Genomic DNA, 57,671 nt, shown 5'->3' on the forward strand with positions numbered 1-57,671 from the left:
TGGTTGACATGGCCTGTACCTCACTCTGCGGTGCGTGGATCCTTGTGGTCGGGGAGTCGTCGGGGCGGGGAGCGGCGGGCCGGCGCTCACCCGGGTCAGCCGAGCAGGTGGAGCACGAACGTGACGGTGGCCGCCGCGGCGAGGAGGACCAGGACGGTCGAGCCGATCGCGTACCCCGTGTAGATCCGTCGGGCCCGCGTCGAATAGCCCGCCAGGGCCTCGGTCCCGTCGGCGCTCCGGCGCAGAGCCAGATAGGTCCGTGTCTCGGGCGCGAGGTGGGCCGTTCCGAGGAGGTGGCCGAGCATCCGGTACCCGTCGAGCGGCGGCAGGGGTACGAGATTGCTCAGCGCCTGGATCGTGCCGAGCACCAGGAGGCCGGCGAGCGGGGAGTGCTCCGGCGCGTCGACGGGGAGCAGGAACCACCAGAGGCCGAAGGGCAGGAGGAGCATCATGTTGAGGTACGCGCCGGCCCCGGCGATGACCAGCTTGGCCCTCCGGCCCGGCAGGAAGAGGTAGTTGTCGACCGTGCAGTAGAGAAGCGCGGAGGGGAACCACCAGCGAAGGCCGATCTCGGCGACGTGCCCCCCGTACTGCTGGGCGGCGACGCCGTGCGCCAGCTCGTGGAGGGTGATGCTCGCCCAGAGGAACAGGGCGACGCCCGTCAGGGCGAACGGTTGCCGGACCAGTTCGGCCGTGCCGTCGATCAGCTCGCCCGACCGCCACACGAGCGCGCCGACGAGGACGAGGACGGCGGAGAGGAGGGGGAGTTGGACGGTCGGACGGAGGAGGGGACGTACGGTGCGGTGGAGCCGCGCGGTGGTGGCGTCGGCGTCCGCGACCAGGGGCCGGGTGCCACGCCAGAGGGAGTTGGGCCGCCCCGGGGAGGGGGCCGGGGCGGCCGGATCGGGGGCGCCGACGAGGAGGCCCCGCGTGCCGAGGAGGCCGAGGAGCCGGTTCCAGTGCTCCTCGCCGAGCCGGCGGCCGAACTGTTCCGCGTACGCGGGCGCGAGGTCGTCGAGGTTCCGCGTCCCGTCGAGGCGCGAGATGAGGAAGTACTCCTTGACTCCGACCTCGAACGCGGCCCCGGTGACGGGGTGTTTGACGAGGTGCACGGTACGAGGACCGCGCAGGAGGGGCGGACTGAGGAGCACACCCGGCCGGAGGGCGGGGCGATAGGCCCGCGCGGAGGTGGCGGTCACGCGTCCGTCGCCCCGGCGTGCGGGTCCCTGAGGACCTGGCCGAGGACGAAGGACAGATAGGCCTCGTCGCGGATCGTCACGTGCAACCGATTGTTGGTCATGTGCATGTACGGGGAGAGGAGCCGGGGAAGCACCGAGGGCACATGGGTCAGCGGCGCCAACGGGACGGCGTCCGCCGGTTCCGCTCGCACCTGCCCGGTGTCCTCGCGGGCGGGACCCTCGCGGAGCGGGAAGAGGAGCTCACCACGACCGGCCAACTCCTGTATACGGCCCCGTAGTTCCAGACAGTGTTCCGCCCAGCCCCGCAGGAACGAGGGAAGTCGCTCCAGCTCGCCGCTCGCGACCGCGGCCCGGACGGCGGCGAACCGGCGCCCCAGGGCGGGCGCCATCTCCGTGTAGCTGCGCTCGTACTCCTTCGAGCCGATGAACCCGGTCCCGGGGAACGCGCGGTGCCAGAACTCGTAGTAGCCGTCCAGGTAGTCGGCCAGCCGGTCCTCCTCCGGCAGGAAACAGCTCGCCATCACCATCATCAGCTGGGCGGAGGTGCCCAGCAGCACGGTGCGGAGATGGAGGTTCATGGTGCGGAAGGCGTCGACGACCAGCTCGCTGGAGTGGCGGAAGTGCCACTCGGCCAGCTCGACCCCGGCCGGGCCGCCGTACTTGGCGTACTCGGGGGCGTACGGCTCCTCACTGAAGCTGTTGTTCGGCCGCAGCCTCATCCGGCCGTCGTCACCCATGTAGCGCCCCCGGTCCTCCCCCGGGAACTCTATGTCGAACAGGGCGTTGTAGAAGTCCTTGAGGAAGCCGGAGTCGACCTCGTACAGCGCGGGGCGGGCCCTGAGGAAGGCGGTGAGCGCCTCCTCGGCCCGGCGTCTCACCTCGGGAGCCGCCGCCGGGCTCGCGGGGCGCAGCCGCAGCCGCACGTGCGGGCCCTCCAGCCAGTAGTTGATGAAGAAGTGACCCGCGAGCAGACCCTCCTCCGTGAGCCGGGCGACGAGCGGCCGCACGCAGTCCACCAGCAGGGGGCGGGGGCTGGCGGCGTAGAAGACGTGCAGGGCGATCCACGCTCCCGGCTCCTGAGGCGAGGCACCCTCCTGCGGCGAGGCACCCTCCTGTGGCGAGGAGCCCGGATCACCGGTCGTGGGCGTGGGAGCGGAACCGGACGAAGGAGCGAGTCCGGGTGAAGGAGCGAGTCCGGACGAAGGAGCGAGTCCGGGTGAAGGAGCGAGTCCGGGTGAAGGAGCGGGGCGCGGGGAGATCAGTTCCGGCATGTCGGGCCGTCCTCGGTGCGGTGGCGGTAAGTGAAGGTCTCCACGGCCAGTTCGGCCACGTGCCGGCCCTGCGTGGACGTCAGATGCAGCGCGTCCTCGGCAGGGAGCATCTCGCGCAGCGCCACCCCGGTGCCCGCCTCCCGGTCCACCAGGGCGTCGAACGCGGTGAGCGACAGCGGGCTGTCGAAGTCCACGTACACGGGCTTGGCGCCCAGCGCTCGGCGGCCGTCTCGCAGCACCGTGCCGAACACCTGGTCCGGCAGGCCGTGCGCGCGCTGCCAGCGCCGCCACTCCAGGTACCACGACGACTCGTCCGCACCCGGGCGGCGGACCGGCAGTACGGCGGCGTCCGCCGTCCAGCTGCGGCGGCTCAGAACGATGTCGCCGTGGACCACCCGCGGCCTGCGGGTGACGCCGTCGACGGCCGGGCCCTCGGGGACGCCGCCCCACACGTCGGTCGGGGTCATGGAGCTCGGCGACAGGAGCAGCAGGGTGCGGGGGATCTCCGGCAGGGCCACGGGCACGAGGTAGCCGAGGTAGACGGGTACGACCTCGCGGTCGAGCCGGCGCGAGCGCAGGACGAGGCGGTCGGACTCCTCGTCGTGCTCCAGGGAGAGGTCGCCGAGGTCGAGCCTGGCGTCCTCCGGAACCGTGGCCGTCTCGCCGGGGCACACGATCTGGTAGTCCGTCAGCCTGCCGTGCAGATTGAGATTGCTCGTGACGGGTCCACCGGTCAGCTCGGCGAAGACGGCTCCCCGCGGCTGACGGGCGCGCAGCTCGGCGCGCAACCGCTCCGAGAGGCCGGCCCCGTCGGGCGGCGCGGACCCTGTCACCCCGTCGTACACATGGGTGAAACGGCTGAAGGGGAAGGCGAGTCCGCCGTACGAGCGGTTGAGGACCACGCGGGGTCGCGCGTCGCCGCCGGTGGTGGGGAGAGCCACTTGGAGGTGATGGCTCTGCGGTACGAAGTCGCCGACGAGTGAATCGAGTTCACCCGCCACTGCGGTGAGCAGCTGGGAGGGCAGCCGCAGTTCTTCGTCCCCGCCGTGTCGCTCCCACAACGCTCGCATGCCGGTGACGAAGTGGCGCCGGGCTGCGTCCAGACTCCGCAGCGTGGGCTGGCCGAGCCAGTTCTCCTCGGGAACGTACTCCCCGTTCTCGTCGAACGCCGTGCGCTTCGCAGCGAAGGAGACGTACTGGTCGAAGAAGTCCTCGTGGAAGTCGTGCACGAGGCCGAGCAGGTCGTCGCAGCGGCCACCGCGTCCGTGACGGGCCAGGAAGAAGCCGTGCAGGGTGATGCGGTGGGGCAGCGTGAGGTCGAACATCGGCAGGACGCCCTCGATCGCACGCAAGGCCTGTCCTGTGGATCCCGCCAGAAGTCCTGTTCCGCAGACCAGGTCGTCGCCCGCGCTGACGTCCTCGTAGAGGAGCGTTCGTGGCAGTGTGGGCTCCTCGGCTCCCAAGTCGCGCTGGATGTTCAGGAGTTGCTCGCGCAGGCTCCGCAGAAGAGTGCGTCGTTCGGCGAGGCCGGCGGCGGGGTACGCGGTCAGGCAGGCGGCCGGGCCGCCCAGGGCGTCGGCCACGGAGTCGGCCCACGGCGCGGCGAGATCGCGCAGGGCCCGCCGGAAGGACCGCAACGGGTCCGGGCTGTGCACATCGGTGCGCAGGCACGGCACTTGGACCATGCCGAGCTGGAGCAGCGCGGAGGCATAGCGCTCGCACTCGGCAGGGTCGGCGCCGTGCTCGTTCCCGAGCCACTCGACCAGGTCGCGGTGGCGTAGCCCCGTGCGTTCGTCGAGGAACGCGAGCAGGCGTTCCAGGGTGCCGCTGCCACGGAGGTAGAACAGCCGGTCGCGGACGGAGTCGAAGGTGACGGAGGCGTCGTCGTCGCCGCTCGTCACCCACTGCCGCACGTAACGGATCCGGTCCTCGTCACGCCCCCAGCCCGGGGACAGCACGACGGGCAGGTCCTGGCGGCGTACGGGATCGGCGAGGATCAGCTCGGCGAGCCGCCCGAGGGCGACGACGTTGAGGCGTACGTGACCGGTCCACGTCTCCCCGATGCGCAGGTGGGCACCTTCGCCCGCCCCGGCGTCGAAGACCCCGGTCGCGACCGGGGTGAGGGTGCTGAACGGGCTGGTCTTGCACGCCGTGCGGTACAGGTAGGTGAGGGCCGACCGTTCGATCTTGCGCATCCGCCTGCCCGGGTCGGCGCGGGTGTCACCCAGGTAGGCGTCGAGCCGGCCGTCGAGCACCGGTGAGGCCAGGAGCAGACCCCGGCGGAGTGGCTCCCGGGCGAGCGAGGCCCGCAACTCTCCGCGTGCCGCGCCCAGTTCCTCCGCGAGCAGGGCCGGGCCCTCGGCGAGGAGTTCGCCGTACGCGACACGGTCGCCCAGCCAGGCGGAGACGCGGGCGCCGGCCGGCGCGTCGAGTCCGGTCACCAGACGGACGGCCGCCCCCGGGTCCGTGGGCAGCCGGTTGTTGAAGATCTGGCGACGCAGGGCGAGGAGAGCCCGGCGGGCCTCGTCGCCGACCGCGTCGGCGGCCTCGACCAGAGCGTGCAGCGCCTCGCTCACGGCGGAACCGCCGTCGGCGAGGCGTTCCTCGCGGGCCAGGACTTCGTCGGCCCAGGCGCGGGTGCGCGGGCAGCGCAGCCCGTGCACGGTCTCCATGGGCAGCCCGGCGGCCCGGAGCAGGAAGCGTCGGCCCACCTCCCATGCGGCCGGACGCGGGCGTGCCGTGTCGGTGGTGGTCAGGAGTGTCATCGCGGTTCCCCCTCAGGCGATCTCGTGACGGAAGTCGGCGGGGCCGGGACGCTCGTTGCCGAGCGGCATGATCAGCAGGGGCGCCTCGGCGGTGCCCTCGAGGCCGAGCCTCTCGACGAACGACACGTTGTCGAAGCCCAGCGCCACGCCCGCACCGAGCGACAGGGCGGACGCCGCCAGGTAGAACGTCTGCGCGACGGCACCCGCCGTACCGACGGCCAGCCGGTAGCCCCGGTCGCCGACCGCGTCCAGGACGGCCGTCGTCCGCACCGTCGGCACGAGGACGACGCCGGCCTGCTCCAGGTTGTAGTTGGCCAGGAAGTAGTTCTCCTGGAGGAACGCTCCCTGCGGGCCGGGGACGACGAGTGCGAGATCGCCCGCGTCGGGGTCGTAGACGTACGCGCCGGGCGCGATGCCCACGACATGGTTGACGAAGGCGTACAGGCGGACCTGCCGGAGAGTGCCGTCCGGATCCGCCTCCCCACCGAAGGAGGTCGCCGCGCAGGCCGCGAGCACGGAGGACAGCTGACCGGGCGTGACGGGGCCGGCCGCGTCGAAGCGGCCGAAGCTGCTGCGCCGGCTCCGCAGGACGCGGCGCACCGGCACTTCGGGGAACACGGGCGCGGGCAGGGCGACCCGGGTGCCGCCCCCGGGGACGGGCCGGGCGGCCGCCGGGGCGAGCGCTCCGGGCGCGGGCCGGCCGGCGGCGCCGGCCACGGTCGCCGCGTGCATGGCGAGCACCGTGGGGAACGCGATGACGGTTCGGGAGCGCTCGACGTCCCGGTGCCGCACCGCCGGGTCGGGGCCGTCGGCACCCGTCGTCCGCGGTGCGGGGCCGCCGCCCTCCCAGCGCAGGGGCACCACGGCGAAGACGCCCTCCTCCTCGCCGACCGTGCCGAGCAGGCCGTTCAGTCGCGGCTCGTCGAACCACAGGACGGGCGCTGTGCGCAGGCCGTGGGCGGCGGCCCAGATCCGCCACGTCTGCACGAGCGTCCCGACATCGGTGCAGACCACGTGATAGCCGAAGCTGTTGTACTTGAAGGTCGTCTGCCAGTACTTGACGCCGAGGATCAGGTACTGGTCGGTCTCCAGCGCCTCGGTGGGCGCGTCCGGCCCCAGCGCCTCGCGGACCCGGGCCGTCACGTCGCCCGTCAACAGCCGCTGCACGGCGTGTCGGTGGACGTCGTAGGCGTGGATGCCGGGCGTGAGCGGGCCCGACGGACCCGAGGCCCAGTACACGCCGACCGGGTAGAGTCCGCCGCCGCCCGCCGTGCCGCGGGACCAGTTGGCGTGGGTGTGGAACGGCAGCCCGGACAGGTCGCTGTTGGCCTGGATGCCCAGACGGCGGCCGGTCAGTCCGTACGAGTCCTTGAGCATCGCGGACAGCAGGGGGAGCGTGAAGGCGCGGTGCCCACCGGGACTGCCGTCCTTGCCGGTCGGAGGGAGAAGGCCGGCCCACGCGGGCGCGTCGGCCAGGTCGTCCCCGTCGGGCAGGGCGTAGGACTCCACGCCGGGATAGAACTTCCCCCTGCGCGGGCCGTCGGGCCAGTCGGGGACGAAGTCGGCGGGTTCCATCGGAACGCGGCCACGGTGCAGGACGGCATCGGCGTACTCATGGGCGTACCCCATGGGGTCGGCCTCCTTTCGGACGGCGTGCGGGAAGGACGCCGCTACGGGAAGGGATGGGGTGCGGGGTGGAGACCGGCGGGGCCCAGGGCCGCGCGCATCCGGGGCATGTGACGGGCCCGCTGCCGGGTCCAGCCGAAATCGATGGGCAGGAGACCGGGCACCAGGACCTTGACGGTGTGCAGTCCAAGCGCGCGCTGCTCGGGCAGCGTCTGGTCGACCACCACCACGTCGAAGCCGGCGGCCGTCACCGCGCCCACCGCGCGCAGCAGGTCCGCGCGCAGATCCAGGGCCACGGCGGCGCCGTCGGCGTCCGGCCACGCGAGGTCGGCGACGGCCAGTGGCGGGTGGGGATCCGGCTGACGCAGCAGAAAGTCGGCGTGCCGCCCCATCTCCGGGACGCCGTAGAGCAGCGGATGGTCGTGGAGTGTGGTCACCCGGTCGAAGTCGGCGGCCATCGCCCGCAGCCGGGTCTCGTCGCGCCGGGTCCGGCCGACGAGGTTGACGGCGTCGGTGGCGATCTCGCAGAGCGCCGAGTCCAGGGCCGACTCGGGGTCGAGTCCGGCGCCCGCACCGAAGCACATGCGGCCCACGCCGCCGTCGAAGCGCTCGGCGCACGCGGTGACCACCGGGACCGGGAGGTCGGCGCGGGTGTCGAAGAAACGCGCCCGGTAGCCGTACATGGCCAGCCGGTCGACCATGTGCCGGGTGCTCGGCCGGGAGCTGGTCGACGGGTCGATCTCGCGCAGCGGGACCTGCCCGTACCAGGCGCGCAGGAAGGCGTCCCGCTCGATGACCTCCATCAGCCCGAAGTAGACGGCCTCCTCCGCACTGCCACCGGACGCGCACCCGTTGGAGCTCTCCTGCACGAACCGGTTCTCCAGGCCCGGCGCGTGGTAGTACGCCAGGATCTCCGGCACCGCGCGGGGTGCGGCGTCACGCAGGGACCAGCCCCACACCCAGGGGATCTCCCGGTCAGAGGTGAAGGGCCGCACCCGAGGGTTGTCGCGATGGAAGTCGTCCGCGTACAGCCCGGTCTCGCGCGGGTCCACGGCCGTCGGGCCGAGGTCGTCGAGGGACGCCCGGAGACGGGCGGTCCGGGTCCGGGCGCGCATTCCCGCGTAGCGCTCAAGACCTTCGAGGACCCCGATGCGCTGGCTGCGCGCGTAGGTGTCGGCGTGGCCGCCCCAGAACGTCTCGCGCAGGTACTCCCCGGAGCGGGAGGAGAAGCAGCCGACGGTGGCCGACGTGGTGGTCGAGGCGACGTCGCAGACGACGGAGGGGCCGATCGCGCCCCAATGGGGGTTGGCGAACGCGTCCACGGGCAGCCGGTAGTCCTCGATCCGGCGGACCCGGAAGACCCCCGGCCGGTACTTGGGTGCCGGTCGCAGCGTCAGCGCGGCGGCCTCGGCGGTGTCCGCCTCGGGCGTCCCGCAGGAGGGGCATTCGGGGTCGGGTACGAGCGGATGACTCCGTACGGTCATGGTGTCGAGGTCGAGCAGATGGACCCGCGGGTACGCTCCGGGCTCCGGCGCCTTCTCCGACAGCCCCGCGAGCCCCGCGACCAGCGCGGCCACGGCGGTGGCGGCGAAGGGCACGCCGTACGGCCAGTCGCCTGCGGACCGGGTCTCCGACCCGAGCTCAAGACCCTCGCGCAACGGCACGGAACGTACGCCCTGCCAGCGGCGCCGGAGGCAGGTGGCGCAGCCGGCGCCCCCGGTCGCCGCGGGCCACGGACCGACGACGACCTGACGTCCGTAGAGATGCACGGGGAGCGGGTCGCTCGCGGTGGCGGAGGACGCGGGGAGGGCCTCCTGCCCGTCGGACGCGCCCGCGAAGGCGTCGCGGACGCCCAGAGCGTCGACCGTCACGGCCGGCACCGGCCCGCCCGAGACGGCCCCGAGCTCACCGAGCGCCGTGCGCAGGGCGGCGGCGAACCGGCGCGAGGACCCGGCACGCGCGACAGCTCGGGCGGCGGGGCTCGACGGGGGCGCGGCCGTGTCTTTCGGCGGGGTCGCGCCTTCGCTCCCTGATGGAGCCGCGGTCTCGGCGTCCGGCGAGGCCGCTCCTGCGACTCCGGGCGGAGCCGACGGCCCGGCTCCCGTCGCGGCCGCGCCCTGGCCTCTCAGCCGATCCGCCGTCTCCGCTCTCAGCCGGGCCACGGTCTCGGCTCTCAGGCGGGCCACGTTCTCAGCTCTCATCGGGGGCCGTCCGGGTGAGCAGTACGCGGACGGTGTGGATGCCCGCCGTCGGCAGGTCGGCGGCGTGGGTCGGGACGACCAGGGCGTCGCGGCCGGCGGCGGCGAGGCGTTCCAGGACCCGGGTCCACTCCAGGGGAGCGCCCGGCGACCGCGCCCCCTCGTCCCGGGTGACCGGCACGAGGGTCGCGTCCAGGTCCCGCAGCAGCGGGTCGCCCTCGTCGGTGACCACGTCCTCCCCGGCCAGCTGAACCTCCCCCAGGAGATCCCGCACCGCGTCGACGGCGGCCGAGGTCAGGTCCAGGGCGGCGCCGACGGCCCAGCGGCCGGGCCCGGTGTCACCGGCCGCCGTCCTCGCCAGGACGACCGACGCGCCGGAGTAGGCCCGTTCGCCGAGGTCGAGCAACTCGACCCTGAGGCCGAGCAGAGCGGCCGACCGGAGGAGGAACGTCGTCTCGGGGTCTTCGCCGAACACCTCGGGCGCGATCGCGGCGACCTCCCCCGAGCCCGCGACGCCCCGGCGCAGGGCGTCGTGGGCGAGCGCCGAGAGCAGACCGGCGGCCGCCGCCTCCGGCAGGTCCGACCCCGCCCCGGCCCCGGCCCGGGTCGGCTCGAAGCGACGGTCCGCGTTGTCCGGGCCGAAGGGACGCACGGCGCCGGTGGGAACCCGTACGACCTCCTTGGTGAGGAGCGAGGTGGCCGGGGTCCAGGCGGTCGTACCGCCGGCGCCGCCCGTTCCCGACGCGATGGTGAGGCTGTCGGGGGCGACCGCCGTCAGGGCGTCCAGCGGCCCCGTGAAGGCGGCGGCCGGGACCACGTGTTCGGCGTAGACAGCCGCCGCCGCGTTCAGCGCCCGCAGCCGGGCTCCGGCGGTGTGGTGCACGTCGAAGGCCGTGATCGTACGGGCGCCCCGCGCACCCAGACCGAGGACGACCGAGCCCACCTTGAGAGGTGTCTGGGTCAGCGGCTCGTCGGCGTAGGACGTGAAGACCCCGGTGAACGGACGGACGAGCGCAGAGAGCCGCTCCAGTTCGGCGAGGGGCCCCTGGGCGGCGTCGTCGTCCGGGGCGGTGGCGACCGTCGGCAGAAACGCGGGACGCGCCGGTGCCGAGGCCAGGTCGACCGGCTCGGGCAGGCCCACGGAGGACGAGCAGAACGGACAGCGCGGGTGGGCGAGCAGCGGCTCCGACGCGACGTCGAAGCTCGCCATGGACTGGACGAGCACCCGGTCCCGGGTCTCGGCCGGCAGGGCCCCGGTGACCAGGCGGAACACCTCGTACCCGAGCAGGTTTCCGAGCATCGCCGCGAGCGGCCCGGCCGGCCGGGGCCCGGGCGTGCCGGTGCCGAGGGCGAGACCGCTCCACAGTTCGGCGGCGTCCGAGGCGGCCGTACCACCGGCCGCACCGAGCCGGAGCGCGGCGCAGGACCAGCAGGACGCCGACTCGGGGGTCATGGCCGGGCCGACGACGGCCGAGCCGCCGAACGTCCAGGCGGGCAGGAGGGTACGGCCCTGCGGAACGCCCTCCCGCAACAGCGGCAGCACCACCTCCGGTACGTCGGACCCCGAGGCGGCCACCACCACGTCGTACCCCTTGTAGGCAGACCAGGCCTCCCGGTCCCGGCTCCGGCCCCCGCCCGCGTCCCGCCCCGGCAGCAGGGACAGTTCGACGGGGCAGCCCTCCTCGGCGAGCGCGGCGGCCTCTCCGCGGACGGCCGCGAACTCCTCCGCCGTCACACCCGCGGTGCCGTCGGCGAGGGAGCGGTCGATGCCGACGGCGGCGCAGCCGTTGCGGATGAGGGAGAGCACGCACCAGCGGGCCACCGGACCGTCGCCGAGGACCGCGACCCGGGTCGCCCGGAAGCGTGCGAAGCGGGTGTCGGCGGCGTCGGCGTAGTGGTCGATGTACGCGATCTGCGGGGCGAAACGGGCCGCGACGGCCGGTGGGGACACGGACGCGCCGGGCGTCTCCTCCGGCGCCGGCACGGGACGGGCGAAGCCGCGCCCGTACAGCGCCTGCACCAGCTCGCCCACCATGGCCTTCTGGGTGTCGCCGAATCCCGCGCATATCTCCTCGACCGCTCTGCTGCCGTCCAGGTACGGCATGAGGAGTGTGGCGAAGCGGTAGCCGGACTTGGCGGTGAGCTGGAACCCGCCGTCGGCGTTGTGGAAGATCACGCCGTTCGGGGTCTGGGTGAACAGGACATCTCGGTGGACTCGGGGCCGGGTTCCGGCGATCTCCGCGTACGACGTAAGGGTCATGCGTGCGTCACACCTCTCGTTGCGGGGTGGCGAGATGAAGCCCGGGGTGGTGGGCCGACTGCGTTGCTCGGGATGTCGTGGCGCGCGCGGGTTCACGCGGGTGGGACGCCGGTCCTGCGGGTGGACGAGCCCTGCCGTCACGTCAGGGCGGCCGGCCTGACGCCGTCCAGCTGCGGGAACTCCCCGTGCCGGGGCGGGCGCAGGAGGCCCGGGGCGTGGCCCGAGGAGGAGCCCGCCGCGCGGCGCGCGTGCGCCCGCAGCAGGTCGTGGGTCCAGAAGGCGCCGGGCTGCCCCTCCTCCAGGAGACCGGCGTCGAGGAGCCGCTCGATGACCTGTTCCGCCGCGTCCTCCGGAAGGCCGAGGAGGGCGGCGCCCCCGGCGGTGGTGAGCGGATCGTGGGGCGACGCGGCCAGGCGCAGATGGGCCTCGGCGAGTGCCGGGGGGAGCCGCGTGAGGGCCTCGTCCAGCCGCTGCGGCACGGACATCCGAGGATCGTCGGCCAGGCTGAGCCGGCCGACGGGGTCGTGCCGGAGCCAGTCGGCGTAGTCGGCGAGGCGCAGCCGGGGCCGGGTGAGCAGCCGGGCGGCGGCGATCCGCAGGGCGAGCGGATGGTGGCCGCAGGCGGTCGCGAGAGGCAGCGCCGCGGTGGGCTCGGCGGCGATCCGTTCCCGGCCGAGGACGGCGGTGAGCAGCGCCTGCGACTGCTCCGGGTCGAGGGCGCCGAGACGGTGCACGGTGCCGCCGTGGGTGGCGACGAGGGCGGCGAGCCCCCGCCGGCTCGTGACGATCGCCGCGCCGCAGGCGTGCGCGGTCAGCAGGGGGCGCACCTGATCGGGGTGGACGACGTCGTCCAGGACGAGGAGGGCGCGGCCCCGGCCCTCCCCGGGGCCGGCGGGCAGCGCGCGCCGGAGTTCGTCGGCGGCCTCCTCCGCCGGGCGGGGGCTGCCGTCCGGACGGGTCAGCGGCACCAGGAGGCAGCCGCCGGGAAAGTGACCGCTCACCAGGTGGGCGACGTGCAGCGCGAGGGCGGTCTTGCCGATGCCGGGCGCTCCGGAGAGGACGGCGAACGGAGCCCGATCGGAGCTGCCACCGAGTCCCGCGGTCGTCAACAGTCCTACCAGGGAGTCGACTTCGTGCTCCCGTCCGGTGAAGCCGGGAACGGTCGGAATCGGCGGGGGTGGGGGCGGGGGCGGGAGCGGACCGGCGGGGACGCCACGCTCGTCGGAGCTCTGAGGGTCCTGAGGCCCCTCAGGGCCGTGACGGCCGTGGGCCGCGGTCTGTCCCGTCGGCGCGGGGGCGAGGCCGGGCGCGGGGGCGGGAGCCGGGGCCGGGGGCGGTACGGCCGTGACCGTGACCGGGGTTGCTGACGGTACGACCGTGACCGGGGCCGTCGCCAGCGTGACCCGGCCCCGCGCCACGTCGGCGGGCCCGAGGTCCTCACCCCGCAGGATCGCCAGTTCCAGACGCTGGAGTTCGGCCCGCGGATCCACGCCGAGCCGCTCCCGCAGATGGCCCTTGACCCTGCGGTACTCCGCCAGGGCCTCGGTCTGACGGCCCGTCCGGTACAGCGCCGCGATCAGCTGCTCGGCGAACCGCTCGTGGGCCGGGTATACGCGCGTAACCTCCCAAAGATCAACGAGGGCTTCGCGACATCGGTCGTGCTCCAGCTCGATGTCGCAGACGCGTTCGAGAGCCCTCAGGCGCTCCTCCGTGAGGCGGGGCACCTCGTCCCGGTGCAGCAGGTCGGAGGGGACGTTGGAGAGCAGGCCCCCCTGCCACAGGGCGAGCGCGCTGCGCAGCGTGTACAGCTCGGAGTCGTTCCCGGACGCGGCGGCCTGCTCGACGAGCCGGCGGAAGTGGAGCAGGTCGAGCGTCTCGGCGTCGGCGTCGATGCGGTAGCCGCCGGCCACCGCGACGACGGCCTGGTTCTCGATGCCGTACTTGGCGAAGAGCCGCCGCAACCGCAGGACACAGCTCTGCAGAGCGGTCTTGGCCGTCGTGGGGTGTTCCTCGCCCCAGACGATGTCGCGCAGGCGGTCGGTGGAGACGATGGAACCCGGCCGGATGAGCAGTGCGGCGAGCAGCGCCGTCGGCTTGGAGGGCGGGAGCATCACGACGTCCCGCCCGTCGGTGACGCTCAGGGGCCCCAGCAGTTGGAATCGCACCGTCGTGTTCGCCTTCCTCGTCCGCTTGTGCCAGGCGGGACTTTCCGGACACTGCCTAGGGTCGGCCGGAGTCGTACGGCCGAGGGCGGGAGGTCGGGGGCCGGGCGGGTGCAGCGGGCATGGCGAACCACCGGGGAAGGCAGAGGGAAAGGCGCGAGGGGGGTGCGAGGGAGGTGCGACGCGCTGGGCGGCTGCGGCCGCCGGAGCGGCCTGGGTGGGGGCGCGAACGTGGGCGACCCCGGTCGGCGTCAGGGTCAGGAGGAAGGTACAGCGGTGCTGCCGGGGAGGGGACGGGGCGCGAGCCCTTCCGGACATCTGCCGGTGCGTGGTTGACGGTGCGGTGTGGGGCGTGCAGCGGAGTGCGGGTGAGGAGGTTGAGGGGAGGGGGTGATGAGGTCATGACACCCTCCGTCCGCTATCCGGACGACCGTCGGGAACGAGCCGTCGCCCTCGGAAGATCGTCCATGACGCACGGCCCAGGCAAAGAATGGCCGTTTTCCGATCGCCCGACATGCGCCTCGGTGGCCATGGGGGGCAATGGCCCTGGCGAGCGTGCGAGCCCGGGGAATCCCCGCGTCCGCCCCTCCGCCCGGCGTGCGGCCGTGACCAGCGTGAACGACGCATCTCGCCGGGACGTCCCGTGAGCGAACGGTGGATGAGCCGAGAAGCGTCGTCGAAGGGGGCACCCGGACCGTCACCGGGCGCGAGGTGGACCTGGTGGGTTCCGGCCAACCGGACGAAAGTGCGTGTCCGATGGCCCTGTGATCAGCGTCACCCGCTCCCGCCGTGATGTTTCCGGCCCCGCTCGCGCTTGATCATCCGGCGAATCACGCCGCTTCGAAGGGGAAGGGTGATCACGTATGGACCGCGAAAACCTGACGCTGTCCGCGGCCGACATGGGGCGTCACGCAGCCGAGTTCGTGGGGCGTGCCACCGCCAGGGCGCGGCTGCCGCTGGACTACACCGCGGCGAGCCTGCGCGTCGTCGACCGGCTCATCGACGGGCTGCGGCAAGGGGGTGCGGGACGCGAGGACATGTCCGGGCCGCTGCTCGGCATCGGTGCCTACGTGGGCGAGGTGCTCGTACGTGAGGCGGGGGCGGTCTGGGTGGACATCCCCCCGGAGCACCTGCTCCGTTCCGTCTTCGCCCACCCCGTCGGCTCGCGGATGCCGGACGGCCGGATGTGGAACCCGCTCGGCCGGACCGTGAACCGCTTCGAGAGAGGGCCGCAGGAATCCCTGCAGACCTACTTCCTCACCCTGCACGGGCGGCGGCCGCCGCGCACGCGCAGACGGAGGGTCTGGGCACCCGACGGCCTGACGGCGGGGATGTGCTGACGGTCTGACAGGATGACTGTATTCCGGTACACGGCGGCAACCGGAGGTTCGTGAAAGTACGGGTTGTGAAGAGGATCGTGTGGACGAGGGGACGGGGCACTCGCCCACCACGGCACGCGACTTGGAACTCGGCTCGGCCGTCGCGCGGGCCCAGGAGGGCGACGAGGAAGCGTTCGCATACGCGTACCGGGCCGTCTACCCGGGGCTGCTCGGCTATCTGAGGGGCATCGTCGGCGAGGACGCCGAGGACGTGGCCTCCGAGGCGTGGCTGGAGATCGCCCGCGACCTCGGCAGGTTCCGCGGCGACGGCGGGGGCTTCCGCGGCTGGACCGCGACCATAGCCCGGCACCGGGCACTCGACCATCTGCGGAGGGTACGGTCTCGCCCCCGGCCCGCCCTGCTCGAACAGGACGTGCTCGAACTGCCCGCCACCGCCGACACCGCGGGAGACGTCCTGGAGGCCCTCTCCACGGAACAGGCGCTCGCGCTGGTCATGGGGCTGCCACGGGAGCAGGCCGAAGCCGTGCTGCTCCGGGTCGTCGTCGGTCTCGATGGGCCGACGGCAGCCCGGGTCCTGGGCAAACGCCCCGGTGCGGTACGGTCCGCCGCGCACCGGGGACTGAAGCGGCTGGCGCGGGAACTCAAGGGAACAGGGAGGTGACGGGATGTCCGACGAGCATCGGTACGAAGACCTGGAAAGGTCTCTGCGGGCCGCGCTGCGCGGCGGCCGGGAAGCGGCGAGCGGGGCCACCACGGGCGGTGCCACCACGAGCGGCGCCACCATGAGCGCGAAGGCCGGGGAAGCAGCCGGTGGTGGGGCCGAGGCGCAGGCCCTCGCCGCCTTCCGGGCCGCCCGCGACACCGGCCTGCACGTGTCCCCGGGAAGGCGCCGCGCACGCCGCCGTGACGACTGGACTCCCGGCGCCGCGCACCGACTTCGCCGGCGCTCCCTGAGGACGGCCCTCGCCGCCCTGCTCGCGAGCGTGACGCTGGGCGGAGTGGCCATCGCCGCCGTGGATCTGCCCAGCCCTTTCGCGGACGATCCGGCGCCCGCCCCGACGACCCCTGTCCCCGGGCTCGACGGGACCGTCGCCCCGCCGGACGGTCCGGCGACCGTGCCCGGCACGACGTCCGCACCCGTGAGCCCGGCAACGCGGCCCACTGCGCCCTCGGGCCAGGGAAGGGGCAGGGAGAACGGAAAGAGGAACGGAACCGGGAACGGGTCGGACAACGGAGTGAAGAACGGCATGAAGAAGGGGCTGAAGAACGGACCGGCGAGCGGATCCGGGAGCGGACCGGGGAAGGCCGCGAACGCCGCCCCGAACGCCGCCCCGAAGGGCGCGCCGACGAAGGGTCCGAAGAACGACGCAGGCCGCTACAAGCCGTGATGCACTGGCACTGCCGCCCGCCCCGAGCCGACTCGTCCCAGGGTTCACCACTGGTGGTCAGGGAGACGGATCGCCGGCACGGGGGTGAGCAGGGTTGTGCGGAGAATCCACGCGATTGCCGCAGTTCGTGCCGCTCGGTCGGCGGTCGGCGGGGATACGGTCCGCTGCATGGAAGGTGACCGGGGCGTGGAACGCGATCGTGGCACGCGACGCGATCGTGGCACGGAAGGCGATCGTCAAGGCTGGCTGCCGTGTCTGCTCGCCGGGGCCGTGTTCGTCGTGTGCATGGCCGGCACCACGCTGCCGACCCCGCTCTACCCCCTCTACCAGGAGAAGTTCGGGTTCTCCGAGCTGACGGTGACCGTCGTGTACGCCGTGTACGCCTTCGGGGTCATCGGCGTACTGCTCCTGGCGGGCAACGCCTCGGACACGGTCGGCAGACGGCCCACGCTGCTCTGCGGCCTGGGATTCGCGGCGGCCAGCGCCGTGTGCTTCCTCCTCGCCGACGCCGTCGGCTGGTTGTACGCGGGCCGACTCCTCTCGGGTCTGTCGGCCGGCCTCTTCACCGGCGCCGCCACCGCGTACGTCATCGAGCTGGCCCCACCCGGCGGCGGGTCCCGGGCGACGCTCGTGGCGACGGCCGCCAACATGGGAGGGCTCGGCTGCGGGCCGCTGCTCGCCGGACTGCTCGCGGAGTACGCCCCCGAGCCCCTGCTGCTGCCGTACGCCGTGCACCTCGGCCTGGTGGCCGTCAGCATCGTCGTCCTGCTGTGGCTCCCCGAGACCGTACGGGACCGGCGAGGACCGGGCGCCGTACGGCCGCAGCTGCCCGCTCTGCCGGCTCAGGTGCGAGCGGTGTTCGTACCGGCGGCGATCGCCTCGTTCGTGGGCTTCGCCCTCTTCGGGGTGTTCACCTCGGTGAGCCCCGCGTTCCTCGCCCGGTACCTGCACGTCGACAACCACGCCGTGAGCGGCCTGATCGTGGCACTCGCGTTCTTCGCCTCCACCGCGGGACAACTGGCCGTCGACCGCGTCGGGGTGACCCGCTCCCTGCCCCTGGGCTGCGCGGTGCTCTTCGCCGGCCTCGTCCTCCTCGCGGCGGCGCTGTACACGGACCTCCTCGCACTGGTGGCCCTGTCCGCCGTGGTCGGCGGCGCCGGACAGGGACTCGCCTTCCGTGCGGCCCTGTCCTCCGTGGCCGCGGCGGCGCCGCCGGACCGGCGCGCGGCGGTGATCTCGACCTTGTTCGTGGTCGCGTACACCGGCATCTCGATCCCGGTGATCGGCGTGGGGCTGCTGGCCGATCCGCTCGGCCTGGAGGGGGCGGGACTGGTCTTCATCGCCTGCATGCTGGTGCTCGTGGCCTCCGCCGCCGCGTATCTGATCCGACGGCAGGTACCGGCGAAGGGACCGTGAGCGGCGGGGTCCGGTACGGCGGGTCCGGTACGGCGGGTCCGGTACGGTCCGGCATGGCAGGTCCGGCACGGCAGGTCCGGTACGGCGGGTCCTGGGCGGCGCCTCCGCCCAGGAGGTCCGGTGCGGAGGGTCAGACGGCCACGAAGACATCCCCGGCGGTGTCGCGGAGGACGAAGCCGTTGTCGAGCCGGACGCGGACCCGGACCGGGATCTGACCTTCCTGGTAGGCGGTCCACGCGGGTTCCAGGGCGGCGATCTGCTCCTCCAGCTGCGCCCTGCTCCCCGGCGGCATCTGGTGGCCGAAGTCGTCGAGGAGCGACTTGAGCCGTACGTACTCGCGGACCTCCTGGCTCTCCTGCCGGTCGTCGTTCACCTCTTCGACGGTGCCCTCGGTGCCCGCTGCCAGGGCCAGGTATCCCACGACGTCACCCGGTTCCTCCGGGGATTCCGTGACCACGGTGAGTTGCCCTGTCCATGCGAGTTCCACCGCCAGCTTCACGCGCTGGCCCACCTTCGGCGTCATCGATCCTTCGTCTCTTCGCTCGGCCGGGCCACGGCCACGCACGCGCGTGGGACGGCCCTGGGAGTGCGATTATCCCCGGTCCGAGCCGTCCCACGAGCCTCCTGCGAGTCGTCCCCTCTCAGCAGGCGGGAGGTGCCGTGCCGCCGACCGCGATGCGAAGGTCCGCGCCCTGGGTGCCCACCGAGCACACCCTGACGGCCGCGTCGGCGACCTCGTCCACCAGCGTCCTGCCCACCTCCAGCGGCGCGTCGTCGGTGGTCGGCGTGGCCGGCGTCGCGTCCACGAGCCGGTTCTTCACCGTGCCGCCGGCGGTGACGATACGGACGATCACGCCGTTGACCAGGGGGTCGGTCGCGACGTAGTCGTCGTAGGGCGGAGTGGCCCGGCGGTACTCCAGGGACAGGAAGCTGCCGTCGGGGCGGGCGATCCGGAACTCCTGGGTCCCGCCCTCTCCCAGAATGCCCAGCCGGTAGCTCCCGGTGGAGGTGACGCGCGGGACCTGGGAGTCGGGTATCCAGCCGGCGAACTGCCGGTAGTCGACCGGATAGAGATGCATCCCGCCGCCGCCCATGGTGTCGGTCGGGTCGTCGCCTCCGGACACCGTGCACGCGCCGTTCACGGTCGTGACGGCGCCCGCGACCGGACAGGCCTTCAGCGTGTCGGAGTGCTGGAAGCCCAGGGAGTGGCCGAACTCATGGGTCCACATCCACGTCTTGTGCCCCACACCGTTGGAGAGGACCCAGGTGCCGGGCATGGCGGCCAGCCCCTCCCATGGACACGCCGAGTGGCGCGAGATGTCGACGAAGAGATAGTCGTACGTGTCCGGTTCGACGCCCCGCGCCCGTGCGGCGGCCCTGGCAGAGCTCAGGATCGCCGCAGACTCGCACCCGGTCGGGCTCGCCCCGAGGTCGACGTCGGTCAGCATGTCCCCCGTGAGGTCGAGCGCCCCGCCGGACACCTCCTGGAGGTAGGTCCGCAGGGACGGAGTGCCTGCCCCCAGGGTCGCCTGCTCGACGGGGGCGGGATCGACCGGTGTGGCGTCGCTCCAGTGGGTGGCCATCACCAGCGCCCGCTTCTGACCGGTGACCGGACGGGTCGGCCAGCCGGTGGAGAAGGCGGCGGCGTTCCAGAGGCGCATGGAGGTGTATTCGCCTGCGGCGGGTGTGCAGGCGCCGACCTGGACGGTGTCGTTGCCGTTGAAGGTGCGCAGGCAGTCGCCCAGTGCGGCGTCGGCGCGGTACTTGTTCTTGAGGAGGACGTAGCCGTTGCCCTGGTCGACGGCCTTCCAGAGGCGCATGGAGGTGTATTCGCCTGCGGCGGGTGTGCAGGCGCCGACCTGGACGGTGTCCTTGCCGTTGAAGGTGCGCAGGCAGTCGCCCAGTGCGGCGTCCGTGCGGTACTTGTTCTTGAGGAGGACGTAGCCGTTGCCCTGGTCGACGGCCTCCCATTGGCGCATGGAGGTGTATTCGCCTGCGGCGGGTGTGCAGGCGCCGACCTGGACGGTGTCGTTGCCGTTGAAGGTGCGCAGGCAGTCGCCCAGTGCGGCGTCCGCGCGGTACTTGTTCTTGAGGAGGACGTAGCCGTTGCCCTGGTCGACGGCCTCCCATTGGCGCATGGAGGTGTATTCGCCTGCGGCGGGTGTGCAGGCGCCGACCTGGACGGTGTCGTTGCCGCTGAAGGTGCGCAGACAGTCGGCGAGTCCGGCGTCCGCGCGGTACTTGTTCTTCACCGGCTGTGCCTGTTGTGCCTGGGGTTCCGCCTGGGGTGCCTGTTGCGTCCGCTGCGGGGGTGCCGCGATCGCCGGCGTATGGGAGAACACGGACACGACCGCGAGAAGTGCGGCCGGTGCTGCCCAGGCTCTCACCGAGGACAGGGGGGCGAACCGTCGTTTCATCTCTCCTCCAAGGGCGTGCTGTCGGATGTGCGGCCGTCAGGCCGTCAGGGATTCGCCGTCCGGGAAGGTGACCCGGATCCGGTCGTCCTCCCCCCTCTCGCAGTGGATCGCCGCGCGCAGGGCCTCGGGGTGCACCGCGTCCCGGGTCAGCACCACCAGCGTCACCTGCACGCGCGTGCGTGCCGGGTGTCCGGGAGCGTGCGGACCGGAGGCCAGGAGGTACGGCGTGGCCGAGTGCGGACCGAAGGCGTTGGCCTCGACCTCGCGGGCGATCTCGCCCTCCTCGGCCCAGCCGTACAGACCCACCACCGCACTCGTGAGCCCCGCCTCCGTCCGCGCGAGTGCCCAGCCGGGGCCCCTGAGAACGTCTGGCGGGGTGACGTCCGCGACGGCGTACCCGCCCTCGCGCACCCGCACCCCTCCGGGGGTACGCACCCGGTGCACGCGGATCTCCCAGGGGCCGTGCAAGAGGCTCGTCGACTCGACGGGGAACTCCTCGTCGTACCCGGGGAGTCGTGCCGTGTGGCGGGAGGAGGCCCGGCGCCCCTCGCAGGAGACCGGATGGATGCGGCTGCGCCGGGACGGCGTGCCGTCGATGGCGAGCAGCGCCAGATGGCTGTCCACCGTCCTCGCCCACGCGTGGGCGGCCGACTCCGGTGCCGTGGCCGTCGAGTACGCGAACTTCGCGTAGTGCGGGTCGTCCTCGCCGGGACCGTCGGGCGGGTTGTGGTCGCTGCCGTGGTTGACGAGCCGGACGATGCCGTCGTGCGCGGTGCCGTGCAGGAGCCAGCCCGGCGCCGGCAGTGCCGTGTACTGCGTGCCCTGCTCCACCGGCAGGGGCTGCTCGCGCTCGGTCCACACGGGATGGTCCGCGGGCAGCAGCAGACCGAGGAAGGCTTTGCTCGCCCAGTAGGGGGATGCCGGTCCGGAGTACGGCTGGGTCGTCGGCAGATGGGTGCCGTACCACCCCAGGGGCAGCAGCCCGCGTTCGTCCGGCACACCGCGTTCCACGAAGTGCCGCGCGGTCCCCGAGGCGAGGCGCCGCGTGAGGCCGGGGGCGAGCGGAGTGCAGTCGGCGAGGGCGCCCAGCCACACCGGCGCCGTCGCGGCGAACCGGTACGTCAGGGAACGCCCCTGGTGGACGGGTGCCCCGTCGGCGCCGAAGAACTGCGGGTACGTGGACAGGAACCGGGCGAGGCGCTCCCGGTAGACCGCACCCCGGCCGCCGTCCCCGTCCGGACCGGCGATACGGGCCCACAGCAGCGGGTACAGGTGCATGGCCCAGCCGATGTAGTAGTCGAAGTTGCGGCCGTCGCCGTCGCTGTACCAGCCGTCACCGACGTACCAGTCCTCGATGCGCTCCAGGCCGCCCTCGATGTCGTCCCGGCTGTGCGGTGCGCCGACGGAGGCCAGGAACTGTTCCGACACCACCTGGAAGAGACGCCAGTTGTTGTCCCAGGTACGGGCGCCCACGAAGCCCGAGAGCCACTCGACCACCCGCTCCTGGACCGGGGTGTCGAGCGTGTCCCAGATCCATGGGCGCGTCTCGTGCAGACCGATGGCGATGGAGGCCGCCTCCACCATCTGCTGCGAGCAGTCGGTGAGCACCGGCCAGGCTTCGGGGCCGTCACGGAGAGTGCCGGATGTCAGACCCTGCGTATACCTTTCGATCAGGTGCGGGTCGACCTTTCCGTCCGCGCCCGCGATCCGGAAGGAGGCGAGGAGAAATGAGCGTGCGTACCCTTCGAGGCCGTCCGAGACGACGCCCGACCAGCTGGAGCGGCCCGGCAGGCGGTACTGGGCGAACCCCGGGGTGGCGTACGGGACGAGCGCCTCCAACTGCCGGTCGGCGAGCGCCTCCCAGTGGGCACGCGTCCAGCCGGTACGGGGGGACAGGACGCGGTCGGTCGGGGGAAGGCGCAGATGTGGTGCGGGCACGAGGGCTCCTTTCGAGAGTCCCGACGGTCACGGGACGAGCCGGACGGTCCGAGCGACCACCGGTGGGGGCGGCGGTCCGGGGCGGTCACTGGACGAGTTCGGCCGTGTGACTGTGGCCCCGCGATCCGTCGACCCGGATGGTGAGGACGGTGCGGCGGCCCGGTGCGACGGTGACCGTGTCGTCGGCGCGGACCACGCGGCGGACACGGAAGGGGAGTTCGAGCGTGAGCTCCGTTCCTGTGCGTCCGGGGTCGGCGACCGCCACCGACACATGGCGCCCGGCGCGGCGGACGAGCACCGTGCCGGGCCCCGACAGGGAGAGGCCGCCCGCCGTTCCCGCCTGCCAGAAGTGCGCGGCGAGCAGACCGTGCCGGTGGGCCTCGACGGCCTGCACGGTGGCGTTGTTGGCGACCACCACGACGGGGCGGGAGAGCGACCAGACGCCGGTCGCCGCGGCGCTCGCGCCGGGGAGCAGCACGTAGGAGTAGGACGCGGAGGAGGGGGAGAGGCCGTGGTCGAACCAGAGGGTGAGGTAGCGACGGGTGACGGGGGTGCTGCTGCCACCCGTGTCCGCGCCGGTGTTGAGCGCACGCCAGGTGCCGGTGCGTTCCTCCCGGAGCGCGTGCAACGAGCCCGCTGCGGCGACGTCACCGCGTGGCAGACCGGGGAACACGAACCCGCCGAAGCCCTCCAGATGGGCCCAGCGGGCACCCGAGAGGTCGGCCCGCCACCCCGGCGCGTCGGGCTGTCGGCGCCCGTCGACGGTGAAGCGCTGCCGCCCGTCGGCGTGGAGGTTCCGGTTCTCGACGACCGTCTCGACGGCCCGGCCGTCGCTCGCCGTGATGTCCGAGCCGAGCGCCACGACGGCGTTGTCGAGGAAGAACCACGCCTTCCTCGCCCGCAGCGTGCTGCCCTGGGCCGCCAGTTCCATAGCGGACGCACCGAACCGGCCGTCGAGCGCCGCGCCACCCGCCACGGCGTTCACGGGGCGGTACGTGCTGGTGCCGGGGCTCGTACCGAGATCCTCGCGGGCGCGGGTGTCCACGGTCGTGCCGGGGAGGCGGTACGGGTCGACGGTCGGCCAGAACCCGTCGCCGAAGGCCGCCGGATCGTCGCCGTCGTACAGCGAGGTCATGCCGTCGCCGGTGTACCAGCCGTGCAGGTTCTCGCCGTTGCCGGCCTCGTACGCGGCGATGCGCCGGGACGACAGGGACAGCGCGCAGGCCCAGCCCGGCCGCCGGTGCACCACCCGGTCCATGTCGGCGAGGACGACATGTCCCGTCGGCCGGTCGGCGGGTCGCACCGCGGGGTCGTCGAGGACGGCCTTGGCGCGCGCGAGCGCCGGAATGCCCACGAGTCCCGTGTACGGAGTCGCCTCGTTGCGGAGGATCCAGCCCTTCGCGAGGGCCCGCCAGCGCTCGGCGTGCGCGGCGGGTGCACCCCCGGCGAGCTGCAGGATGCGGGAGACGGTGACCGCCCCGTCGTGATGGTCCCGGGCCCGCTCGCGCGAGACCGCCCGGCCCCGGACGGCGTCCATCATCACCCCGTCGAAGATCACCGGGGAGAACGACCGCTCCACCGCCTCGTACAGCACGCTCACGGCCGGATCGGACAGCGCCCACTCCGACCCCGCGAGCAGGGCGATGAGCTGCCCCGCACCACCGAGGAGCACACTGCCGTACGTCCCGGTGTAGGCGACGCTGCCGTGCTGGACGAACGACCCGTCCTCGTAGAAGCCGTCCCCGGACGTGACGTACCGGAAGAGACTGTTGCGCCCGCCGTCCCGTATGTCGGAGAGGCCGTCACGGGCGAGGACCAACGAGGCGGGGTCCCGGGCGAGGAGGCCCCGCAGCGCGACGATGACGGCCTTGTCGGCCCGGTTGGCGCCGGTCTCGGCCAGGGACGGGATGTTCGTACGCCGGTCGGGGTTCGGGCAGAACCGGGCCACGGCGGCGACGTACGCGGCGAGGTCGGCCGGCAGGAGGTGTGCGCGCAGCAGCACACAGGTGTCCATCAGTGCGCGGGGCGCGCCGATCTCCCAGAACCACCAGTTACCGGTCTCGGTGCGCCCCGGGTGGTAGCCGACGGTGCCCAGGAACCGCAGGCCCTCCAGGAGGGTGTCGAGCACGTCCTGACGGCCGGTCAGCGTGGTGCCGGGGGTGGCCCAGGCGGTCGCGATCGTGCGCAGGCGCGGATAGCTCTGGCCGAACATGCCGGGGTCGGAGGCGGGGGAGAGGTCCGCCCAGAGGGCCTTCCGGCCCTGTGTGGTGTCGAACCGCTCCCACCAGGTGGCGGCCTCGGCATCGAGGGCGTCGAGCGCGGCGGCGAAGTCCGGGTCCGCGGGGTCGAAGGCGCCGCCGGTGAGCTCCTGTTCGGCCCGGGCGAGGAGGGAGTCGTACGGATCGGCGGCGTCCGAGGCCGGCGTGGATCCGGATCCGCCCCCCGCCACCGGTTGCGACGGCGCTGTCGCAGCCGCTGCGGCGGCCCCGGGAAGGAAGGAGATGACCGGCGTGGCGCCGGCGAGCGCGAGCACGTGTCGTCTGGGGAGAGCCATGACCGGTGCGCCTCCTGCTGATCGGTCGAAGAGTGCGGGGGTGGGAGAGGGGGAGAGAGTCAGCCGGTGAGGGTGGACGGGTCGACGGCCGGCTGCGGCAGGCCCAGGGCCGCCAGCTCCGACAGGCCCTGCGCGTCGATGGGGAAGGCCCACCGGTTCACGAAGAAGTCGGTGAGGTCGCGGCCCGCCACTCGGCTGGCGTAGAGGGCGAGGTAGCGGTAGCGCTTCGCGGTCTCCGTGTAGTCCGACGCGGGGTTCTCCGCACGGACCAGCCGGTGCATCCGAGGCCAGAAGTCGGAGCCGAAGGCAAGCTCCAACTGGCGCAGGGGGACGAGCTTCTCGTACGCGCCGAAGGACTTCTCGTAGACGAGGCCGGGTCCGCCGAGCTTGGGCAGGGCCGACTGGAACGGGGTGAGGCCGGTCTTGGCATCCGGGAGGAGGAGGTTGGACGTCTGCCCCAGCGCGCGCTGCACCGCCAGGGAGTAGATGTTCACCGTGACCTCGGTGAGGCCGGTCGGCTTGTACGCCATCTGCTGGTGGGTGTGGCCGAGCTCGTGGTACAGCCCCCACCCCCGGGTGCGCAGACCCTGGACCGTGGTGGCCCGGTCCAGATAGGCGCGCGGGAAGCCGTTGTAGCCGTGGGTGGCGAAGGCGCCGACCCCGGCGGGGACGACCGACACCTCGGTGAAGTGGAAGCGGCCGGTCTTCGGCCGGTGCAGCGGCGAGGAACCGTCGAGGCCGCTGATGTCCTGCTCGGCCTGGATGATCTCTTCGAGGAGCGACAGAAGGGCCGCGTGGTCCTCGCCCCGGTGGAGGAGGGCTCCGTCGCGGGTCAGCGTCACGAGGGTGCGCGGGCCCTGGAGTTCGACCACCGGCACGTCGGTGAGGGTGTCGAGCTGACGCTGGAAATCGGCCTCTCCGGTGCGGCCGAGCGCGAAGACGGGCATCGGGCGGTATCCGTCCTTGAACCGCACGCCGGCCCGCTCGCCGCGTCCTTCCAGGGTGAAGTACACCGGCCCGCCGTGCGGATCGGTCACGGTGTTGCTGCCGGGCTTGAGCGGGTACCCGCGGGGCTCCTTGACCGTGCCGTAGTAGTCCCAGTGGCCGATCCACAGGGTCGGCACGAGACCGTCGAACGGGAGGACGTCGAAGCGCAGCGGGCTGTCGGCGGTGGCGTACTGGCCGGTGGGCTGGAACTCGCTCGCCCGCAGGGCGGACGCGAGGCGCAGGCGTTCGGCCTCGGCGGAGGGGCGTGCCGTCAGCGCGACGGTCGGCCCGGCGTGGGCGTGGGCGTGGGCCGTACCCGTACCGACGGCGAGCGTGGCACCGGCCGCGGTCATGGTGGCGAGGACCGAACGACGGGACGGGGCGGACAGGCGTGAGGAGCGCGAGGAGAAGGAGGAGGGAGGGGAAGGCGGGGGGATCTGCATCGGTGTCATCTCCTGGGGGCGAGGAGGTGCAGAAGGCGGGAGTGCGTCCCGGGAGCAGCCCTGTACTCGGCTCGGTACGAGGCGCGGGGCTCGGGGGAGCTGCGCGCCAGCATGTAAGCGTTTGCTGTCCGTCCGCAAGGGGGCAGGACGTGTTTCTGTTCGTTACTGCGTCAACAGGTCCTCGTGCACGCGGAATCGCTCAGGATCGACGGCGTTTGGCCGTGCGCGGCGGCGCCACCGAGTCGCGGACGACGATGTGGGTCCCGAGCCGCAGGGTGCCGGTCGTCGGCGCGCGCCAGTCGTCCTCGTCGCCCCCGTCGACCGCGACCCGCACGGCCTGCCGCCCCAGCTCCTCCAGCGGTACGTGCACGGTGGTGAGGCGCGGCCGTAGTTCCTGGGCCACGGGCACGTCGTCGTAGCCGACCAGGGAGACGTCCTGCGGAACGCCGATCCTGGCCTCCTCCAGGGCCTGGGCCGCACCGGCGGCGACGATGTCGTTCGCGGCGAACACGGCCGTGAACGACAGTCCGTCCCGCAGCAGTTCGTTCATGCGCCGGTAGCCGAAGGCCCGGCTGAACGCACCCGGCTGCACCAGGTCCGGGTCGTGGGCGACCCCCCGCAGCTCCAGGGCGCGCCGATGCCCGGCGATCCGGTCCCGGGTGGTGGAGAGCCCCGGAGGGCCGCCGAGGTAGAGAATCCGCTCGTGCCCCTGCGTGAGCAGATGGTCGGTGATCGCGAAGGCGCCGCCCTCGTTGTCGTACTCCACACCGACCGTGGGAACGTCCTCGCCGAGCGAGGGCCGGCCGCACAGGACCAGCTTGGAGCCTCCGGCGTCCAGATCGTGGGCGCGGCGGGCGAGTTCGGCCCGGTAGGTGCGGTCGGCGACGCTGCCGCCGACGAGGATCACGGCGTCGGCACGCCGCTCGTGCATGAGCTCGATGAAGGCCAGCTCGCGCTGGGGGTCGCCCTGGGTCGTGCAGACCAGGCAGAGCCGGTCGCCCGCCGCCGCCTCACGCTCCACACCGCGCGCGATGTACGCGTAGAACGGGTCGACGACATCGCTGATGATGATGCCCACCGTGCGGCCGGAGACGCCGGCGAGGGCACGCGCATGCGCGTTGACCACATAGCCGAGTCCCCGCATGGCCGCCTCGACGCGCTCGCGTGTGGCGGCCGCGACGGGGTAGTTGCGGTTCATCACCCGGGACACGGTCGCCGTGGACACCCCCGCGAGGCGGGCCACGTCCACGACCGTCGCCCGGCGCTGTCCGGCCGTCGTCGATTCCTGCCGGGACATCCGGTCCTCCCCCTGGAGCGTCTGGTCGTCACTGCGCGGGCCGTTCTCCGGCCCTCGCCGGGAGGCGCGGGCCCGTGGCTCCCGGGAACCGCCCCGCGCGGTGCCTCCGGACGGTCTGTCCCGCCCCGCGTCCGGACCCCAGCCTAGGCCCTGTCCGGGGGTGCGGTCGGAGGTGTGGTCGGGATGCATGGGGGTGCGGTCGGAGGCGCGGTCGGGATGCCCGGTCATGCGATCCGCTCCAGGTCCGACAGGAGTACGGGATGGCGGAGGGGGACTCCGCGCGCGTAGCGGTCGAGCTCGTCGACGGCGAGGGCCCCGAGCCGTCCCGCCTCGTTGCCCTGGGCGCCGGCCAGGTGGGGGGTGATGAACACGTTCGGCAGCTCCCACAGCGGGTGGTGGTGGGGGAGCGGCTCCGGGTCGGTCACGTCGAGGACGGCGTCGATCCGCCCGCTGACCAGGTGCGGTACGAGCGCCTCGGTGTCCACGAGCGGGCCGCGCGCGGTGTTCACGAGCAGGGCGCCGGGACGCAGGAGCGCGAGCCGCCGCGCGTCGAGGAGATGGTGGGTGTCGGGGGTGGCGGGCGCGTGCAGGGTCACCACGTCGCTGGTGGCGACGAGGGTGTCCAGGTCGGTGCGGGTCGCCCCGAGTTCCCGCGCCTCTGCGTCGCTCACGTACGGGTCGTGCAGGAGCACCTCGGCGTCCAGGGAGCGCAGCAGTTGGACGACGCGGCACCCGGTCCGGGAGGCGCCGACGACACCGACGGTGATGCCGTGGGTGCCGAGCCAGTGCATCCGGTCCAGGTCGGCCGTGGTCCGGTGCGACCTGCGGGTACGGAAGAGCTGGGCGAGCGGGAAGGCCCGCTTCGCGCCGAGGATGATCGCCGCGAGCGTGAACTCGGCGACGGGGACTGCGTTGGCGGCCGCCGCCGAGGAGACGGCGATCCCGCGTTCGTAGGCGGTGCTGCTCAGGAAGGTCTTCACGGTGCCCGCCGAGTGGATCACCGCGCCGAGCCGCGGGGCGCGGTCCAGGACGTCCGCGTCGACGGGCGGACAGCCCCATCCGGTCAGCAGCACCTCGCAGTCGGCGAGCGCGGCCGTCGTCGCGGGGCTTTCGAACTCCTCCACGGGGAAGGGAAGTCGCAGGTCGGCGGCTTCCTCCAGTCGCGCTCGTACGGCGGGTGGGAAGACGTCGTCGAGCAGGGCGGGGTCCATGGCGAGGAGCGTCCGCGGGCGGCGGGGGAGCGGGGGCGCCCCGCCGTTCACGCCGGGCCGCGCCGACGGTTCGTCAGAGGTTCGCACCATGCCTCCGGATAGTAAACGTGTACTACAGATGACTGCGCACGCTAGGGACAGTTGCCCGGGACCGTCAAGCAATCCCTCATTCCTGGGCGTGTATTGGCCATCAGACAGCCGGAATGGCCAGGAAACAGGGCTAGTTGGTACTGCTTCGTCGCTAAGTGAATCGCGAACGGTTCCCCACTCGCTCTTGACTCCTGGGTTAACCGCTTACTACGTTGCCGCCGCAGAACGTCACATCGACTTCCCTGCGCCACCAGCCGAACAGGACTCCTCCATGGCTGACACAGCACCCCCGCTGCCCCTGAAGGGCCGGCGGCAGGACGCCGGGGCGACGGCACCGCCCGTCGCCCTCCGCGGGAAAGCGACCCTCTGGCAGCGGATCAAGCGCGACAAAGTGATGCTGCTGCTCTGCCTTCCGGGCCTGCTCTACTTCCTCGTCTTCCACTACGTACCACTGCTCGGCTACATCACGGCGTTCCAGGACTACCAGCCGTACCTCGGGTACGCGGACAGCGCCTGGGTGGGCCTGACCAACTTCACGACGGCCTTCGCCGAACCGGCCTTCTGGTCCGCGGTCCGCAACACGCTGACCATCGCCCTCGTCGAGCTGGTCTTCTTCTTCCCGCTGCCGATCGCCCTGGCGCTGCTGCTCAACAGCGTCGTCAGCGACAGGCTCCGCCGCTTCGTGCAGAGCGTCGTCTATCTGCCGCACTTCATCGGCTGGGTCATCATCGTCTCGATCTTCCAGCAGGTCCTCGGCGGCGCCGGCGTCCTGCCCGAACTGCTCGACTCGGCCGGCCTGCCCCGGTACGACATGATGAGCGACCCGGACGCCTTCCCCTGGCTGCTCACCCTCCAGCTGGTCTGGAAGGACGCGGGCTGGGGCACGATCATCATCCTCGCCGCGCTGCTCACCATCGACCGGCAGCAGTACGAGGCGGCAGCCATCGACGGGGCCGGCCGGCTCCGGCGCCTGTGGCACGTCACCCTGCCGGGCATCGCGCCCGTCGTGATCCTGCTGCTCATCCTCAACCTCGGCCAGATCCTCTCGGTCGGCTTCGAGCAGATCCTGCTCCAGCGGGACGCCGTCGGCCCGGAGGCGGGCGAAGTCCTCGACACCTACGTCTACTTCCACGGCATCAAGGACGGCGACTGGGGTGTCTCGGCGGCCGTCGGCCTCGTCAAGGCCGTCGTCGGCACCGTGCTCGTCCTCGGTGCCAACAAGCTCGCCCACCACTTCGGCCATGAAGGGATCTACCGTGGCGCCGATCGCTGAGACCTCCCGCGCGGCCGAGACCCCCCGTGGCGCGGAGAGCCCCCGCCCCGCCGCGCCGTCCGGCCTCGCCGAGACCCCCCGCGCCCCCGGGAGCCCGCCGCGAGCCGCCGCGAGAAAGACCCGCGTCGCCGCCGGCCGACCCCCGTGGATGGAGCGCCCCACCCGTATCGGCCTGGCCGCCAAGGGCCTCGCCCTCACCCTCGTGGTCGCCGCCGTCGCGTACCCCCTCCTGGGTGTGATCGGCACGAGCTTCGCCTCCCAGAGCGACATCATCAGGTCCGCGGGCCTCGTCCTCTGGCCCGACCACCCGACACTGGACGCGTACCGCACGATCTTCACCGGCGGCGTCGTCACCCGCGCCCTGCTCGTCAGCATCGGCGTCACGGTCGTCGGGACCGGCTGCGCCCTGCTGCTCACCATCGGGATGGCCTACGGTCTGTCCCGGCGCGATGTCGTCGGCTCGCGCGTCATCCTGATGACCGCGCTCTTCACGATGCTCTTCAACCCGGGCGTCATCCCGAACTTCCTGCTCGTCAACGAACTCGGCCTCTACGACACCTTCGCCGCCCTGGTGATGCCGACCCTGGTCAGCGCCTTCAACCTGGTCGTCCTCCGCTCCTTCTTCATGAACCTCCCCGAGGAGCTGTACGACGCGGCGAGGGTGGACGGCGCGGGCGATCTGCGCATCCTCCTGCAAGTCGTACTGCCGCTGTCCAAGGCCGTCATCGCCGTCGTCAGCCTCTTCTACGCGGTGACGTACTGGAACGCCTTCTTCAACGCCATGCTCTACCTCGGCGACAGCGAGAAGTGGCCCCTGACGATGGTGCTCCGCACCTTCGTCCTCCAGGGCCAGAGTCTCGACAGCGCCGTCGCCGGCGAGTCCGTCGCCCCTCAGCAGTCGGTCCAGATGGCCGTGCTCGTCGTGGCCGTCCTCCCGATCCTCTGCGTCTACCCCTTCCTGCAGCGCTACTTCACCAAGGGTGTGCTCACCGGCGCCATCAAGGGCTGAGCCCCTGCGGCGCCCTTCGGCGTGGCCCTCGCCCCCGCCCCTCGCTCCTTGCTCCTTGCCTCTCGCGACCGCCCCTCGCTCCTTGCCTCTCGCTCCTCGCTCCCTGCCTCTCGCGACCCGCCCCTCGCTCCCCACTCCCCGCCCTTCGTCCTTCGTCCCAGGAGTTCCCCATGCCCCGGTCCACTCCCCCCACCCCACTCGACCGCAGAACACTCCTCCGCCTCGGGGCCGGCGTCGGCCTGGGCGTCGCCGCCGCACCCCTGCTCACCGCGTGCGGGGGCAGCGGGGCCGCGGCGGAGAAGGCGTCGGTCAAGAGCGGCTCCCTCCTGCCGAACACCGTCCTGCGCGACCTCGGCATCACCCCCGACCACCCCGGCACCGCCCAGGGCGTCCCCCAGGGGTTCACCCGGTACCCGGCCAAGCCGGTCCGCTCGGTCCCGGGCACCCCGCTCAAGGGGGCCAGGACCATCACCGCAGCCCTGGAGACGTTCGCGCCGCCCGCCCCCGGACGCGACGAGAACGTCGCCTGGCAGGAGATCGAGAAGCGGCTGGGGACCAGGGTCGACATCCAGGCGGTCGCCGCCGACGACTGGCCCACCAAGTTCTCCACCATGGTCGCGAGCGACACCCTCACCGACATCTTCATGTACCCCGAGACGGGCGGTGTCGACCACAAGGCCGCGTTCCTCGCGGCCAAGTGCGCCGACCTCACCCCGTTCCTCTCCGGCGACAAGGTCAAGGACTACCCGAACCTCGCGGCGATCCCCAGGGGCGCCTGGCAGGGGTCCATCTACGGCGGCAAGCTGTACGGCATCCCGATCGCGCGCGCCGGCACCGGCGGTGCCGGGTACTACCGCCACGACCTGTTCGCCGAGGCCGGGGTCACCAGCCTCGACCAGATCGGCGATATGGACCGTTTCTTCGAGCTGTGCAAGGAACTGACCCGCCCCAAGGAGAAGCGGTACGCCATCTCCGCCGGCGTCACCACCCTGATCGCCATGTCGTACGGGGCCCCCTCCTACTGGAGCATGGACGCGACGACCGGGAAGTTCACCCTCGACCTGGAGACGGACGAGTACCGGGCCGCGATCGAGATGGCGGCCAAGCTGTACAAGGCGGGCTGCTACTACCCGGGCACCGTGCAGATGTCGGGCGCCCAGAAGGCCCAGTACACCGACCTGTTCAAGAACGGCCGCGCGGCCTACGTCTTCGACGGCTGGCCCGCCTACCTCACCCCCAGCACCGGGTACCTCGACGCGATGGCCGCGATCGACCCCTCGTACGACGTCCGCCCGATGACGCCGATCGGCAAGGACGCCGTCGCGTGGAACAACAACGCGCGGCTGAGCGAGTGCTTCGTCAAGAAGGCCGACGCGGGCCGGGTCAGGGAGATCCTCCAGCTGGCCAACTGGGCCGCCGCACCCTTCGGCACCGAGGAGTACACGCTGATCGCCTACGGAGTCGAGGGCACCGACCACACCCGGGACGGCAAGGGCGCTCCCCTCCTCACCGAGCAGGGCAGCCAGGACGTGGCCGTCCCCTGGCGGATGCTGGCCTCGGCCACACCCGCCCTCTACTCCGCCGCCAACGCGCAGGGCGTCAAGCATCTGCACGACGCCTACGCACGGCTCATCCCCAAGATGATCCCCGACCCCACGGCCACCTACTCCTCGCCGACCTGGGACTCCAAGTCGGCCGGCACGCTCAACACCCTCAAGGGCGACTGGATCAAGGACATCGTCACCGGCCGCAAGCCCATGAGCAGCTACGACGGCCTCGTCAAGGAGTACCGCGCCAAGGGCGGCGACCAGGCCCGCCGCGAGTTCGAGGAAGCAGCCCAGAAGGGAACGAAGCAGTGACCCGCACCCTGCGCGCCACCATCGCCACCGTCGCCGCGACGGCCGCGCTCGCCGTCGCCGTCCCCGCGCACGCCGTCGACACCCGCCCCTTCGACCCCGAGCCCGGGGCGGCGGGCGCCGGGGACCCGCTGTTCCCCACGCTCGGCAACGGCGGGTACGACGTACGGCACTACGACCTCTCCTTCGACTTCACCCCGGTCACATACGACTTCACCGGCACCATGAAGATCAGCGCCAGGGCCACCCAGGACCTGTCGTCGTTCAACCTCGACATCGACTCCCTCGCCGTCGACGCCGTCACCGTCGACGGCCAGGACACGGCCTGGGCCGTCTCGCCCGGCAGCAGCGGCCAGGAGCTCACCGTCACCCCCGAGGCCGGACTGCGCGACCACCGCCCCTTCGACGTCACCGTCACCTACCACGGCAACGGGAAGACCAAGCCGATCGGCGCCCCGGGCTGGCGTCACATCAGCGACGGCGGCTTCGCCTCCGCAGCCCAGGCCTCCCGCGCCGACACGTTCGCCCCCGTCAACGACACCACCATGGACAAGGCGAGCTGGACCTTCCACCTCACCGCCCCCGACGGCTACACGGCAGGAGCCAACGGCACCGCGACCGGCTCCCGCCCGGCCGGCCCCGGAAGGACCACCTGGGACTTCCGGCTCGACGCCCCCATGGCCCCCGAACTCCTCGGCATCTCCGTCGCCCGGCAGACCGTCCTGACCGGCCGGGGCCCGCACGGCGTCCGACTCCGCCATTACGTCCCCGAGGACCAGGTCGCCACGTACCGGCCGATCGTCGAGCGCACCGCCGGGCAGATCGCCTGGCTGGAGGACACCCTCGGTGTCCGCTACCCCTTCGACACGTACGGGATGCAGATCGTCCGCGACGGCTACGGCGACGCCCTCGAGAACCAGACCCTGTCCCTCTTCGGCCCGAACTGGTTCAAGAACGCCGCCACCTCCCCGACGTACACCAACGTGATGATCCACGAACTGACCCATCAGTGGTTCGGGGACTCGGTCACCCCCACCACCTGGCAGAGCGCGTGGCTCAACGAGGGCCCCGCCGTCTACTACGCCGCTCTCTGGGCCGACCAGCAGGGCACCGCCTCCCTGCAGGAGAAGATGAAGGCGGCGTACACCAAGCTCGACGCGGTCCGGAAGACCGACGGCCCGCCCGGACTGCCCACCGCACTCGGCGGCTTCAACATCTACGACGGTGCCGCCGTCGTCCTGTACGCCCTCCACCAGCAGGTCGGACAGGAGGAGTTCGACGCGATCATCACGTCCTGGCTGAAGAAGCACCGCCACGGCAACGCCGACTCGCAGGACTTCATCGACAACGCCGTCCGCGTCACGCACGACGACTCCCTGCGTACCTTCCTGGAGGCATGGCTCTTCGGTACGGAGAACCCGCCCATGCCCGGACACCCGGACTGGGCGTGAGTGCGATGCGGCGCATCCGTGTCCTGACCTTCCTGACAGCCCTGGCCGCCGGCCTGCTGACGAGCGCGCCGCCGGCGTCCGCCACGTCCGGACCGGCTCCCAAGGTCCTGCACGCCGCCCCGGACGGCTCGGGGTCGACGTGCAGCACCGGCCGTCCCTGCTCCCTCACCGGCGCGCGTGACGCCGCGCGCCGGATCGGCGGCCGTGACGTACGCGTCGAACTCGCCGACGGCACCTACACGTTGACGCAGCCGCTGACCCTGGGGGAGGAGGACTCCGGCCGCGACGATCGCACCGTCACCTGGACGGCGGCCGAAGGTGCCACCCCCGTCCTCTCCGGCGGACGCGCCCTGACCGGCTGGGCCGCGAACTCGGACGGCACCTGGACCACCCGCGTGCCCGAAGGCGTCACCCCGCGCCAGCTCTTCGTCGACGGCGTCCGGGCGGTCCGGGCACGCGGCGCGTCCTGCCCGGCCGCCGTCTGCGACGCGACGAAGACGGCCATGACGGGCGCCGTCGCCACCGGCATCGCGGACTGGGACCGCCCCACCGATGCCGAGGCGGTCATCAAGGTCCGATGGCGCACCTACCACTGCCGCATCACCGGCGTCGAAGGCGACCTGCTGACCTTCGTCCAGCCGTGCTGGTCGAACTCCGTCTCCGGTACGGACCGCACGGGCCCCGCCTGGGACACGACGACCGTCGACTCCACCCGCTTCGCGAAGGTGGCGCATTTCGAGAACGCGGCCGAACTCCTCGATGAACCAGGCGAGTTCGTATGGAACTCGACGCTGCGGACGGTCACCTACCTCCCCCGACACGGCGAGGACATGCGTCACGCGCGCGCCGTCACCCCCGCGACCGAGCGGCTGCTCGTCCTCGACGGGGCCCACGACGTACGCATCGAGCGCCTCGCCCTGCGGTACGCGGCCTGGGAGCAGCCGAACACCGACGAGGGGTACGCCGGCACCCAGGCCGGACTCACCCTCACCGGAGCCACCGGCCCCGTCGACCACGCGGGCCGCCACTACACCAAGCCCGCCGCCGCCCTCACCGTCCGCGGCGGCCGTGACGTCCACGTCGACCGCGTGGACTTCAGCCGCCTCGGCGGCGCCGGTCTCGTCCTGGAGGACGGCACCAAGGACTCGACGGTCACCCGCTCCCGCTTCACCGACCTGTCCTCCGGCGCCGCCTACATCGGCGACACGGAGCCCCTGCCGGACGCGGAGCGCGCGGGGGAGCGGAACACCCTCGCGTACAACACCATCCGGCGCACGGGCGTGGAGTACACCGACTCCGTCGGCATCTGGGCGGGGTACGAGGCCGAGCTCACCGTCGACCACAACACCCTTGCGGACCTGCCGTACTCCGGCATCTCGGTCGGCTGGGGCTGGAACCAGCCGGAGGCCCGTACGTCCGTCCTGCGCGACAACCGGATCACCGCCAACCGCATCACCGACGTCATGCGGGTGGCGGACGACCAGCACGACGGCGGCGCCGTCTACACCCAGGGAGCCCAGCCCGGCACGATCGTCTCCGGCAACTACATCAACCGCAGCGCCTACGGCAACACCGAGCGCGACGGAAACGGCGTCTACCTCGACGAACAGTCCAGCCACATCCGGGTGGAGGGCAACGTGATCACCCGCGTCGGCTACAAGTGGGTCTCCAACTGGGCCGACTACGGCATCGACAACCACGCCACCGGCAACTGGACCGACACCGCCGCACCCGCCCTCACCGGCACCGGCTCGACCACGACGGACAACCACACAGCGCTCGACCGGCTTCCCGCCGAGGCACTGGAAGTGGCCCGCGCGGCGGGCGCGGACGGCCGGGGCCACGTCGAACACCTCCGGCCCGATCTGGCGCGCTCGGCCACCGTGACCCAGTCCTCGACCGACGGCGCCGCCGCCGCGTACGCCGTCGACGGCGACACCACCACCGACACGCGCACCCTCCCGGAACCGGGTGCCTGGTGGCAGGCCGACCTCGGAGCCGTACGCCACGTCGGCCAGGTCGAACTCTGGAACAACACCTCCATGACGACCGCCGACGTCGACGTCCAGCTCGCCACGGCACCCGACTTCAGCGACGCGACGACGATCCACCTCACCGGGAAGGCGCTGCGGCCCACCCTGGTGGACACCGACACGGAAGCCCGCTACCTGAGGATCGTGCACCGCGGCACGGGCCGCGTGGCCCTCGCCCACGTCCTGGTCCATCCGTGACGCGCGACCGACCCACAGGCTGCCTCACGGCCCGGAAAGGAACGACCATGACCGACCTCCGCCTCGGTGTCCTCGGCTACGGACTGCGCGGCTCACTCGCCCGTACGGCCCACCGCCCCGGCACCGGCTCACGGGTCACCGCCCTCGCGGACCACGACGCCCGGGCCCGGGCGGAGGCGGCCCCGGCCTTCCCCGGCGCGCGGATCCACACCGACCACCGCGCGATCGTCGAGGACCCCGACATCGACGCCGTCCTCGTCCTCACCCCCGACCACACCCACGCCGACCTGGCGTGCGAGGCCCTCAAGGCGGGCAAGCCCGTCTTCGTCGAGAAGCCGCTCGCCATCGACATCGAGAGCTGCGACGCGATCCTGCGCACCGCGTACGAGACGGGCACCCGCCTCTACGTCGGACACAACATGCGCCACATGCCGGTGGTCCGGTTGATGCGGGACATCATCGGGCGCGGCGAGATCGGCACGGTCAGGACGATCTGGGTCCGCCACTTCGTCGGCTACGGCGGTGACTGGTACTTCAAGGACTGGCACGCCGAACAGCGCTACACGAACGGGCTGCTGCTCCAGAAGGCCGCCCACGACATCGACGTCCTGCACTGGCTCGCCGGCGGGTACGCCGAGCAGGTGCAGGCGCTCGGCGACCTCATGGTCTACGGCGACAACCCGCACCGCCGCGCCCCCGGCGAACCCAAGCACGACGACTGGTACACGAAGGACGGCCACTGGCCGCCGCACACCCAGCGCGGACTCAACCCGGTGATCGACGTCGAGGACGTGTCCCTGGTCAACATGCGCCTGGACAACGGCGTCCTCGCCGCCTACCAGCAATGCCACTTCACCCCCGACTACTGGCGCAACTACACGGTCATCGGCGACGCCGGCCGTCTGGAGAACTTCGGCGACGGGCCCGGCGGAGCGGTCCGGGTCTGGAACTCCCGCCGCTCGGGCTACCGCGCGGAGCCGGACGCCGAGTACCCCGTACCCGCGGCGGAGGACGACGCGGGGCACGGCGGCGCCGACCCCCTCCTCGTCGACGAGTTCGTCCGCTTCGCCCGCGACGGTGGCCGCACCGACACCTCGCCCGTGGCCGCGCGCATGTCCGTGGCGGCGGGCGTTCGGGCGACGGAATCCCTGCGCGGGGGTGGCGCGCCCCGAGCGGTCCCGCCCCTCGACCCGGAACTGATCGCGTACTTCGCCCGCGGCCAGACCCGGTGACCAGCCGGAGGGGGTGCGCGGTGAGGATCCCGGTGATCACTGCCTGGAGGATCCCGGCGAGCGGCTGTCAGGATGGCTGCACGTTTCTCGAACGCGATTCGAGATCGTGTCAGCTGTCCTGTCCTGCGGAGCTCCGCTGCCGGCGGCCGAAGGCGAGGTCGAGGAGCCGGCGCCAGTCCACGGGCGGGGCGGGGACGACGACGCCGGGGCGGTCGCGCGGCACCAGTACCCGCAGGGCGCCCGGCCGCAGGGTGCACACGACCGGTGTGGACATGCGCAGCGCCTCGCCGTCCACCGCGACGGGAATGTCGCCCGTACCGGCCGAGCCCGCGTCGGGCCTGTCCCTACCGGAGTCGCCGGCACTGGAGTCGTCCGTACCGGAATCGCTCGTGCCGACGGACCTCACCTCGACCCGCCGGGCGGACGTGACGGTCAGGCCGGTGGACTGCGAGCCGCGCACCGCGAGGTCAGCGGCCTCCGCCGCGCTCTCCACCCGGATGCCCAGCACGCCCAGTTCGCCGTCGTCGAGACTGGCTCGGCGGCCGCCGCCGCCCAGCACGTCGGGTGAGGTGTACGCGTTGTTGCTGACCAGGAGCGCCTGCTGGGACGAGAGCGTCGTGCCGTCGATCCGCGCGTCGAGCCGCCGCACCCCTTCACCGACCAGCAGGTCCGGGATGAGGGTCAGGGCCGTGCCCGCCTTGTCGTCCCGGTACTCGGGGCGTTGCACGACATCGGCGTAGACCCCGAACGACACGGTGTTCACGAAGGCCCGGCCCCCGACGTCACCGAGGTCGATCCGGAGTTCCTCGCCGTCCGTCAGCGCGTCGAGGCAGCGGGCCGGGTCGGCACGATCGAGGCCGAGGTCCATCGCGAAGTGGTTGCGGGTGCCGGCCGAGATGACGAGGAACGGCAGGTCGTGTTCGGCGGCGACCGCCGCGACCAGGGCCTGGGTGCCGTCTCCACCGGCGACGCCGAGCAGGTCCGCTCCCCCGGCCACCGCCTCGCGGGCCAGCGCGGCCACGTCGGCCGGTGCGGACGGATCGAGCACGGTGACCCGGGCGCCCAGTGCCTCTGCCCGCTCGACCAGTCCGAAGCGGCCGACCTTCCCGCCCCCCGACTTCGGATTCATGATGAGGTACGCCCGCCGGGGCCGGGCAGCGGCGAACGTCCGGCTCGACCGCCGGGGACGTGCCCTGCGCAACGCGGCCCGGGCGCAGGCCAGCGCCACGGCCCAGCACAGGACCAGCACCAGTGCCGTCCGCCAGAGACCGTCCTGCGTGAAGAGCACCACGACGCCGACCGGCGCGGCGACGGCGACGAGCGCCCCGATGAGGCGGACCGCGCCGTGGTGCGCCAGGAACCACCACAGGCCCGCGGCGCAGACGACGAGCCCGAGGAGTCCGGCCACGACGACCACAAGGCCGCCGTCGCCGACCGCGAGCACCAGCACGACCAGGGAACCGATCGCCGCCAGGACGGCCAGACGGGCCAGCAGCCGCGCGGCGGCACCCCCGCCGGATCCCGTCGCCCGCGTCCCACCCCTGCCGTCCTGGCCCATTCCGTGTCCCGCCTCTCAGCCCGGTCCGTGCCACCAGCGTTCACGGTCCGGGACGGGCGGGCATCCCTGCCGGGCCGTGCGGGTGAGACGAGTGAGGCCGTGCTCGCCCCCGACGCGCCCGGGGCGGAACGGCCGCGCCGGGCGAGACCGGCTCCTTCGGTCTCGCCCGGCGCGCGGGGTTCCGGTCCCGTCAGTCCTTGATGCCGACGCGGTTCAGGGGCGCCGGGGAGATCGTCCCGTGGGCCCGGAGGTAGTCCACGAAGCTCTCGTGGTCGGCCCCGTTGCGGACCGGGGAGGTGTAGCCGGCGAAGCCGCTGTAGCCGTCCGCTCCTATGACCGTGTACGCGAGCGCGGCCACCCGGTAGGTGCCCTCGGGGTCCAGCGGCCGGCCGTCGATCAGCACGTCGGCGGGCGCGACTCGGTCGCCGACGGGGCGCGCCGGGTCGTAGCGGTAGGAGACGTTGTGGGACACGGCGAGCGGGGCGGACCTCACCGTCCCGTCGGCCTGCGTCTGCCACTGCTGTTCGAGGATCGCGTCCAGCTGGTGTCCCTGCACACCGACGGTGAGAACCGGGTTTCCGTAGCCGTAGACGTTCCAGGACTCGCCGAACAGGACGCGGCCGTCCGCGTCGGCGGGGTGGCTCCCCTTGGCGTACGGCAGGTCGCCGCGTACGGCGTTGCTGCCCTTGACGGGCCGCGCCGCGATCAGGGCCAGATCGGCCTGCCCCTGGGACGTGCGGTTGGCGTTCCAGTACTGCACGTCGGCGTACAGGTCGGCCGCCGTGCTCTCGCCCGCGGCGTTCGGCGTACGGGTGAAGGAGCCGGTCTGTCGGGCGAGCGGTTCGGCGAACCGCTCGGCTCCGCGCGCGGCCCAGTGGTCGACGATCTTCTGGACGGCGGGGTCCGGCGCCACGTCACGGGTCACCGCGTGGTTGACGGACCAAGTGCGGTCCCTGAGGACATCGCCGGTCTTCGGATCGAGGGACAGATTGATCTCGCTGACCAGCGCGCCGTGGTTGCCCGCCTCCACGACCGGGCGCGGCACGCCGTCCGGGTCGGGCACCATGCAGTTGAAGCGCGAGTGCCAGTCTCCGGTGACGATCGCGTCGATCTCGGGGGAGACCTTCTTCGCCAGCTCGATCACCGGCCCGTAGGCGGAGTCGCACACGTTGTAGCCGGAGGTCGCCGCCGACTTCGGCGAACCGCCCTCGTGCACGTTGAGGACGATGGCCTCGACACCGCGGCGCTTGAGCTCCTTGGTGTAGCGCTCGATCGTCTCCGCCTGGTCGAGTGCGCGCAGGTGCGGCTGGAAGGACGTCGAGCCGGTGACGGTGGCCTCGACCGTGGTACTGAGGAAGCCGACCGGGACGCGTCTGCCGCCGGGGGCGCGGAACCATTCGATGCGGTACGGGTCCACGACCGGGCGACCGGTCCGCGAGGAGACGATGTTGCCCGACTGGAAGTCGAAGTTCGCGCCGTGGAAGCGCCGTCCGGTGGAGTCCGTGAAGCAGCTGTCCACGCCGACCGTGCCGAAGCAGACGCCGTCCTCCACGTGCTTGACGAGGAAGTCGGGGGACACGTCCAGCTCGTGGTTGCCCACGGCCGAGAAGCGCAGGCCCAGCTTGTTGAGGACCTCGATCGTCGGTTCGTCCTGGAAGGCGTCCACTTCGAATGGCCAGCCGGAGAAGCTGTCACCGGTGGAGAAGAAGACGGAGTTGGGGTGGCCGGACCGCAACTGCCGGAGATGGGTGGCGAGATAGGCGGCGCCACCGACGGTGACCGAGGTGCCGTCTCCCGCCGGGACGGAACCGCCCTGGCCGGGGGTGGGTGGCTGCAGATAGCCGTGGAAGTCGGTGATGCTGAGGAGTTGGACATCGACAGTGGTGTCTGCGGCGGCCGGTGCGACGGACAGCGCGCCGCCGATGAGGGCGGTGCCCGCGGCGATGACGCCGAACCGGCGAAGAAGGTTCCTCAAGGCGATGACTCCTTCGGAGTGGGACGAGCGGACTCATCTCAACTCCCTTGGATGTCATGGCCATGAACGTCGTCCGGCGCTCCAAGGCATGGGGAATGACCGGGCATCAGCGCAGCGCGGCCGGCCACGCGGGTGGGCGGAGGAAACGCGAATCGGGCGTCCGACAGGCCAACTTTCGTGAACCCGGAGACGAAATCGGTTCTCGGAAGGGGGCGGGACCGGACACCGCTTCCTGATCCGTCCTGATCCGGCCTGATCGGCAGGACGCCCCTGGGCTCAGGACTCCTTCGGCGGTGAGGCGCGCCGTTCGGCGACGAGGTACGCGATGCCCGGCAGCGTCAGCAGGGCGCTGCCCCACAGGGGCAGGAGGAACAGGGTCTCTTCGCCGGTCAGCTTCTTCGTCAGGTACAGGACCGGCAGTCCGACGACGAGTGCCACGATCCAGCTCCTGCCGAAGCCGAGGGAACCCCGGCGCAGTTCGAGGAGCACGGTGACGACGCCGATGCTCAGCCAGAAGGCCAGCCGCCCCGCGTCGAGGTCCACGACCGTCGTCCAGTGGATGAGGTGCGAGACGAGCAGGAGCCCGCCCATGACGAAGGGGATCATCGCCACCATCCGCAGTACGCGCCGGTGCAGCGGCATCCGGGCCCTGGCCCAGGACGCGGCGAAGGCCTTGACGTCCCGGCCGACGACGTCCTGCGGAGTGCGGCCGGCCGCCGCGGCGTCCTCCAGGTGGGCGGTGAGCTCGGCGAGCATCTCGCGTACGGACGCGTCGTCGATACCCCGGTACTCCCAGTTGCTGCGGCAGACCGCGAGCACGCGCTCGTTCGTCATGGTGTCGATTCCCCCGTGGGTCGTTCGGTGTCGGTCGTTCCGGTCGTTCCGGTCGGCTGCGTCGTCCCCGACGCCTCCGCCGCCTGCGCCGTCCTGGCCGGGCCGGCGAGAATCCGGTCGGCCTGTGTGGTGAACCCCGTCCACACGTCCCGCCCGTGTTCCAGTTCGGCCCGGCCGGCCTCGGACAGCCGGTAGTACTTGCGCGGCGCCCCGCCAGTGGACGACGGGGCGCGGAACGGCTCGACGAGCCCCGCGCGCTCCATCCTGGCCAGCAGGGGGTAGATGCTGCCCTCGCTCACGAGCTCGAGCCCGCTCTCGGTGAGCGCCTCCACGAACTCGTAGCCGTAACGCGGTCGTTCGGCGATCAGCGACAGCAGACACAGGTCGAGCACACCGCGCAGAAGCTGGCTGCGCCGCTGGTCACCGGCTGTCGACAGCTCCTTTGTCATGCGGTGCATGATAGTCACCGGCTATCTTGCGCCACAAGACACTCGGAGGTCCGGCGTCGTCCTGATCGGCCTGGGGCAGGAGGCAGGTGCATGATGTGCACCAACAGCGGTCGAGTTCCTGTCTGGAGGCCGAAAGAGTGAACGACGGAATCGGGAGACGGCGCCTTACCAGCCGTGCCTCGGCCGGAAAGGGCGCCTCGGTCCTCCGCTCGGCCGGTGCCCGTGGACGGCTCGGCCGGAGCGGCGGCGACGTCCCCCTCGACCGCATCGCCACTCGGGACCGGCTCGCCTGGCTGAACTCCGCAGGATCCAGGATCGGCACCACCCTCGACCTGGAGCGCACCGCCCAGGAGCTGGCCGAGTTCACCGTGCCCGGCTTCGCCGACGGGGCGGCCGTCGACATCCTCGAGAGCGTCCTGCGGGGCGACGAGGGCTCACGCTGGACGGGTACGGGCGTCCCGCTCATGCGGGCCATCGCGCTGAGCGTCGTCGACGAGCTGGCCTCCCTGGAGCCCACCCCGGTGGGGGAGACCTTCGTCCGGACCGAGCAGGCCCACGAGACGCTGCTCCACCGGTACTGCCTGCGGCAGGGCAGGCCGGTGATGGTGAGCCGCATGCGGGACGACGACTTCAGCAAGGTCGCGCCGACGGAGAGCGCCGCGGCCAAGATGCGCACCGCGGGAGTCCACAGCTACATCGCCGTGCCGCTGATCGCCCGCGGGCTGCTGCTCGGCAGCGCGGACTTCGTACGCGGACCCGGAGCACCGCCGTTCTCCGCCACGGACCTCGCACTGGCGGAGCAGCTGGCCTCCCAGGCCGCCGTCTACATCGACAACGCCCGGCTGTACGGGCGCGAGCGCGAGCACGTCGTCTCGTTGCAGCGCAGTCTGCTGCCGCGCGCGACCCCGGTGACGCCGGGGCTGCGCGTACACGCCGAGTACACGCCCTCGACGGCTCACCACGGGGTGGGCGGGGACTGGTACGACGTGATGGCCCTGCCCGGTGGACGTACGGCGCTGATGGTGGGCGACGTCATGGGCCACGGGCTGCCCGCCGCCGCCACCATGGGGCGCCTGCGGGCGGTCGCCCGCACCCTGATGACCCTGGACATGGCACCGGAGCGCGTCCTCGCCCGGCTCGACCTCGCCACACGTGACCTGGAGGACGAGCAGGTCGCCACGTTTCTCTGCGCGGTCCACGACCCGGCCGACTCCACCTACACGCTGGCCAGCGCCGGGCACCTGCCCCCGCTGCTCCTCGACGGACAGGGCTCGGCCGCGTTCGTGGACGTCCCGATCGGCGCGCCGCTCGGTGCGGGTGTGATCCCGTACGACCCGATCCGTCTTGAGGCGCCGGCGGGCGGCCATCTCGTCATGTACACGGACGGCCTCGTGAAGTCCCGGCACGCCGACCTGGACGATCAGCTGGAGCGCCTGCGGACGGCGGCTCGCGGACTGACACCCGAGGCGCTCGGCCGCGGCGGGCTGGCGGAACACGCCCCCGCCGACGCCTCCCGTTTCGACGAGGCCGTACTCCTCGTCGCGACGAACGCCCCGGGCCCCCCGGGCGACCTGTGCGAGTGGCCGCTGCCGCAGGAGGGGCGGGCCGCGTCCGTCGCCCGGGGCCTGGTCACGGACCAGCTCGACGCATGGGATCTGGCGGAGCTCGCCGACGTCTGCGAACTCGTCGTCTCGGAACTCGTGGGCAACGCCCTGCGGTACGGCAACGGCCCCGGCCGCCTCCGGCTGCTCCGCGGCGAACGCCTCGTCGTGGAGGTCTCGGACACGGGTCCTGACCTGCCCCAGATCCAGCACGCGGACCTCAGTGACGAGGGCGGCCGGGGCCTCCAGCTGATCAACATGCTGTGCCGCCGATGGGGCTCCTGCCGCACCGTGTCCGGCAAGGTGGTCTGGGCGGAGCAGAACCTCCCGTCGTGACACGGCCCGGCCCCCCTCCCCGTACGGGAAGAGGGGCCGGGCCGACGGGTCGCTCGTCGCCTACAACTCCTTCACCCGGATGTTCCGGTACGAGATGACGTCCGTCGTGCCGTGGACCTGGAGGCCGATGTAACCGGAGGCGTAGCGCCGGCCGTCCGTGCCCGGGTCGTCGCCACGCGGCGGCTGGAAGACCTGACCACCGGTGTTGTCGAACTCGTTGATCAGCTTGCCGTTGCGGAAGACCGAGTAGTGCTGGCCCTCCACACGGATCTCGTAGTCGTTCCAGGTGCCCTTGGGCGTCACCCCGGCGCCCGCCAGGCCGACGCGGTCGAAGCCGTAGAGCGAGCCCGTCTTGTACATGTCGCCGTCGGGCCGGTCGAGTACCTGGATCTCATGGCCGTACTTGATGGCGACCCACTCCGGACGCGTCTCCTCGGGGTTGTCGTGGACGTACGGGAAGCGGACGAAGACTCCGCCGTTGGCGTTGCCGGCGCCGGGGGCGTCGTCGCGCCACTGGAGCTTGAGCGAGAAGTCGCCGTACTGCCGCTGCGGGAACCACAGCATGCCCATGCCCGGCACCGTGGTGCTGCTGGTCATGGCCCCGTCCGCGCTCAGCGCGAACTGCCCACCGCCGACGTGCTGCCACTTCGAGAAGCTTGCCGCGGTGCCGTCGAACAGGTCGCGGTACCCCTCGGTCTGGCCCGGCCTGCCGATGCCCGACTGCTTGGCGGCTCGGTAGATCTTCCTGTGCTCGCGGGTGTCGATGACGCCGTCGGCGAGCAGCCGGTCGATCACCGTGTCGACGTGCTTGAGGAACAGCGCGTGCGACGACCAGTCCTTCTCGTCCTCGATGAGTTCGTTGACGGTGCAGCGGCTGTTCGTCATCCGGTTGGGGATGCCGGTGTCGACGGTTCCGACGATGACGGTCAGCCGCTCGTCGAACTCGGGGCAGACGGGTGCGGGCACCCCGCCGCCCTCGGCGACGGTGAAGGCCGTGCTCCGGGCCGTGGAGGTGTTGCCCGCCTTGTCCGTCGCCCGGTACAGCACCGTGTGGTGGCCGACGCGATCGACGATCACCGGGGTGGTGTAGGCGAGATAGGGGCCGCCGTCGAGCGAGTACTCGATCCGCTCGACGCCCGAGTCCGCGTCGAACGCCGACAGCGTGACCGTGGCGCTGGTGATGTACGCGCCGTCGGAGTTGCGCACGCCCGCGACCGAGGCGGCGGCCTCGGGGGCGGTGGTGTCGGGATCGGGCTGCGTCACGACCGTGAAGGCCACCGACTTCTCCGCGGCGGCGTTGCCGGCCTTGTCGCTCGCCTTGTAGCGGACGGTGTGGTTGCCCGCCTGGTGCACCATCACGGGAGCGGTGTACGGCTGCCAGGCGCCGTCGCCGATCGCGTACTCGATGGTGTTGACGCCCGACCCGGCGTCGGACGCGGTCACCGTCACCGTGGCCATGTCGAGATAGCGGCCCTGGTCGTCCTGTTCGCCGGTCACGGTCGCCGAGGTCTCCGGCGCCGTCGTGTCGTCGGTTGGCCGGCCGACGACCGAGAACGCGGCGGTCTTCTCGGCGGCGACGTTGCCCGCCTTGTCGCTCGCGCGGTAGCGGATCGTGTGCGCGCCGACCTGGTCGACGACGACCGGGACGGTGTACGGCTGCCACGGACCGTCGGCACCCACCGCGTACTCGACCCTGTCGACGCCGGAACCGGCGTCCGTCGCGCCGAGCGTGACCGTGGCCTGGCCGACGTAGGCGCCGTCGGCGTTGCGGTCGCCCTCGACCTTCGCGGTCGTCTCCGGCGCGGTGGTGTCCTCGCCGCCGCCCTCGGTGACCGTGAGGATGCCCTGCATCTGGCCGTGCCCGGGGATCGTGCACTTGAAGAGGTACCGGCCCGGGGTCAGCGTCACCTCGGCCGTGTGCCGGCCGCCGTTCGCGTCGCTCGGGTTGGCCAGGATGTTGAGCGGGACGTCGTTGTTGTACTCGGGGTCGGAGACGTCGAACGTCAGGGTGTGCGGCATGCCGGTCGTGTTGCCGGTGGCCGCGCTGTTCTCGAAGACGATGGTCGTCGCGCCGGCCACCGCCGTCGTCGGGAACTCAAGATAGTGGTCGATCGGATCGCCGGCCTTCCAGGTCAGTACCTGGGCCGCGGCGGCCCGGCGTGCGTCGTCGCCGCGACGTCCGTCGTCCGCCGTGCCGTAGGCGGCTGCCGAGGTCAGACCCACGATCATCGCCACGGCGGCCAGCAGGGCCGCCCACAGGCTCGCGCCTCTGCGTCTCGTGATCACTGCGCCGCCTTCCTTGCCAGCCGGTCCGCGGCCGGGGTGGGCCCGCCGCCCTTGTAGGTCACGCGCCAGAGCGCGGAGTCGGGGTGCGAGGTGAAGAAGCCCCGCCCGTAGTCGAGGACGTACAGCGAACCGTCCGGGGCGAACTTCCAGTCCATCAGGTTGCGGATGCCGCCCTGGCCGACCGGGATGATCTTCTTCAGGGACTCGGCGTGCACCGGAAGGCCGCCCTTGCCGACGGTCTTCGGATCGGTCAGCACGGCGTGCCGCGGCTGGTCACCGTCGTAGAAGTCACCGACGAACCACTTGCCGTCCCAGTACGACGGCCACTTGACCGTCGAGTCGCTCGCCGGGTCGTAACGGTAGAGCGGGCCGTTCATGGTCGCCTGCCCGCCGCCCTTGAGCCACGGGAGCAGCAGCTTCTGCTCCTCCTGCTTGTAGCTCGGGATGCCGTCGGCGTCCCTCGGGTAGTCCACGCCGCCGCCCTGGGGCGAGTACCAGATCGTGTTCCCCGTCACCGGCGGCAGGTTCACGAGGCCGTCGTTGTTGGGCGACTCGTTCTTCGGCGCGTCGCAGTCGTACCAGCCGAGCGGCTTGCTCGGATCGAGCAGACCACGGTCCCGGTAGGGCTGCTTGTTGCCCATGCAGTACGGCCAGCCGTGGTTCCCCGCCCTGGTGATCGCGGCGAACGTGTCGTACTTGGCCGGACCCCAGGTCGTCGACGGCGCGCCCGCGTCGGGGCCGACCCAGCCCGCGTAGAGGATGTCGGTCCTCTTGTCGACGGAGATGCGCGCGGGGTTGCGTACGCCCATCACGTAGATCTCGCCGCGGGTCTTGCCGCCGCCCTCGTCGCTCTCCTCGCCGGTGAAGAGATTGCCCGTGGGGAGGGTGTAGGTGCCGTCGGCCTCGGGATGGATCCGCAGGATCTTCCCGTTGAGGTTGTTGGTGTTGCCGGCGGTGCGGCGCGCGTCCGCGAACGACACGCCCCGGAAGTTCGGAGCGGGGTTGTTGCCCGAGTAACCACCGCTGGAACCCGACGAGTTGGTGTCTCCGGTGGCGATGTACAGGTTGCCCTTGGAGTCCCAGGCCATCCCGCCGCCCGCGTGGCAGCAGCTGTGGATCTGGACGGGCCAGCTCAGCAGCACCTTCTCGCTCGCCAGGTCGAGCCTGTTCGTCGCGAGATCGAGGGTGAAGCGGGAGACCCTCCGCTCGCCCATGTGCGCCTCGCGGTCGATCCGGGAGTGCGGCGTGTAGTGCAGATAGACCCAGCCGTTGGTCATGAAGGCGGGGTCGAGCTCGATGCCGAGCAGCCCCTCCTCGTTCTTGATCAGCTCGTCGCCGCCGCCCTTGTTGCCGAAGACGGTGAGCGCGCCGGCCTTGGTGACCTGCCTGGTCTTCGGGTCGTAGACGTGGATCTCGCCGTTGCCCTTGCCGATGTCCGGGTTGTTCCAGTCGGTGACCACCGGCACGCTGGAGTCGGCGCCGCCGCGGCCGATGTACAGGATGCGCCCGTCGGGAGCGGCGACCAGGCCGTGGGGCTCGCCGATCTGGTCGTTCTGGCCGGGCTGGTTGGGCCTGGTGACGCGCTCGGCGGTGTAGTTGGCGTCGATGGTCGCCTTGCAGTCCGCCTGGGAGATGCGCGCGGTCCAGGCGATCGCGCCGCGCAGATGGTCGCGGAAGTCCGTCTCGGCGTAGCTGTCGACGGTGCCGCCCATGGCGGTGTAGAAGGACCGGCCGCCGTCGTAGTCACGGCACCAGGACACCGGGTGGTCCCAGCCGTTCGGCTTGGCCACGGGCTGGTACGAGGCCTCCCGGACCCGCGCCACGGTGTGCACGGTGCCGGACGGGTTGCGGTCCCAGTTGAACCACTTGTCGGGTCGCTTCCACTCCAGCGGAAGGGACGTGGTGGCCGGGTGCTGCCGGTCGCCGACCTCCACCACCGCACGCTGCGTGCCGCTCGGGGCGCCGGTGGGCCGGGCGCCGATCAGGCCGGTGAACCAGGTGGAGTACGGCTCGGTGCGGGCGGCCTCGTGGACGCCGACGAAGCCGCCGCCCGCCTCCATGAAGGCCTCGAGGCCGGCCTCCTGCTCGGGGTCGAGCACATCGCCGCCCCCGGTCAGGAACACCACCGCGTTGTACTTGCCGAGCCGCTTGGCGTCGGTGAAGACGGTGGGGTCGTCGGTGGCCTCCGTACGGTAGCGGCCGGCGGTCGGACCGGTCAGCCCGATGCTCTCGACGGCCGCGATGCCCGCGTCGACCGTCGGCGACTCCGCGGTCGCCGACCCGTGGAAGACGAGCACCCGCACGTTCGCGCCGCCCGGTGGCGACGGCAGGGATAACGTTGTCGACGCCTTGATGGACTGCGGGTCCGGATACGGCTTGGCCGAGGCGGGGTCTCCTCCGAGCAGCGAGGCGGTCAGGGCCCCTGCCCCAAGTGCCGCCACGAAAAAGCCTGTTCTTGATCTCGACCGGTGATGTGGTGTGCGCTTCATGGGTCACCCATCCCTCTGAGGTCACAACGACAGCCGTTGAAGCTAGACCTCTTTGCGCGGTTCGCCAAGGGCTATGACCGCAACCAGACGAACTTTGTCCTGGGTGTGGATAAACCTCTGTCGCCCCGCTACGGTGTGGGCCGTCCCCAGGAGCTCCCAGTGGCTCCTCACCCCGTCAATCTCCTCTGAAGACCGGAGAGTTCGACATGGACAGACGCAGCTTCAACCGTCGCCTGCTCGCGGGCGGGGCCGTCGCCGCGACCGGCGTGACATCGTTGTCCCTCAGCTCCGCCTCCAGCGCCACTCCCGGCGCGGCCGCCCCGCTGAGGACTGCCCCGGCCGGCGGGCAGATACGCCATCTCAAGCTGTACGCCGAGAAGTTGGCCGACGGACGCATGGGGTACGGCCTGGAGAAGGGCAGGGCCACCGTGCCCGGCCCGCTGATCGAGCTCAACGAGGGGGACACCCTCCACGTCGAGTTCGAGAACCTGATGGACGTCCCGGTGAGCCTCCACCCGCACGGTGTGGACTACGACATCGACAACGACGGCACGAGGATGAGCGGCAGTCATGTCGAAGCGGGTGCCACCCGCACGTACACCTGGCGCACCCATGCCCCGGGCCGCCGCCCCGACGGCACCTGGCGCCCCGGCAGCGCCGGGTACTGGCACTACCACGACCACGTCGTGGGCACGGACCACGGCACCGGCGGCATCCGCAAGGGCCTGTACGGCGCCCTGGTGGTACGCCGCAAGGGGGACATCCTCCCGGACAAACAGTTCACGATCGTCTTCAACGACATGACCATCAACAACCGTCCGGCCGCCGATCCGCCCAACTTCCTGGCCACCGTGGGCGACCGGGTGGAAATCGTCATGATCACGCACGGCGAGTACTACCACACGTTCCACATGCACGGTCATCGCTGGGCGGACAACCGTACGGGTCTCCTGGCCGGCCCGGAGGACGTGAGCCGGGTCATCGACAACAAGATCACCGGACCCGCGGACTCGTTCGGATTCCAGGTCATCGCGGGCGAGCACGTCGGAGCCGGCGCCTGGATGTACCACTGCCACGTCCAGAGCCACTCCGACATGGGAATGGCCGGTCTCTTCCTGGTGGCCAAGCCGGACGGCACCGTACCGGGCCACGGAGACCACGGCACCCACGGCGCGGGAACCACGAAGGAGGAACCGGCCACGCAGACCTCCGGCGGCACCCACCATCACTGAACTCCGCAGCCGCACCAGAGTGCGTGACCCACATCACTTTCACCGCTCCCCGCCTTTCCGTTATCGGCGGCTCCCTCCAGGCTCTCCCAAGCGCAAACATCTCCAACGAACGGGACGGTCGGCGTGCGGCAGAGCACAGGAATCGAGCGGGACGCGGAGTTGGTCCTGGCGGCGCGGAACGGTGACCCGTGGGCGCGGGACCAGCTGATCACCGCCCACCTGCCCCTGATCCACACCACCGTGACACTCGCCATGAACGGTCGTCACGGTGCCGGACACGTCGAGCACGTCGTACGGGAGACGATGCGGCGAGCCCTGGACGGGCTGACCACCCTCACCGACCCCGGAGTCTTCCGTCCCTGGCTGATCGCGATCGCCGTGGACGGGATCAGGCGGCACCGGCACGCACAGCCCGCCGGTTACGAATACGGGGCCGCGACCGCAGGGCAGCCGCCCGTGACAGGGCACGCGTACGAGATCACCGAGGCGGCCCGCTGGCTGGACCCGGACGACGGCGAACAGCTCGCCCTGTGGTGGCTGGAGTGCGCGGGCGAGCTGACCCTGTACGAGACGGCGGCCGCGTTGCGGTGGTCGGTCGACGAGACGGCGGCTCGGGTCGAGGCGCTACGGGCCCGGCTCGACGCCGCCCGGGTCGTGGCCGGCGCCCTGGCCGGGAACCCGTCCTGCCACTTCCTGAGCCGGGAGGCGGCGGAGTGGGACGGCCGGCCCTCCGCCCCGTGGCGCGACCACCTGGCCCATCACACGCTCACCTGCGGGCACTGCGCCGTGCGCTGGAACGCGCTGGTCCCGGCGGAGACCCTGCTCGCGGCCGCCTCGCCCGTACGTACGGCCTCGACGGGTGAGGGGCCGCGGGGACCCGTGACGCCGTCTCCCGCCTTCGCGTACCCGCCCGAGGGCCACAGCGCCCCGAGCCCGTACGCGGCCACCGGCTACGACCCGTACCCCACGCCCCACCTCACGGGAACGGACGTGACGGCCGACCCGGCCGGACACGACCACACGGCAGACCTCACGGAGCCGTACATCCTGGCCGGATCCTCGGGGCTCGCCCGCCCCCACATACCCCGCCCCGCGTCCTCCTCTCCCGCCTCCCCCTTCTCTCCCGCCTCCCCCTCCTCCTCTTCCGCCTCGGCGCCGGGCCGACACGGCTCCCGCGCGGCCCTTCGGCGCCGTCGTCAGACGCAGGAGCGGAGCCGGCGCCGGGCCGTCATCGCGGCCGGCGTCGTGGTCATGGCGGTCACGGGCGGGGCCTTCTCGCTGCACGCGGGCCGTGGCGGGGACGACGAGATCTTCGAAGCGAACCGCGTGGCCGCTCCGGACCTCGACCTGCCCCTCACCCAGGACCCGTCCACCCACTCCGGGTCCCCGTCGGCGGCACCGTCGAGCCCCACCGCCTCGCCGTCCGCCTCCAAGTCCGCCGCCGCACGTCCCTCCAGGTCGGCATCGCCCAGCGCCCGGACCACCACCGCGCCGCCCCGCCCCGTCCGCACGACCACGCCCGTCCCGGTGAAGACGGCCCCGCCGCGCACCGCGGCGCCCACGCCGGACTCGCGGCCGACCAGGCCGAGCACGGGAACGGGGACGGGTACGGGTTCGCAGAACGACGACGGTCAGAGCTCGGCCGCCGACCAGGTGGTCGCTCTGGTCAACGCGGAGCGCTCCAAGGCGGGCTGCGGCCCGCTGACCGCGAACGCGACCCTGACCCGGGCGGCCCAGGGCCACTCCGACGACATGGCCGCGCGCGACTTCTTCGACCACACCAACCCCGACGGCGCCAGCCCGGGGGACCGGGTGACAGCGGCCGGATACCCGTGGTCGACCTACGGCGAGAACATCGCCATGGGCCAGAGCACCCCGGAACAGGTCATGGAATCGTGGATGAACAGCCCGGGCCACCGCGCGAACATCCTCAACTGCTCCTTCAAGGAGATCGGCATCGGCATCCACTCCGAGGGCGGCCCGTACTGGACCCAGGTCTTCGGCGCCCGCTGACACCGTGGGAGCGAGGCGCACCCCGCTCTCATGACGGTCCTGTCCCGGACCTTCCGGGCGTGAGGGCATCGAGGCGCGGACCGATGCCCTCACGCCCGGGCCGTCATGGCGTGACGGGGACGTTCGTCAGGCCGCTGCCGGCGTTCGTCACCGTGTTGGAGGCGTACACGACGTTCGGGTCGGCGGTGCACTTCGAGGTCGAGGTGATCTTGATGGCGTACGCGCCCGCGCCACCGAGGTCGGAGCGGTTGCCGCGCCACACGTTGCCGCAGCCGTTCGGGAACGACGGGGTGGTCGACGGGTTGTGGGTCTCGTACCCGTTCGCGAACGTGCCGGGCGAGGAGAACGTCCCGGTGTTGTTCTCGATCAGATAGCCGACGCCCTTGGCGTCCACCCAGGAGTCGGCCGAGTTGGAGCCGCTGATCCCGGCCCCGTCGAAGGTGTTCCCGCGGATCACCCCGCCGGAGGTGCCCTCCTTGATGTCGATGTGCTCGGCGGCGACCGACGGGCCGATCCTGTTGTCCAGCACCTGCACGCGGTCCGAGCGGTCCACGCCGCCCTGGTTGCCGTGGCAGCCCCAGTTGGAGCCGGCCGAGCCGATGTAGACCGCCTCGCCGTAGCCGGCCTGGACCAGACCCGTGTGAGTGATCGTCGAGTTCTTGATCACGCCGTCGGCCGAGGACCGCCTGAAGTGCACCGCCTCCTCGTCGACGTGGTGCACGGACAGGCCGTCGATCGTCACGTGGTGGGAGTCGTCGAGGACGACGCCCTTCTTCGCCTCCTTCACCGTGAAGCCGTTCAGGTTCCAGTACGGGGCGCCGTACAGCCACAGCCCGTAGCCGGAGTCCCACCCGCTGGTCGGAGCGGGGCATGACGGGGCCGTACCCGAGGGGCCGTCGTTGACGAGGACGGCGTCCGACGGGCCGGTGAGCGTGATCGGCGCGGAGGCGGTGCCCGCCTTCTGCGTCACGAACGAACCCCGGTACTCGCCGGCTGCCATCCTGATGGTCTGCCCCGGCTGCGCGTCCGCCAGCGCGCTCCGCAGCTGCGCGGCCGTGGACACGTCGACGACAGTCCCGCCGCCGGGGCCCGAACCGGTCGACTTCAGGAAGAGTGAGCCGGAGGCGTCCGTCTTCGTGGCGTTCACACCGGCGTGCGGAGCCCTGCTGTAGTCCAGAGTCTCCCTGCCCGCCCAGTCCGGGATGGTCGAGCCGTTCTCCGCCAGGTGCTGGTACGTCGCCGGGTTCGAAGCCGCGCTGCCCAGCTGGTACACACGCCGGCGGTCGGCGTAGTACGGCTGGTACCCGCCGCCGGCCGTGGTCTGCTTGCTGAGGTCGTTGCCGTAGAAGACGTTCTGCGGGCCGGTGGCGCCGGACCACTTCACGGCCTTGGGGCCCGCGCCCCACCAGATCGGCCACCACGTCGAGTCGTCGGGGCCGCCGCCGCCCTCCTCGCCGCAGTTCGCGCGACAGTTCTTCGAGGAGTTCTCGAAGGGCACCGCGGCCTTGTTGCTCTCGAAGAGGTTCCGCCGCTCCCAGCCGCCGTGCAGGTTCAGGTCGCTGTCGAAGTCGTTGCCGATCACGACGTTGTCCGACGCGGACCACTGGAAGGTGAAGTGGCGCAGGTTCCGGCTGGTGTTGTACGCGTACAGCGAGTCCCAGACGCGGGAGCCGCGGAAGTAGCCGTTGCCGCCCTTGCCCTTGTTCCAGGAGCCGTCGAAGGAGGACTCCTGGACCTGGATGTTCTTGGCGCTCTCGGTGACGACGGCGTGGGAGCCGGTCATGTGTGTCGCGACCCGCCGGATCCAGACGTTGGCGGCCCACTTCAGGACGATGCCGTGCTGTGCGTACTCCGGGGCGATGTTGCCGAAGTCGGTCGTGGCGTCCGCCGGGCTGACGTCGTACGTCCCGCCGGCGAGCTTGGGCATCCCGTCGAGCTCCTGGGTGATGCTCAGGTCCTCGATACCGACGCCCTGGACGACCTTGAGCGGCGTGACGCGGCTGGGGTAGACGGTCCCGCCGATCGCGGCCGAGCCGTCGGAGGTCGAGTTGAGCGGCAGGTCGTACTCGAGGGGCTTGTCGAGGGTGAGGTTCCTGCCCGTGCTGTCCACGGAGGCGATCTGGAAGATCTGCTGCCGCATGTGCAGGTTCACATATGTGGACGAGTCGTGGATCGTCTGCTGCTGGTAGAACTTCGCCGTGTTGGCCGCGCCGACCCAGAGATGGGCGCCGGCCTTGAAGCGTGACATGTCCGCGTCGGCGGCGAGCTTGATCTGCGTGGAGCCGATCGACGAGCCCTCCCGCAGGGGGACTCCGCTCGCCCAGTGCTGGTTGGCGCTGCCTTCGAAGAGGTCCTTGCGGTTGGCCGGCGCGGAGGCGTGGTCGCTCGCGTACTTCGGTGAGACCTCGCGGGTCTGCACCCGGAGCAGGCCGCGGCCGGGCCAGGTCCAGCCGCCCTTCCCGGCCCCGTGGGTCATCCCGTCCTCGTCCCAGTCGCTGCCGTCCGGGGTGAGGGTGTCGTAACGAGTGTCGGCGGCGGGCCGGAAGGCGAGCGTGGTCTGCCGCATGCCCGCACCACGAAGCACCATGTAGTCGGCGTCCAGGGCGAGTTGACGCGTCACGACGATCCGGCCGGCCGGCAGGGTGATCGAGGACAGCCTGGTGTAGCCGGCCGATGGGGTGCAGCCGCTCCTGAGGGCGTCGACGGCCCGCTGGAGGCCGGTCGTGGCGTCGCCGCCGTCGGCGCGCACGCCGTACTGGGAGGCGAGCTCCTGCGCCGTGATGTGACAGGCGGCGTCGGGGTGGGCCTCGGCGGGGCCGGGGAGTGCGGCGCCTCCCCGGTATCCGGACCTGCTCCAGTCGGGCAGGCCCGCGATGGGCGCCCGCCGGTTCGCGCTGGTCAGGTCGGGTATCGCGGCGGTGGTGGCGGTGGCGGCGGTGGTGCTCGTGGTGGTGCCCCGGTCGTCGTCGACGACGGCGGCTGCGGTGCCACCGGCCAGGCCGGTGATGCCTGTCAGTGCGGTGGCGACGGCCGCGGCGACCGCCAGGGGGCGGCGCCATCGGTGGGGACGGTCTCTGTGTGCGGGGCGTGCCTGATGTGCGTATGACATCCGACGTCCTCTTGATGAGTGCTGCGCGAAGGCAGCGGTGGGGGGCGCGCATCGATGGTCGGTCAATGGACAGGAAATGTTCCTAACCATTGCGCGGGAGAGTAGGGACGGCCGAGGGGGCGGCGCAAGACCTCGCACAGGATCCGCGGACATGACTTGAGTTCAGATATGTGTGTAGCGAGAGTGGTTGAGACACACCCGGACGCTGCCGGGCCGTTCTCGTGGCGTCCGGCCGGCCGACGCGGCCGGATCGGAATGCGCCCGTACCGTAGGCCTGCGGGCGGCCGCGCCGCCCCCGAGGAATCGACGACCAGGAGCCCCGCACCGTGATCGCCCGCGAACCCCGTCCCCTCCGCAGCGAGCGCCGCCGCCACCGCCTGTCGGCCCTGACACTCGTCGGCGCCCTCGCCGCCGCGGCAGTCGGATGCACCTCGTCCGGTGGCGGAGGCGACGGCGACTCCGCCCCCTCCTCCCCGCCGCCCTCATCCGCCCGCACGGTCGTCCCGCCCGAGCCCCACGTCGGATTCGACTACCAGATCGGCGGACCCTACCCGCCGGCCGCCGGAGTGGGCGCCGTCTCCCGCGACCGTACGGCGAAGCCGGCGGACGGGCTGTACAACATCTGCTACGTCAACGCCTTCCAGGCACAGCCGGACGCCACCGACTGGTGGCGGGGGAACCACCCCGACCTCCTCCTGCGGAGCGCCGCAGGGGCACTGGTCATGGACCAGGACTGGGGCGAGGCCCTGTTCGACATCTCCACGCCGGCCAAGCGTGAGCGGCTCGCCGCGATCGTCGGTGAATGGATCGACGGCTGCGCCGCCGCCGGCTACCAGGCGGTCGAGGCGGACAACCTCGACTCGTACGAGCGGTCCCGGGGCGGCCTCACACCCGAGCACGACCTCGCCTTCGCCCGGCTGCTCATCGCCCGCGCACACGCGGCCGGACTCGCGATCGGACAGAAGAACGCCGCCGATCTCGCGCGCCGTGGCCGGAACCTCGGCTTCGACTTCGCGGTCGCCGAGGAATGCGGCCAGTACGACGAATGCGGCCCGTACGCGACCGCCTTCGACAACCGGGTGCTCGTCATCGAGTACGAGCCGGAGGGCCTCGCACGAGCCTGCGCGCGCTGGGGCCGGACCCTCTCCATCGTCCTGCGCGACACCGACGTCCGGCCGACGGGCACACCCGGGTACGTCCGCTCGACCTGTTGAACGGCGGGGCGGTGGCTCCGCCGCGCCGCTGCACCCTGGGCCGGGGCCGGGGCCGGGGCCGGGGCCGGGTCCCGGGTGCAGCGGCTGCGGCGGTGGCGGCCGTCTCCGGCGGACAGAGCCCGGCAAACAGAGCCCGTTGAGTCGAGCCCCGTGTACTGAGCTGAGCCCCGTGTGCTGAGGCTCGTGTGCTGAGCCCCGCGAGAGACGGCCGCCGTGTCCGGTCCTACTGCCGCGTCAGATAGTCCTGGCGCAGGGCGTCGAGGATCTCGGCGGCCTCGGCGAGGTCCGCCTTCCGGCAGCGGGCCGCCGCCGTCGCGAGGCGCGCGACGGCCTCCTGGAACCGGCCCAGGCCGTTCCCCTCGACGAGCGCGGTGAACCGGACCGCCTCGGCGCGCGCCAGCTCGCCCTGCTTCCCGCCCTCTTCGTGGGCGGCGACGGCGGCCTCCGCCTCGACCAGGGCCTCCGGGAAGCGGTCCGCCTCCGCCAGGGTGCGGGCGCGGCGGTAGTGCACCTCGCCGCGCTCGTACCAGGCGGTGAAGCCCTCGGTGCCGTCGGGGACGGTGGCCAGGACCGCGTCGGCCTCCGCCAGGTGCCGCAGTGCGTCGTCGAGCCCGTCCGCGTTCCGCGCCAGCATCGTGAGACGGGCGAACTCGCGCATCATGCGGATGACCTGCGCAGGGTTCGGCGCCTCCGCGTGCGCCGCGACGGCGCGTTCGTACGCCGCGCCCGCCGCCTCCCAGCGGTCGGCCATCGCCAGCGCTGTCGCAGCCTCCGAGGCCACGAGGGTGAGGACCTGAGGGCCGTCCTCCCAGGCGGCCACGGTGTCCGCGAGACGCAGGAACTCCTCGGCGACGGCGAGGAACTCCTCCACCTCCCGCAGCCCGCGCGCCAGGTTGAGCCGGGCCTGCGCGACCAGACGCTCGCCGAGCGACGCGACGGCCTCCTCGGAGAGCACGGATTC

At 72.1% G+C, this 57,671-nt stretch carries 37 protein-coding genes (2 of these 37 only partly in view); 14 read left to right on the forward strand and 23 right to left on the reverse strand.

Features of this window, described 5'->3' with window-relative positions; translation table 11 throughout:
- The 8 genes from OG462_RS38465 to OG462_RS38500 all read right to left on the reverse strand — a co-directional run.
- Nucleotides 1–10: the start of an ABC transporter ATP-binding protein gene (locus OG462_RS38465; RefSeq protein WP_406065184.1), read on the reverse strand. It extends 962 nt beyond the left edge of the window; only the first 10 of its 972 coding nucleotides appear in the window; the start codon lies at nucleotides 8–10; its stop codon lies beyond the left edge, outside the window.
- Between the two features lie 85 nt (nucleotides 11–95).
- A complete protein-coding gene (locus tag OG462_RS38470; protein WP_406065186.1) occupies nucleotides 96–1,199 on the reverse strand; it encodes a peptidase M50 in 1,104 nt (367 codons plus the stop codon).
- Nucleotides 1,196–2,470, reverse strand: a complete 1,275-nt coding sequence (locus OG462_RS38475) for a lantibiotic dehydratase C-terminal domain-containing protein (protein ID WP_406065188.1) — start codon at nucleotides 2,468–2,470, stop codon at nucleotides 1,196–1,198. The genes OG462_RS38470 and OG462_RS38475 overlap by 4 nt, the downstream gene beginning before the upstream one ends.
- Entirely contained in the window at nucleotides 2,458–5,235 is a 2,778-nt protein-coding gene (locus OG462_RS38480) for a lantibiotic dehydratase (protein ID WP_406065189.1), read from the reverse strand. Before OG462_RS38480 ends, OG462_RS38475 begins: the two co-directional genes overlap by 13 nt.
- A 12-nt stretch (nucleotides 5,236–5,247) precedes the next feature.
- Nucleotides 5,248–6,864, reverse strand: coding sequence for a nitroreductase family protein (locus OG462_RS38485; protein ID WP_406065190.1), 1,617 nt, complete (start codon nucleotides 6,862–6,864; stop codon nucleotides 5,248–5,250).
- Nucleotides 6,865–6,905: 41 nt separating this feature from the next.
- Nucleotides 6,906–9,038 (reverse strand): TOMM precursor leader peptide-binding protein, encoded by a 2,133-nt coding sequence (locus tag OG462_RS38490; RefSeq protein WP_406066872.1) that lies wholly within the window; start codon nucleotides 9,036–9,038, stop codon nucleotides 6,906–6,908.
- A gap of 13 nt (nucleotides 9,039–9,051) precedes the next feature.
- Nucleotides 9,052–11,319, reverse strand: coding sequence for a TOMM precursor leader peptide-binding protein (locus OG462_RS38495; RefSeq protein WP_406065192.1), 2,268 nt, complete (start codon nucleotides 11,317–11,319; stop codon nucleotides 9,052–9,054).
- Nucleotides 11,320–11,456: 137 nt separating this feature from the next.
- Entirely contained in the window at nucleotides 11,457–13,484 is a 2,028-nt protein-coding gene (locus OG462_RS38500; RefSeq protein ID WP_406065194.1) for a BTAD domain-containing putative transcriptional regulator, read from the reverse strand.
- Nucleotides 13,485–14,344: 860 nt separating this feature from the next.
- Here OG462_RS38500 and OG462_RS38505 point away from each other — a divergent pair.
- The 4 genes from OG462_RS38505 to OG462_RS38520 all read left to right on the forward strand — a co-directional run bounded on the left by OG462_RS38505 (nucleotide 14,345) and on the right by OG462_RS38520 (nucleotide 17,625).
- Nucleotides 14,345–14,821 (forward strand): hypothetical protein, encoded by a 477-nt coding sequence (locus OG462_RS38505; protein ID WP_406065196.1) that lies wholly within the window; start codon nucleotides 14,345–14,347, stop codon nucleotides 14,819–14,821.
- Nucleotides 14,822–14,900: 79 nt separating this feature from the next.
- On the forward strand, nucleotides 14,901–15,482 hold the full coding sequence (locus tag OG462_RS38510; protein WP_406065197.1) for an RNA polymerase sigma factor: 582 nt from the start codon (nucleotides 14,901–14,903) through the stop codon (nucleotides 15,480–15,482).
- A 4-nt stretch (nucleotides 15,483–15,486) separates the two neighbouring features.
- Nucleotides 15,487–16,209 (forward strand): hypothetical protein, encoded by a 723-nt coding sequence (locus tag OG462_RS38515; protein WP_406065199.1) that lies wholly within the window; start codon nucleotides 15,487–15,489, stop codon nucleotides 16,207–16,209.
- A 168-nt stretch (nucleotides 16,210–16,377) separates the two neighbouring features.
- Nucleotides 16,378–17,625, forward strand: coding sequence for an MFS transporter (locus OG462_RS38520; RefSeq protein WP_406065201.1), 1,248 nt, complete (start codon nucleotides 16,378–16,380; stop codon nucleotides 17,623–17,625).
- Between the two features lie 130 nt (nucleotides 17,626–17,755).
- Here OG462_RS38520 and OG462_RS38525 read toward each other — a convergent pair whose 3' ends face one another.
- The 7 genes from OG462_RS38525 to OG462_RS38555 form a co-directional block, all read right to left on the reverse strand.
- Nucleotides 17,756–18,148 (reverse strand): hypothetical protein, encoded by a 393-nt coding sequence (locus tag OG462_RS38525; protein ID WP_406065203.1) that lies wholly within the window; start codon nucleotides 18,146–18,148, stop codon nucleotides 17,756–17,758.
- Between the two features lie 118 nt (nucleotides 18,149–18,266).
- Nucleotides 18,267–20,042 (reverse strand): hypothetical protein, encoded by a 1,776-nt coding sequence (locus OG462_RS38530; protein ID WP_406065204.1) that lies wholly within the window; start codon nucleotides 20,040–20,042, stop codon nucleotides 18,267–18,269.
- Nucleotides 20,043–20,078: 36 nt separating this feature from the next.
- Entirely contained in the window at nucleotides 20,079–21,980 is a 1,902-nt protein-coding gene (locus tag OG462_RS38535) for a DUF2264 domain-containing protein (RefSeq protein WP_406065206.1), read from the reverse strand.
- 85 nt (nucleotides 21,981–22,065) lie between these two features.
- Complete coding sequence (locus OG462_RS38540) at nucleotides 22,066–24,534, reverse strand: polysaccharide lyase 8 family protein (RefSeq protein ID WP_406065208.1); 2,469 nt, start codon at nucleotides 24,532–24,534, stop codon at nucleotides 22,066–22,068.
- A gap of 59 nt (nucleotides 24,535–24,593) precedes the next feature.
- Nucleotides 24,594–25,964 (reverse strand): M60 family metallopeptidase, encoded by a 1,371-nt coding sequence (locus OG462_RS38545; protein WP_406065210.1) that lies wholly within the window; start codon nucleotides 25,962–25,964, stop codon nucleotides 24,594–24,596.
- Between the two features lie 199 nt (nucleotides 25,965–26,163).
- Nucleotides 26,164–27,261 carry a LacI family DNA-binding transcriptional regulator gene (locus tag OG462_RS38550; RefSeq protein ID WP_406066873.1) on the reverse strand — a complete coding sequence of 366 codons (1,098 nt, stop codon included), beginning with the start codon at nucleotides 27,259–27,261 and terminating at the stop codon, nucleotides 26,164–26,166.
- Nucleotides 27,262–27,485: 224 nt separating this feature from the next.
- Complete coding sequence (locus OG462_RS38555) at nucleotides 27,486–28,472, reverse strand: hydroxyacid dehydrogenase (RefSeq protein WP_406066874.1); 987 nt, start codon at nucleotides 28,470–28,472, stop codon at nucleotides 27,486–27,488.
- 361 nt (nucleotides 28,473–28,833) lie between these two features.
- Between OG462_RS38555 and OG462_RS38560 the strand changes: the two genes are divergently transcribed.
- From OG462_RS38560 to OG462_RS38585, 6 genes are all read left to right on the forward strand, one after another.
- Complete coding sequence (locus OG462_RS38560; RefSeq protein ID WP_406065212.1) at nucleotides 28,834–29,835, forward strand: ABC transporter permease; 1,002 nt, start codon at nucleotides 28,834–28,836, stop codon at nucleotides 29,833–29,835.
- 148 nt (nucleotides 29,836–29,983) lie between these two features.
- A complete protein-coding gene (locus tag OG462_RS38565; protein WP_406066875.1) occupies nucleotides 29,984–30,844 on the forward strand; it encodes a carbohydrate ABC transporter permease in 861 nt (286 codons plus the stop codon).
- A gap of 170 nt (nucleotides 30,845–31,014) precedes the next feature.
- Complete coding sequence (locus OG462_RS38570; protein WP_406065214.1) at nucleotides 31,015–32,703, forward strand: hypothetical protein; 1,689 nt, start codon at nucleotides 31,015–31,017, stop codon at nucleotides 32,701–32,703.
- A complete protein-coding gene (locus tag OG462_RS38575; protein WP_406065216.1) occupies nucleotides 32,700–34,151 on the forward strand; it encodes a M1 family metallopeptidase in 1,452 nt (483 codons plus the stop codon). Before OG462_RS38570 ends, OG462_RS38575 begins: the two co-directional genes overlap by 4 nt.
- A 5-nt stretch (nucleotides 34,152–34,156) precedes the next feature.
- Nucleotides 34,157–36,382, forward strand: a complete 2,226-nt coding sequence (locus OG462_RS38580; protein ID WP_406066876.1) for a right-handed parallel beta-helix repeat-containing protein — start codon at nucleotides 34,157–34,159, stop codon at nucleotides 36,380–36,382.
- A gap of 47 nt (nucleotides 36,383–36,429) precedes the next feature.
- Nucleotides 36,430–37,614 carry a Gfo/Idh/MocA family protein gene (locus OG462_RS38585; RefSeq protein ID WP_406065218.1) on the forward strand — a complete coding sequence of 395 codons (1,185 nt, stop codon included), beginning with the start codon at nucleotides 36,430–36,432 and terminating at the stop codon, nucleotides 37,612–37,614.
- 109 nt (nucleotides 37,615–37,723) lie between these two features.
- On the opposite strand, the gene OG462_RS38590 is transcribed toward OG462_RS38585, so the two are convergent.
- From OG462_RS38590 to OG462_RS38605, 4 genes are all read right to left on the reverse strand, one after another.
- Nucleotides 37,724–39,172, reverse strand: a complete 1,449-nt coding sequence (locus tag OG462_RS38590) for a diacylglycerol/lipid kinase family protein (protein ID WP_406065219.1) — start codon at nucleotides 39,170–39,172, stop codon at nucleotides 37,724–37,726.
- A 190-nt stretch (nucleotides 39,173–39,362) separates the two neighbouring features.
- A complete protein-coding gene (locus OG462_RS38595; protein ID WP_406065221.1) occupies nucleotides 39,363–41,147 on the reverse strand; it encodes a bifunctional metallophosphatase/5'-nucleotidase in 1,785 nt (594 codons plus the stop codon).
- Between the two features lie 276 nt (nucleotides 41,148–41,423).
- Nucleotides 41,424–41,981: a hypothetical protein gene (locus tag OG462_RS38600; RefSeq protein WP_406065222.1), complete on the reverse strand. Its 558-nt coding sequence runs from the start codon at nucleotides 41,979–41,981 to the stop codon at nucleotides 41,424–41,426.
- The gene (locus OG462_RS38605; RefSeq protein ID WP_406065224.1) at nucleotides 41,978–42,430 is read right to left on the reverse strand and encodes a PadR family transcriptional regulator; all 453 of its coding nucleotides are present in this window, start codon (nucleotides 42,428–42,430) and stop codon (nucleotides 41,978–41,980) included. The genes OG462_RS38600 and OG462_RS38605 overlap by 4 nt, the downstream gene beginning before the upstream one ends.
- Before the next feature lie 137 nt (nucleotides 42,431–42,567).
- Between OG462_RS38605 and OG462_RS38610 the strand changes: the two genes are divergently transcribed.
- Nucleotides 42,568–44,367 (forward strand): SpoIIE family protein phosphatase, encoded by a 1,800-nt coding sequence (locus OG462_RS38610; protein WP_406065226.1) that lies wholly within the window; start codon nucleotides 42,568–42,570, stop codon nucleotides 44,365–44,367.
- A gap of 60 nt (nucleotides 44,368–44,427) precedes the next feature.
- On the opposite strand, the gene OG462_RS38615 is transcribed toward OG462_RS38610, so the two are convergent.
- Together OG462_RS38615 and OG462_RS38620 are read right to left on the reverse strand one after the other, a co-directional pair.
- Nucleotides 44,428–46,596: an OmpL47-type beta-barrel domain-containing protein gene (locus OG462_RS38615; protein WP_406066877.1), complete on the reverse strand. Its 2,169-nt coding sequence runs from the start codon at nucleotides 46,594–46,596 to the stop codon at nucleotides 44,428–44,430.
- Between the two features lie 53 nt (nucleotides 46,597–46,649).
- Nucleotides 46,650–49,142 (reverse strand): ThuA domain-containing protein, encoded by a 2,493-nt coding sequence (locus OG462_RS38620; RefSeq protein ID WP_406065228.1) that lies wholly within the window; start codon nucleotides 49,140–49,142, stop codon nucleotides 46,650–46,652.
- A gap of 206 nt (nucleotides 49,143–49,348) precedes the next feature.
- Here OG462_RS38620 and OG462_RS38625 point away from each other — a divergent pair, with 206 nt between their 5' ends.
- Together OG462_RS38625 and OG462_RS38630 are read left to right on the forward strand one after the other, a co-directional pair.
- Complete coding sequence (locus OG462_RS38625) at nucleotides 49,349–50,374, forward strand: multicopper oxidase domain-containing protein (RefSeq protein ID WP_406065230.1); 1,026 nt, start codon at nucleotides 49,349–49,351, stop codon at nucleotides 50,372–50,374.
- A gap of 123 nt (nucleotides 50,375–50,497) precedes the next feature.
- Nucleotides 50,498–52,387, forward strand: coding sequence for a CAP domain-containing protein (locus OG462_RS38630; protein WP_406065232.1), 1,890 nt, complete (start codon nucleotides 50,498–50,500; stop codon nucleotides 52,385–52,387).
- A gap of 103 nt (nucleotides 52,388–52,490) precedes the next feature.
- On the opposite strand, the gene OG462_RS38635 is transcribed toward OG462_RS38630, so the two are convergent.
- Nucleotides 52,491–55,496, reverse strand: coding sequence for a peptide ABC transporter substrate-binding protein (locus OG462_RS38635; protein ID WP_406065234.1), 3,006 nt, complete (start codon nucleotides 55,494–55,496; stop codon nucleotides 52,491–52,493).
- 326 nt (nucleotides 55,497–55,822) lie between these two features.
- Between OG462_RS38635 and OG462_RS38640 the strand changes: the two genes are divergently transcribed.
- Nucleotides 55,823–56,710, forward strand: a complete 888-nt coding sequence (locus OG462_RS38640) for an endo alpha-1,4 polygalactosaminidase (protein WP_406065236.1) — start codon at nucleotides 55,823–55,825, stop codon at nucleotides 56,708–56,710.
- 223 nt (nucleotides 56,711–56,933) lie between these two features.
- Here OG462_RS38640 and OG462_RS38645 read toward each other — a convergent pair whose 3' ends face one another.
- Nucleotides 56,934–57,671: the 3' end of a tetratricopeptide repeat protein gene (locus OG462_RS38645; protein ID WP_406065238.1), read on the reverse strand. 906 nt of this gene lie beyond the right edge of the window; only the last 738 of its 1,644 coding nucleotides appear in the window; the start codon falls outside the window, past its right edge — the gene reads right to left on this strand; it ends in the stop codon at nucleotides 56,934–56,936.

It is taken from the genome of Streptomyces sp. NBC_01077 (genome assembly GCF_045162855.1).
In the GTDB taxonomy this organism is placed as follows: domain Bacteria; phylum Actinomycetota; class Actinomycetes; order Streptomycetales; family Streptomycetaceae; genus Streptomyces.

Coding starts and splice junctions, on each gene's coding strand:
- OG462_RS38475 (WP_406065188.1), bottom strand. CDS start 2,470: ATGCCGGAACTGATCTCCCCGCGCCCCGCTCCTTCACCCGGACTCGCT.
- OG462_RS38480 (WP_406065189.1), bottom strand. CDS start 5,235: ATGACACTCCTGACCACCACCGACACGGCACGCCCGCGTCCGGCCGCA.
- OG462_RS38485 (WP_406065190.1), bottom strand. CDS start 6,864: ATGGGGTACGCCCATGAGTACGCCGATGCCGTCCTGCACCGTGGCCGC.
- OG462_RS38495 (WP_406065192.1), bottom strand. CDS start 11,319: ATGACCCTTACGTCGTACGCGGAGATCGCCGGAACCCGGCCCCGAGTC.
- OG462_RS38505 (WP_406065196.1), top strand. CDS start 14,345: ATGGACCGCGAAAACCTGACGCTGTCCGCGGCCGACATGGGGCGTCAC.
- OG462_RS38515 (WP_406065199.1), top strand. CDS start 15,487: ATGTCCGACGAGCATCGGTACGAAGACCTGGAAAGGTCTCTGCGGGCC.
- OG462_RS38520 (WP_406065201.1), top strand. CDS start 16,378: ATGGAAGGTGACCGGGGCGTGGAACGCGATCGTGGCACGCGACGCGAT.
- OG462_RS38525 (WP_406065203.1), bottom strand. CDS start 18,148: ATGACGCCGAAGGTGGGCCAGCGCGTGAAGCTGGCGGTGGAACTCGCA.
- OG462_RS38530 (WP_406065204.1), bottom strand. CDS start 20,042: ATGAAACGACGGTTCGCCCCCCTGTCCTCGGTGAGAGCCTGGGCAGCA.
- OG462_RS38540 (WP_406065208.1), bottom strand. CDS start 24,534: ATGGCTCTCCCCAGACGACACGTGCTCGCGCTCGCCGGCGCCACGCCG.
- OG462_RS38545 (WP_406065210.1), bottom strand. CDS start 25,964: ATGCAGATCCCCCCGCCTTCCCCTCCCTCCTCCTTCTCCTCGCGCTCC.
- OG462_RS38550 (WP_406066873.1), bottom strand. CDS start 27,261: ATGTCCCGGCAGGAATCGACGACGGCCGGACAGCGCCGGGCGACGGTC.
- OG462_RS38555 (WP_406066874.1), bottom strand. CDS start 28,472: ATGGACCCCGCCCTGCTCGACGACGTCTTCCCACCCGCCGTACGAGCG.
- OG462_RS38560 (WP_406065212.1), top strand. CDS start 28,834: ATGGCTGACACAGCACCCCCGCTGCCCCTGAAGGGCCGGCGGCAGGAC.
- OG462_RS38565 (WP_406066875.1), top strand. CDS start 29,984: ATGGAGCGCCCCACCCGTATCGGCCTGGCCGCCAAGGGCCTCGCCCTC.
- OG462_RS38570 (WP_406065214.1), top strand. CDS start 31,015: ATGCCCCGGTCCACTCCCCCCACCCCACTCGACCGCAGAACACTCCTC.
- OG462_RS38580 (WP_406066876.1), top strand. CDS start 34,157: ATGCGGCGCATCCGTGTCCTGACCTTCCTGACAGCCCTGGCCGCCGGC.
- OG462_RS38585 (WP_406065218.1), top strand. CDS start 36,430: ATGACCGACCTCCGCCTCGGTGTCCTCGGCTACGGACTGCGCGGCTCA.
- OG462_RS38590 (WP_406065219.1), bottom strand. CDS start 39,172: ATGGGCCAGGACGGCAGGGGTGGGACGCGGGCGACGGGATCCGGCGGG.
- OG462_RS38600 (WP_406065222.1), bottom strand. CDS start 41,981: ATGACGAACGAGCGCGTGCTCGCGGTCTGCCGCAGCAACTGGGAGTAC.
- OG462_RS38605 (WP_406065224.1), bottom strand. CDS start 42,430: ATGACAAAGGAGCTGTCGACAGCCGGTGACCAGCGGCGCAGCCAGCTT.
- OG462_RS38615 (WP_406066877.1), bottom strand. CDS start 46,596: ATGATCGTGGGTCTGACCTCGGCAGCCGCCTACGGCACGGCGGACGAC.
- OG462_RS38620 (WP_406065228.1), bottom strand. CDS start 49,142: ATGAAGCGCACACCACATCACCGGTCGAGATCAAGAACAGGCTTTTTC.
- OG462_RS38625 (WP_406065230.1), top strand. CDS start 49,349: ATGGACAGACGCAGCTTCAACCGTCGCCTGCTCGCGGGCGGGGCCGTC.
- OG462_RS38635 (WP_406065234.1), bottom strand. CDS start 55,496: ATGTCATACGCACATCAGGCACGCCCCGCACACAGAGACCGTCCCCAC.